Origin of the sequence: Pseudomonas sp. Z4-20 (assembly GCF_051131955.1) — a bacterium.
GTDB classification, from domain to species: domain Bacteria; phylum Pseudomonadota; class Gammaproteobacteria; order Pseudomonadales; family Pseudomonadaceae; genus Aquipseudomonas; species Aquipseudomonas marvdashtae.
On sequence record NZ_CP071641.1, the window covers coordinates 904,943 to 962,613 of the forward strand.

Annotated in this window: 50 protein-coding genes and 3 tRNA genes (2 of these 53 running past the window's edge); 38 read left to right on the forward strand and 15 right to left on the reverse strand. The window is 59.9% G+C overall.

The annotated features are described in order from the left end of the window. The 5 genes from J3P82_RS04285 to J3P82_RS04305 form a co-directional block, all read right to left on the reverse strand. Positions 1–1,266: the 5' end (the start) of an FAD-binding and (Fe-S)-binding domain-containing protein gene (locus tag J3P82_RS04285; protein WP_434560969.1), read on the reverse strand. Its footprint begins 1,602 nt before the window's first position; only the first 1,266 of its 2,868 coding nucleotides appear in the window; its start codon is at positions 1,264–1,266; its stop codon lies beyond the left edge, outside the window. Further along, positions 1,263–1,934 carry a LutC/YkgG family protein gene (locus J3P82_RS04290; protein WP_434560971.1) on the reverse strand — a complete coding sequence of 224 codons (672 nt, stop codon included), beginning with the start codon at positions 1,932–1,934 and terminating at the stop codon, positions 1,263–1,265. Before J3P82_RS04290 ends, J3P82_RS04285 begins: the two co-directional genes overlap by 4 nt. After that, entirely contained in the window at positions 1,934–3,388 is a 1,455-nt protein-coding gene (locus J3P82_RS04295) for a LutB/LldF family L-lactate oxidation iron-sulfur protein (protein WP_434560973.1), read from the reverse strand. The genes J3P82_RS04290 and J3P82_RS04295 overlap by 1 nt, the downstream gene beginning before the upstream one ends. Next, positions 3,385–4,209 (reverse strand): (Fe-S)-binding protein, encoded by an 825-nt coding sequence (locus J3P82_RS04300; protein ID WP_434560975.1) that lies wholly within the window; start codon positions 4,207–4,209, stop codon positions 3,385–3,387. Before J3P82_RS04300 ends, J3P82_RS04295 begins: the two co-directional genes overlap by 4 nt. Positions 4,210–4,359: 150 nt before the next feature. Continuing rightward, entirely contained in the window at positions 4,360–6,054 is a 1,695-nt protein-coding gene (locus J3P82_RS04305; protein WP_434560977.1) for a lactate permease LctP family transporter, read from the reverse strand. 262 nt (positions 6,055–6,316) lie between these two features. Between J3P82_RS04305 and J3P82_RS04310 the strand changes: the two genes are divergently transcribed. Continuing rightward, positions 6,317–7,084 carry an FCD domain-containing protein gene (locus J3P82_RS04310; RefSeq protein WP_434560979.1) on the forward strand — a complete coding sequence of 256 codons (768 nt, stop codon included), beginning with the start codon at positions 6,317–6,319 and terminating at the stop codon, positions 7,082–7,084. A gap of 51 nt (positions 7,085–7,135) precedes the next feature. Here the strand turns inward: J3P82_RS04310 and smpB are convergent, their stop codons facing one another. After that, a complete protein-coding gene (smpB, locus tag J3P82_RS04315) occupies positions 7,136–7,618 on the reverse strand; it encodes an SsrA-binding protein SmpB (RefSeq protein ID WP_186639510.1) in 483 nt (160 codons plus the stop codon). A 118-nt stretch (positions 7,619–7,736) separates the two neighbouring features. On the opposite strand from smpB, the gene J3P82_RS04320 reads away from it, so the two are divergent. From J3P82_RS04320 to J3P82_RS04330, 3 genes are read left to right on the forward strand one after another with little or no spacing between them, the layout of a single operon-like run. Further along, a complete protein-coding gene (locus tag J3P82_RS04320; RefSeq protein ID WP_434560981.1) occupies positions 7,737–9,140 on the forward strand; it encodes a sodium-dependent transporter in 1,404 nt (467 codons plus the stop codon). A gap of 7 nt (positions 9,141–9,147) precedes the next feature. Then, complete coding sequence (locus tag J3P82_RS04325) at positions 9,148–9,591, forward strand: type II toxin-antitoxin system RatA family toxin (RefSeq protein ID WP_434560983.1); 444 nt, start codon at positions 9,148–9,150, stop codon at positions 9,589–9,591. Next, positions 9,588–9,890 (forward strand): RnfH family protein, encoded by a 303-nt coding sequence (locus tag J3P82_RS04330; RefSeq protein WP_434560985.1) that lies wholly within the window; start codon positions 9,588–9,590, stop codon positions 9,888–9,890. Before J3P82_RS04325 ends, J3P82_RS04330 begins: the two co-directional genes overlap by 4 nt. A 61-nt stretch (positions 9,891–9,951) precedes the next feature. Here J3P82_RS04330 and bamE read toward each other — a convergent pair whose 3' ends face one another. Then, positions 9,952–10,479 (reverse strand): outer membrane protein assembly factor BamE domain-containing protein, encoded by a 528-nt coding sequence (bamE, locus tag J3P82_RS04335; RefSeq protein WP_434560987.1) that lies wholly within the window; start codon positions 10,477–10,479, stop codon positions 9,952–9,954. Positions 10,480–10,576: 97 nt separating this feature from the next. Here bamE and fur point away from each other — a divergent pair, with 97 nt between their 5' ends. Beyond that, on the forward strand, positions 10,577–10,981 hold the full coding sequence (gene fur, locus J3P82_RS04340) for a ferric iron uptake transcriptional regulator (protein ID WP_186612180.1): 405 nt from the start codon (positions 10,577–10,579) through the stop codon (positions 10,979–10,981). A 75-nt stretch (positions 10,982–11,056) separates the two neighbouring features. Here fur and recN read toward each other — a convergent pair whose 3' ends face one another. Further along, the gene (gene recN / locus J3P82_RS04345; protein WP_434560989.1) at positions 11,057–12,730 is read right to left on the reverse strand and encodes a DNA repair protein RecN; all 1,674 of its coding nucleotides are present in this window, start codon (positions 12,728–12,730) and stop codon (positions 11,057–11,059) included. A gap of 242 nt (positions 12,731–12,972) precedes the next feature. Here recN and grpE point away from each other — a divergent pair, with 242 nt between their 5' ends. The 8 genes from grpE (at position 12,973) to J3P82_RS04385 (ending at position 23,448) form a co-directional block, all read left to right on the forward strand. Then, positions 12,973–13,539 (forward strand): nucleotide exchange factor GrpE, encoded by a 567-nt coding sequence (gene grpE / locus J3P82_RS04350; protein WP_434560991.1) that lies wholly within the window; start codon positions 12,973–12,975, stop codon positions 13,537–13,539. Positions 13,540–13,640: 101 nt separating this feature from the next. After that, positions 13,641–15,557 (forward strand): molecular chaperone DnaK, encoded by a 1,917-nt coding sequence (gene dnaK, locus J3P82_RS04355; RefSeq protein ID WP_434560993.1) that lies wholly within the window; start codon positions 13,641–13,643, stop codon positions 15,555–15,557. Positions 15,558–15,876: 319 nt separating this feature from the next. Beyond that, positions 15,877–17,001, forward strand: coding sequence for a molecular chaperone DnaJ (dnaJ, locus tag J3P82_RS04360; protein ID WP_214963795.1), 1,125 nt, complete (start codon positions 15,877–15,879; stop codon positions 16,999–17,001). Positions 17,002–17,010: 9 nt separating this feature from the next. Next, positions 17,011–17,817, forward strand: coding sequence for a 4-hydroxy-tetrahydrodipicolinate reductase (gene dapB / locus J3P82_RS04365; RefSeq protein ID WP_434560995.1), 807 nt, complete (start codon positions 17,011–17,013; stop codon positions 17,815–17,817). A 255-nt stretch (positions 17,818–18,072) separates the two neighbouring features. Further along, positions 18,073–19,209: a glutamine-hydrolyzing carbamoyl-phosphate synthase small subunit gene (carA, locus tag J3P82_RS04370; protein ID WP_434560997.1), complete on the forward strand. Its 1,137-nt coding sequence runs from the start codon at positions 18,073–18,075 to the stop codon at positions 19,207–19,209. A 105-nt stretch (positions 19,210–19,314) separates the two neighbouring features. Next, on the forward strand, positions 19,315–22,536 hold the full coding sequence (carB, locus tag J3P82_RS04375; protein ID WP_434560999.1) for a carbamoyl-phosphate synthase large subunit: 3,222 nt from the start codon (positions 19,315–19,317) through the stop codon (positions 22,534–22,536). Between the two features lie 2 nt (positions 22,537–22,538). Next, the gene (greA, locus tag J3P82_RS04380) at positions 22,539–23,015 is read left to right on the forward strand and encodes a transcription elongation factor GreA (RefSeq protein ID WP_434563688.1); all 477 of its coding nucleotides are present in this window, start codon (positions 22,539–22,541) and stop codon (positions 23,013–23,015) included. A gap of 28 nt (positions 23,016–23,043) precedes the next feature. Then, positions 23,044–23,448 carry an MFS transporter gene (locus J3P82_RS04385; RefSeq protein ID WP_434561001.1) on the forward strand — a complete coding sequence of 135 codons (405 nt, stop codon included), beginning with the start codon at positions 23,044–23,046 and terminating at the stop codon, positions 23,446–23,448. 10 nt (positions 23,449–23,458) lie between these two features. Here J3P82_RS04385 and J3P82_RS04390 read toward each other — a convergent pair whose 3' ends face one another. Beyond that, positions 23,459–23,767, reverse strand: a complete 309-nt coding sequence (locus J3P82_RS04390) for a YhbY family RNA-binding protein (RefSeq protein ID WP_181287543.1) — start codon at positions 23,765–23,767, stop codon at positions 23,459–23,461. Between the two features lie 108 nt (positions 23,768–23,875). On the opposite strand from J3P82_RS04390, the gene rlmE reads away from it, so the two are divergent. The 16 genes from rlmE (at position 23,876) to J3P82_RS04470 (ending at position 39,415) form a co-directional block, all read left to right on the forward strand. Beyond that, the gene (gene rlmE / locus J3P82_RS04395) at positions 23,876–24,508 is read left to right on the forward strand and encodes a 23S rRNA (uridine(2552)-2'-O)-methyltransferase RlmE (RefSeq protein WP_434561003.1); all 633 of its coding nucleotides are present in this window, start codon (positions 23,876–23,878) and stop codon (positions 24,506–24,508) included. Positions 24,509–24,707: 199 nt separating this feature from the next. Further along, entirely contained in the window at positions 24,708–26,618 is a 1,911-nt protein-coding gene (gene ftsH, locus J3P82_RS04400; protein ID WP_434561005.1) for an ATP-dependent zinc metalloprotease FtsH, read from the forward strand. 8 nt (positions 26,619–26,626) lie between these two features. Beyond that, positions 26,627–27,478, forward strand: a complete 852-nt coding sequence (gene folP, locus J3P82_RS04405) for a dihydropteroate synthase (protein ID WP_434561007.1) — start codon at positions 26,627–26,629, stop codon at positions 27,476–27,478. 16 nt (positions 27,479–27,494) lie between these two features. After that, positions 27,495–28,832 (forward strand): phosphoglucosamine mutase, encoded by a 1,338-nt coding sequence (gene glmM, locus J3P82_RS04410; RefSeq protein ID WP_434561009.1) that lies wholly within the window; start codon positions 27,495–27,497, stop codon positions 28,830–28,832. Positions 28,833–28,898: 66 nt separating this feature from the next. Beyond that, positions 28,899–29,654 carry a triose-phosphate isomerase gene (gene tpiA, locus J3P82_RS04415; protein WP_434561011.1) on the forward strand — a complete coding sequence of 252 codons (756 nt, stop codon included), beginning with the start codon at positions 28,899–28,901 and terminating at the stop codon, positions 29,652–29,654. A 4-nt stretch (positions 29,655–29,658) separates the two neighbouring features. Then, positions 29,659–30,042 (forward strand): preprotein translocase subunit SecG, encoded by a 384-nt coding sequence (secG, locus tag J3P82_RS04420; RefSeq protein WP_025211789.1) that lies wholly within the window; start codon positions 29,659–29,661, stop codon positions 30,040–30,042. Positions 30,043–30,063: 21 nt separating this feature from the next. Further along, positions 30,064–30,149: transfer RNA gene (locus J3P82_RS04425), tRNA-Leu, on the forward strand. Positions 30,150–30,246: 97 nt separating this feature from the next. Further along, positions 30,247–30,323, forward strand: a tRNA-Met gene (locus J3P82_RS04430). Between the two features lie 139 nt (positions 30,324–30,462). Beyond that, complete coding sequence (gene rimP / locus J3P82_RS04435) at positions 30,463–30,921, forward strand: ribosome maturation factor RimP (RefSeq protein WP_025211790.1); 459 nt, start codon at positions 30,463–30,465, stop codon at positions 30,919–30,921. A 59-nt stretch (positions 30,922–30,980) separates the two neighbouring features. Continuing rightward, the gene (nusA, locus tag J3P82_RS04440; protein ID WP_047229054.1) at positions 30,981–32,462 is read left to right on the forward strand and encodes a transcription termination factor NusA; all 1,482 of its coding nucleotides are present in this window, start codon (positions 30,981–30,983) and stop codon (positions 32,460–32,462) included. A gap of 27 nt (positions 32,463–32,489) precedes the next feature. Continuing rightward, positions 32,490–35,018 carry a translation initiation factor IF-2 gene (gene infB / locus J3P82_RS04445; protein WP_186639532.1) on the forward strand — a complete coding sequence of 843 codons (2,529 nt, stop codon included), beginning with the start codon at positions 32,490–32,492 and terminating at the stop codon, positions 35,016–35,018. Positions 35,019–35,177: 159 nt separating this feature from the next. Continuing rightward, entirely contained in the window at positions 35,178–35,579 is a 402-nt protein-coding gene (gene rbfA, locus J3P82_RS04450) for a 30S ribosome-binding factor RbfA (protein ID WP_186612165.1), read from the forward strand. Positions 35,580–35,582: 3 nt separating this feature from the next. After that, entirely contained in the window at positions 35,583–36,500 is a 918-nt protein-coding gene (gene truB / locus J3P82_RS04455; protein ID WP_434561013.1) for a tRNA pseudouridine(55) synthase TruB, read from the forward strand. 144 nt (positions 36,501–36,644) lie between these two features. Then, positions 36,645–36,914 (forward strand): 30S ribosomal protein S15, encoded by a 270-nt coding sequence (gene rpsO, locus J3P82_RS04460; protein ID WP_003177875.1) that lies wholly within the window; start codon positions 36,645–36,647, stop codon positions 36,912–36,914. 194 nt (positions 36,915–37,108) lie between these two features. After that, positions 37,109–39,214: a polyribonucleotide nucleotidyltransferase gene (gene pnp / locus J3P82_RS04465; RefSeq protein ID WP_434561015.1), complete on the forward strand. Its 2,106-nt coding sequence runs from the start codon at positions 37,109–37,111 to the stop codon at positions 39,212–39,214. 128 nt (positions 39,215–39,342) lie between these two features. Continuing rightward, positions 39,343–39,415, forward strand: a tRNA-Thr gene (locus tag J3P82_RS04470). A 22-nt stretch (positions 39,416–39,437) separates the two neighbouring features. On the opposite strand, the gene J3P82_RS04475 is transcribed toward J3P82_RS04470, so the two are convergent. Together J3P82_RS04475 and J3P82_RS04480 are read right to left on the reverse strand one after the other, a co-directional pair. Next, entirely contained in the window at positions 39,438–39,779 is a 342-nt protein-coding gene (locus tag J3P82_RS04475) for a type II toxin-antitoxin system HicB family antitoxin (RefSeq protein WP_434561017.1), read from the reverse strand. Beyond that, a complete protein-coding gene (locus J3P82_RS04480; RefSeq protein ID WP_434561019.1) occupies positions 39,776–40,027 on the reverse strand; it encodes a type II toxin-antitoxin system HicA family toxin in 252 nt (83 codons plus the stop codon). The genes J3P82_RS04475 and J3P82_RS04480 overlap by 4 nt, the downstream gene beginning before the upstream one ends. Before the next feature lie 349 nt (positions 40,028–40,376). Here J3P82_RS04480 and J3P82_RS04485 point away from each other — a divergent pair, with 349 nt between their 5' ends. Continuing rightward, a complete protein-coding gene (locus J3P82_RS04485; protein WP_434561021.1) occupies positions 40,377–40,682 on the forward strand; it encodes a DUF6388 family protein in 306 nt (101 codons plus the stop codon). 125 nt (positions 40,683–40,807) lie between these two features. Here the strand turns inward: J3P82_RS04485 and nadC are convergent, their stop codons facing one another. Then, positions 40,808–41,656, reverse strand: a complete 849-nt coding sequence (gene nadC / locus J3P82_RS04490) for a carboxylating nicotinate-nucleotide diphosphorylase (RefSeq protein ID WP_434561023.1) — start codon at positions 41,654–41,656, stop codon at positions 40,808–40,810. A gap of 234 nt (positions 41,657–41,890) precedes the next feature. Here nadC and J3P82_RS04495 point away from each other — a divergent pair, with 234 nt between their 5' ends. The 4 genes from J3P82_RS04495 to J3P82_RS04510 all read left to right on the forward strand — a co-directional run bounded on the left by J3P82_RS04495 (position 41,891) and on the right by J3P82_RS04510 (position 47,888). Beyond that, positions 41,891–44,101 carry a DUF1631 domain-containing protein gene (locus J3P82_RS04495; RefSeq protein WP_434561025.1) on the forward strand — a complete coding sequence of 737 codons (2,211 nt, stop codon included), beginning with the start codon at positions 41,891–41,893 and terminating at the stop codon, positions 44,099–44,101. 64 nt (positions 44,102–44,165) lie between these two features. Continuing rightward, positions 44,166–44,726, forward strand: coding sequence for a 1,6-anhydro-N-acetylmuramyl-L-alanine amidase AmpD (gene ampD, locus J3P82_RS04500; protein ID WP_434561027.1), 561 nt, complete (start codon positions 44,166–44,168; stop codon positions 44,724–44,726). Next, on the forward strand, positions 44,723–45,559 hold the full coding sequence (gene ampE, locus J3P82_RS04505) for a regulatory signaling modulator protein AmpE (protein ID WP_434561029.1): 837 nt from the start codon (positions 44,723–44,725) through the stop codon (positions 45,557–45,559). Before ampD ends, ampE begins: the two co-directional genes overlap by 4 nt. Before the next feature lie 1,624 nt (positions 45,560–47,183). After that, positions 47,184–47,888, forward strand: coding sequence for a methyl-accepting chemotaxis protein (locus J3P82_RS04510; RefSeq protein ID WP_434563690.1), 705 nt, complete (start codon positions 47,184–47,186; stop codon positions 47,886–47,888). Positions 47,889–47,913: 25 nt separating this feature from the next. Here the strand turns inward: J3P82_RS04510 and J3P82_RS04515 are convergent, their stop codons facing one another. Further along, positions 47,914–48,690, reverse strand: a complete 777-nt coding sequence (locus J3P82_RS04515) for a TatD family hydrolase (protein ID WP_434561031.1) — start codon at positions 48,688–48,690, stop codon at positions 47,914–47,916. 20 nt (positions 48,691–48,710) lie between these two features. Continuing rightward, positions 48,711–49,706 carry a catabolite repressor/activator gene (gene cra, locus J3P82_RS04520; protein WP_434561033.1) on the reverse strand — a complete coding sequence of 332 codons (996 nt, stop codon included), beginning with the start codon at positions 49,704–49,706 and terminating at the stop codon, positions 48,711–48,713. Positions 49,707–49,995: 289 nt separating this feature from the next. Between cra and ptsP the strand changes: the two genes are divergently transcribed. From ptsP to J3P82_RS04540, 4 genes are all read left to right on the forward strand, one after another. Next, the gene (ptsP, locus tag J3P82_RS04525) at positions 49,996–52,860 is read left to right on the forward strand and encodes a phosphoenolpyruvate--protein phosphotransferase (RefSeq protein WP_434561035.1); all 2,865 of its coding nucleotides are present in this window, start codon (positions 49,996–49,998) and stop codon (positions 52,858–52,860) included. Continuing rightward, positions 52,860–53,801 carry a 1-phosphofructokinase gene (gene pfkB, locus J3P82_RS04530; RefSeq protein WP_434561037.1) on the forward strand — a complete coding sequence of 314 codons (942 nt, stop codon included), beginning with the start codon at positions 52,860–52,862 and terminating at the stop codon, positions 53,799–53,801. Before ptsP ends, pfkB begins: the two co-directional genes overlap by 1 nt. 13 nt (positions 53,802–53,814) lie before the next feature. Then, positions 53,815–55,560 (forward strand): PTS fructose-like transporter subunit IIB, encoded by a 1,746-nt coding sequence (locus J3P82_RS04535; protein ID WP_434561039.1) that lies wholly within the window; start codon positions 53,815–53,817, stop codon positions 55,558–55,560. A gap of 105 nt (positions 55,561–55,665) precedes the next feature. Beyond that, positions 55,666–57,207 (forward strand): alkaline phosphatase D family protein, encoded by a 1,542-nt coding sequence (locus J3P82_RS04540; RefSeq protein WP_434561041.1) that lies wholly within the window; start codon positions 55,666–55,668, stop codon positions 57,205–57,207. 59 nt (positions 57,208–57,266) lie between these two features. Here the strand turns inward: J3P82_RS04540 and J3P82_RS04545 are convergent, their stop codons facing one another. Next, positions 57,267–57,671, reverse strand: the 3' end of a protein-coding gene (locus J3P82_RS04545) for a PepSY domain-containing protein (RefSeq protein ID WP_434561043.1). It continues 2,121 nt past the right edge of the window; the window shows 405 of its 2,526 coding nt (coding positions 2,122–2,526); its start codon lies off the right edge, out of view — the gene reads right to left on this strand; its stop codon occupies positions 57,267–57,269.

The window sequence follows — 57,671 nt, forward strand, 5'->3', positions numbered from 1 at the left end:
GTCGTAGTGATGTTTGTCGAACAGCTCGATCAAGCGATTCACGCCAGCGGCCAGTTGTTCCACCGGGAAGGTCACGTCTTCGATGATCACGCTGGTTCCGGTCTTGCGCACCGCGCCGACGGCGGGGAAGGTGTCTTTGCGAATCGCCCAGAGCCGGGCGTTTTCTCGTGGATCCTCGGTAAAGTCGACTTGTTTTTCCACCGGGAAATCGGCCAGCGAGGCCATGATCCTGGCCAGTTGCTCTTGTAGTAACGATGACGAAGCGGCGCGGGATTCAATCAGCAGTGCGCAAGCATTGATCGGCAGGTGCTGTACGAAATCCGGCATGCCCGGTTTGTCCTGTACTGAGCGCAGGCTGCGGCGGTCCAGCAGTTCCACGGCGGATACCGGTTGGCTCTTCAGCACGGTGACGGCGTTGCAACAGGTTTCCACGTCCGGGAATACGATCAGGGCTGAAGCCTTGTTCGGATGGTCGATGACGGTGTTGTAGGTTACCGCGCTGATGAAACCGAGGGTGCCTTCGGAGCCGACCAGCAGGTGGCTCAAGATATCCACAGGCTCGTCGAAGTCCACCAAGGCGTTGAGCGACAGGCCGGTGGTATTTTTCAGACGGTATTTGTGGCGAATTCGGGCGGCCAATTCGGTGTTGGCGCGGGTCTCGCGGCCAAGGGTCGCCAGTTGATCGAGCAACGCCCCATGGCTCGTCCGAAATGCCGCCACGCTGGCAGGGTCTTCGGTGTCCAGGCGCGTGCCGTCGGCCAGCACCAGCCGAATGCCGGCCAGGGTGTGATAAGTGTTTTGCGCCGTGCCGCAACACATGCCGCTGGCGTTGTTGGCAACGATCCCGCCGATTTTGCAGGCGTTGATCGACGCCGGATCCGGGCCGATCTTGCGCCCGAACGGGGCCAGCCAGGCATTGGCCTGGGCGCCGATCACGCCGGGCTGCAAGCGAATCTGCATGCCTTGCCCGCGGATCTCGCGTCCGTTCCAGTTATCCCCAAGCACGATCAGCACCGAGTCGCTGATGGCTTGCCCGGACAGGCTGGTGCCGGCCGCACGGAATGTCACCGGAACCCGGTCGCGCTGGGCCAGTTGCAGCAGTGCGACTACTTCAACTTCGGTTTCGACGCGCACCACCAGTTGCGGAATCAGCCGATAGAAACTGGCGTCCGTGCCGAAGGCCAGCGTCGACAGCGGATCGTCAAAGCGTCTGTTTTGCGGGATCAGTTGTTGTACGTCGCGCAGGAAAGGGGCCGGAAGCGTCATTGGTCCTCCAGAATCAAGACCACCAGATCCTTCGGGCCATGGGCGCCATAGGCCAGGACCTGTTCGATGTCGGCGGTCTTCGACGGACCCGAAACCAGCAGGGCGTTGGTGGGCATGCCTTGGGCCCATTTGAATTCCTGTTGCACTTCATAGAAGTTGTCACGGATCTCGCTGGCCTTGAGCAAGGCGAAATGCACCGGCGGAACCAGGCTCATCAGGCGTGGTTCTTCCCGAGTCGGCCAAAGAATCAGGCTGCCGGTCGCGGCGATGGCACCGAGGGTCCCGGTCAGGCTCGCGGGCGTGTCGTTGAACAGCTCGGCTTTCCACTCGTCAACCGGCCGGTCGTAGGCCTTGAGGGGTGGCAAGCCCGGATTGTGCGTCCAGAACTGTACGATCTTTTGCCCATGAGGCGTTGTCGGCGCGATGAGCAGGCTCGGCAGTTGGCGGTCGCGCAGCAACTGTGTGAGCAACGCGGGCCAGCCTTCGCCGGACGTCAGATGGATTTCGGTGTGGACCGCTTCCATCAGCTTGCGCAGCTGCGGGATGCGTTCTTCGGGCGCGTAGCGGTAGGTCTGTGTCACCAGTTCGACGTCGAAGTTGTCGGCAACGGGCGTGGTGCCGGTCAGGCTTTTACGCAGCTTGGCGAGGATATTTTCCTTGGCGCTCATCAGCGGTCTCCCTGCGAGTTCAGGTGGTCGCGGGCCAGGTCATGCAGCGATCGGGCGGCGGGTTTCGGGGCGCTGTGGTTTTGTGTCCAGGGGCCGACGTTTTGGGGCGTCAGGGCGCGAAGGCGCGTGGCGAAGAAGGCGAATAACCGGTACAGCCGCGGCGAGCTGTTGAGCCGCGCCCAGGCATTCCAGATGAAGCGTTCCTTGGCCGAATATTTGCTGCCCTGGCCGCGCATCACCGGGTTGGGACTGTCTGCTGCCTTGACGTTTTCTTCCCGCAGGCGTCGCAGCAGGGCCGGGATCGGGATCTTCACCGGGCACACCTCGCCGCAAGCACCGCACAGCGAAGACGCACTGGGGTGATCGGGCACCTTGGCCAGGCCGACCATGTGCGGCGTAATGATTTTTCCTATAGGCCCCGGGTAAACCTCGCCGTAGGCATGGCCGCCGATTCGGGTATAGACCGGGCAATGATTCATGCAGGCGCCGCAGCGAATGCAGTTCAGGGTCTGGCGCAGTTCACTGTCGGCAAACGCCTGGCTGCGGCCATTGTCCAGCAGGACCAGGTGGACTTCTTGCGGGCCGTCCAGTTCATCGACCTTACGCGGTCCGGAAATCATGTTGACGTAGGTGGTGATCGGCTGGCCCAGGGCCGAGCGGGTCAGCAGCGACAGCAGCGGCACGACGTCCCGCAGGTTTTCCACGACTTTTTCGATGCCCGTCACGGCAATGTGCACCGGGGGCACGGTGGTGGACATCCGTCCGTTGCCTTCGTTTTCCACCAGCAGCAGCGTGCCGGTTTCTGCGACCGCGAAGTTGACGCCGGAAACGCCGATGTCGGCTTCGAAGAATTTCTGCCGCAAGACTTTGCGACCGATTTGAATGAGTTGGTCAACGTCCTTGGTGTACTCCACGCCAAGTTTGTCGTGGAACAAGGACGCGACCTGACCGGCATTCTTGTGGATCGCCGGCATAATAATGTGTGAAGGCTTCTCGTGGTCGAGCTGGACGATGTACTCCCCCATGTCGGATTCGAGACATTCAATGTCCCGAGCCTCGAGGAAATGGTTCATCTCCATCTCTTCGCTGACCATCGATTTGCCCTTGATCACTTGCCGCGCCTCGTGAGCGCGGATGATCGAGAGGACGATGCCATTGGCTTCGTCCACCGTCTCCGCCCAGTGCACTGTCACACCGTTGCGGGTCAGGTTGGTTTCAAGTTGCTCGAGCAGGTCGGGCAGCTTGGAAAGCGCGCGGGCGCGGACAGCATTGCCCAGCACCCGCAGGTGTTCTCTTTCGTGGGCATCGCTGAAAGACGCTGCCCGCTTGGTCATCAGTGAATCCATCGCAGTGCGAAAGTTGTTTCGCAGTTGCGTGTCGTCCAAAGCCTTATGGGCTCGGGCGCGAAAATCGTCCTGCACCTCAACGGTCGGAATCAGCGTCGGCGTGCTCATGCGGCACCTCCGGTTCGCTGCCAGAGGAAGCTTGCCAGATGCTGGCCGCGTAACACCTCCTGCTGCTTTTCCAAGGCGCCGTTGATGTTCATCAGGCAACCGCAGTCGGCGCTAACCACCTGATGCGCGCCTGATTCCTTCAACGCTCGAGTCTTGTCGGCCACCATGGCGCCGGAAATATCCGGCATGCGCACGCTGAACGTCCCACCAAAACCACAGCATTCACTTTCATGGCTGTGTTCGACTCGCTCCACGTTGCGCAACTGTGCCAGCAGCGCACGGCCGTGCAGGTGGGTGTTCATTTCACGTCGTGCCGAGCAGGACGTGTGCAGCGCAACCTTCACCGGCGTGCCACTGTCGTTCAGCTGCACCTTGCAGACGAACAGCAGAAACTCGGCCAGCTCATAGGTCCTGGCCGCCAGGGCCTGGACTTGCTTGAGCGTTTCGGGCTCGTCCTTGAACAGGTCCGCGTAGTGTTCGCGCAGCATGCCGGCGCAGGAGCCCGACGGCACGACCACCGGATAATCCCCGGCAAACAAAGCCAGTTGCGCCCGCGCCACAGTTCGAGCCTGTTCGGTGTAGCCCGAGGTGTACGCCGGTTGCCCGCAGCACGTTTGCCCTTGTGGATAATCGACCCGGATCCCCTCGCGCTCGAGCAGATGGATCGCGTCCATCCCGGCTTCTGGATAGAACAGGTCAACCACGCACGTGCCGAACAGGTAAACCTGTCGGGGTTTCTCGCTGGGGTACTGCCGAGGCTCGGGCAATGGCGGGGCGACACGGGTCGCGTTCGGCACTGCGTTGTAAAAAAGCTCGCTCATCAGGCGTGTCTCCGGGTGGTCCCGGTTATCCGTCCGCTGAGGCTGCTGAATATAAAGAGGAAATCTTTCAGCAGCCTTGCAGACCCGGTTGTGAATAGCAGACGCCAAATCTGAAATTGGCGTCGGTTTTTTCAGTATTGCGTGTAGGGCTTAGTGAACCAGCATGCCGGTAAACCAGTAGGCCTGGGCCAACGTGATCAAGCCGACGATCGTTGCAAAGAATAGGCTGTGTTTCAGGGTGAAACGGAACAGATCCGATTCCTTGCCCACCAGCCCGGTAGCCGCGCAGGCCACGGCGATCGATTGCGGTGAAATCATCTTGCCGGTCACGCCGCCGCTGGTATTGGCCGCCACGAGCAGCGTGTCGCTGACGCCGATCTGGTGCGCGGTGGTCGCTTGCAGCGAGCCGAACAGCGCGTTGGACGAGGTATCGGAACCGGTGAGGAACACGCCGAGCCAACCGAGGAATGGCGAGAAGAACGGGAACGCCGCGCCAGTTCCGGCCAATACCAAGGCCATGGTCGATGACATGCCCGAGAAGTTGGTGACGAAGGCGAACGCCAGCACCATGCCGATGGACAGGATAGGCCAGCGCAGTTCGTAGAAGGTTTCTTTTAAAGTGGTAAGACCAATTTTGAAGTTGATCTTCAATACCAGCATCGAGATCAGTGCCGAAAAGAAAATTGCCGTGCCGGTGGCGGAAATCGGATCAAGCTTGAACACCGCCGGGATGGCGGTCGGGTTGACGACAATCGGCGCGACCTTGATCACCATCTGGTCCAGGTGCGGGATGGCGAAGTTGAATACCCAGCCGTACATCGAGCCACCCGCGGCGAACATCGCCTTGAACGGCTTCAAGGTCCAGATCGTCACCAGCACGGTGAGGATCAGGAAGGGCGACCAGGCTTTGATGATTTCTCCCAAACTGTAGGGCGAAACCACGGTGCTGCGGGGTTGGCCGAAACCGCCGACGCTCGCGGTGATGGCTGCGCTGGAGGTGGCGCCGGCAATCTGCGCGCCTGCGGTGCGCTTGGGTTGCCAGACTTTCAAGAACAGCGTCAGGGCAATCAGGCTGGCCAGGGCCGAGGTGATGTCGGGCAATTCCGGGCCGATGAAATTCGATGTGAAGTACTGGGTGATGGCGAAACTCAGGCCCGCCACCAGGGCGGCCGGCCAGGTTTCCCGCACGCCGCGCAGGCCATCCATCATGAATACCAGCCAGAACGGTACAAACAACGACAGCAAGGGCAATTGGCGTCCGGTCATGGCGCCGATCTTGAACGCGTCGATCCCGGTTACCTGGCCTGCCACGATAATCGGGATGCCCAGCGCGCCGAAGGCCACCGGAGCGGTGTTGGCGATCAGGCACAGGCCGGCGGCGTAGAGAGGGTTGAAACCCAGGCCGACCAGCAGCGCGGCGGTAATCGCGACCGGGGCACCAAAGCCGGCGGCTCCTTCCAGGAATGCGCCGAAGCAGAAGCCGATCAGCAGCACTTGCAGGCGCTGGTCATCGGTAATCGACAGCACCGAGCTGCGGATGATTTCGAACTGGCCGCTCTTGACCGTCAGTTTGTAGAGAAACACCGCGGCGACGATGATCCAGGCGATAGGCCAGAGGCCGTAGGCAAAGCCATAGCCGGCGGCGGCGAACGCCATGTCGGCTGGCATCTGGAAGGCAAAAATGGCGACGGCAATCGCCAGCGCCAGGGTGATGCTGCCGGCCACATGCCCCTTGAGGCGAAACACCGCCAGGGCGAGGAAGAAAAATACGATGGGAATGACGGCCGCGAGCGCGGACAAGCCTAGGCTGCCGAGCGGGCTGTAAAGCTGTTGCCAGGTTTGCATATTGGGTGAGCCCCTAATTGTTGTTGGTCAGGCACTGGTGAGCATTCTGGATAATTGGTAATACCAATTTACAAGCGCTGTCGGCTAGGGTAAAAGCCTTAGTTGTCGTGTGTCAATTTGCCGCCCTGAAACTTTCGTCGAATAAACACCGCAGATCGCATCTGATCTGCAGGCATCGATGGTTTTTGATGGGTGTAGACAAGGCTCGGATGGGCCAGAATAGAGAGCCCGGCGAGCCGTCGGGTACGTGGAGAGTCGAGTTATGGGGTTTGATCAAATTCGTCAGCGCCGTTTGTCTGACGATATTGTCGAGCGGCTTGAAGGCATGATCCTTGAGGGCACGTTGAAGTCCGGCGAGCGGCTGCCGGCCGAGCGGACCTTGGCCGAACAGTTCGGTGTATCACGCCCTTCTTTGCGCGAGGCGATCCAGAAACTGGCGGCGAAGGGGCTGCTGGTCAGTCGGCAGGGCGGGGGGAACTATGTCGTGGATTCTCTGGGCTCGACATTCAGCGACCCGCTGCTGCTATTGCTGGAGAGCAACCCCGAGGCACAACGTGACTTGTTGGAGTTCCGCCACACGCTGGAAGCGTCCTGTGCCTACTACGCGGCGCTGCGGGCCACGGATGTCGATCGCGAGCGGCTGACGGCGGCATTCGACGAGTTGCAGGATTGTTATTCCCGCCACGACGAAGTGAGTCGGGCGGAAGAGGGCGCGGCGGATGCCCGGTTCCATCTGGCAATCGCCGAGGCCAGTCATAACGCGGTCTTGCTGCACACCATTCGCGGCTTGTTCGACCTGCTCAAGCGCAACGTCGTCACCAACATCGGCGGCATGTACAAGCAGCGCAGCGAGACCCGCGACATGCTGATCAGCCAGCATCGGGAGCTGTATCAAGCCATCATGGATGGGCACGCCGAACTGGCGCGAGAGGTGTCCAGTCGGCATATCCTTTATGTGCAGGAAGTGCTGGAAGAGGTTCGTCAGGAAGTACAGCGCGTGGCGCGAGCAGAACGGCGCAAGGGAATGTAAACGTGCCACGGATATCGTGGGAGCGAGCCTGCTCCCACAGATGATTCCTGGCTAATCTTCCTTGCCCTTGTTGCGCACCGCACGCTGCAGCTCGCGACCGGCATCGCGTTCGCGTTCGGTATCGCGCTTGTCGTATTCCTTCTTGCCCTTGCCCAGCGCGATCTCGCACTTGATCAGGTGCTTGCTCCAGTACAGCGACGTGCAGACGCAGGCGTAACCTTTCTGCTGCACGGACGAGAAGAGCTTTTCCAGCTCTCGCTTGTTGAGCAGCAGCTTTCGCGAGCGCGTCGGGTCGGCAATGACGTGGGTGCTGGCAGTGGTCAGCGGCGTGATATGACTGCCCAGCAGCCAGGCTTCTCCGTCCTTGAGCAGGACGTAACTGTCAACCAGTTGCGCCTTGCCGGCACGCAAGCTTTTTACTTCCCAGCCGGCCAGGACCATGCCAGCCTCGAAACGTTGTTCGATGAAGTAATCGTGTCGCGCCTTTTTATTTTGCGCGATGGTCCCTGTGGGATGTTTCTTCTGTTTAGCCATAGGGGCGGCATTATAGGCAGTTGCGTGCGTGTCGGCTACGGTGAAGCTGCGTGCTTGAGCAGGTTGAATGAATCCCGGACAATGCGGCCTCTTTTTTCAACGCTTGGGCGTGATCACGATGTCGACAGACAAGGTTTCTGTCCACGGCAGTTGGGCTAGCCGCTGGGTCTTCATATTCGCCGCGACCGGTTCGGCCGTGGGCCTGGGTAGTATCTGGAAGTTTCCGTACATGGTCGGCGTCTATGGGGGCGGCGCCTTTGTACTGATGTTCCTGGCTTGCATCGCGCTCATTGGCGCGCCGGTCATGCTGGCGGAAACGTTGATCGGTCGCCGCGCGCGGCAAAGCCCGGCTAACGCCTTGAAGGTGCTCGCATTGGAGGCGGGGCACTCGCCGAAGTGGTCTTGGGGCGCGTTCGCCGGGATGGTCACGGCGCTGCTGATCTTGTCTTTCTATAGCGTGGTCGGTGGCTGGTCGCTGGACTACATCATCGATATGGGCCGTGGGGATTTCCAAGGTGCGACGCCCGATCAGGTCGGCGCGTACTTCGGCGATGTGATTGCCGATCCCTGGCGGCTGACACTCTGGCACACACTTTTCATGGTGCTTTCCGCCGTGGTGATTGCCCGAGGCGTGGTCGCGGGGCTTGAGCGCAGCCTGCGGATCATGATGCCGCTCCTTTTCGTGATGATCCTGGTGCTGTTGGGCTACAGCATGACCACCGGGCATTTCATGGAAGGCGTGCATTTCATGTTCGATTTCAAACCGGAAAAAGTCATGGAGGGTCTGCTGCCGGCCATGGGCCACGCATTCTTCTCCCTGAGCGTGGGGGTTGGCTCGATCATGATCTACGGTGCCTACATGCCCAAGGGCGCGTCGCTGACCAAGACGGTTGTCGGCGTTGCGTTGCTGGACACCTTTGTGTCGCTGCTGGCTGGGGTGGCATTGTTTCCGATTGTGTTCGCCGCTGGCCTGAACCCCAGCGAGGGCCCCGGGCTGATGTTCGTCAGCTTGCCGTTTGCCTTTGGCAGCATGGCGTTCGGTCAAGTAATGGGCGTGGTGTTTTTTGTCCTGGTGGCGATTGCCGCCTGGAGTTCGGCGATTTCCCTGCTGGAGCCGATGGTGGCCTATCTGGTTGAACGAACCCGCCTCAGTCGCGCCTGGGTCACGTTCTGGCTGGCCTTCACCTGCTGGTTCGTGGGGTTGGGGACCGTGTTTTCCTTCAACATTTGGAAGCAGGCCAAGTTTTTCGTGAACGAAGACGGGCTGTTCCACCTCTATCAGTGGGGAGCAACCGGAGGGCTGGATTTCTTCGGCGTGATCGATTTCTTTACATCACGGATCATGCTGCCGCTGGGTGGTTTGTGCTTCGTGGTGTTCGCGGGTTGGATCATGGGTCGTGAAGCCGTGCGTGATGAATTGTCACTGCGCAGTCCTGTATTGTTCGCCTTGAGCCTGTTCTTGATGCGCTATGTGGCGCCCATCGGCATCCTCGTAGTGTTTGCCGCCCAGCTGTGGAAGTGACGCTTACATGACGACACATATTCAACGCTCAGCGTTGCTGCCTTACCCGGCGCAGGCGCTGTACGACTTGGTCAATGACGTGGAGAGTTATCCGGAGTTTCTGCCCTGGTGTTCGTCCGCCGAGGTGCTCGAAAGCTCGGACACCCATATGCGCGCCAGCCTCAATGTCGCCAAGGGTGGATTGAGCCAGCACTTCGTCACGCGCAACACCTTGGTGCCGGGGCAGTCCATCGAGATGAACCTTGAAGAAGGGCCGTTCAACCAGCTCCATGGCGTCTGGGTGTTCAAGTCACTGGGTGAAAAGGCCTGCAAGATCAGCCTGGATCTTTCGTTCGATTACGCCGGGCCGCTGGTGCGCGCGACATTGGGGCCGCTGTTCAACCAGGCGGCCAATACCCTGGTCGATGCGTTTTGCCAGCGTGCCAAGCAAAATGCTGAGCTCAAGCGGTGATCGAGATAGAAGTGGTGTATGCCAGCGCCGAGCGCCAGATCCTCTGCGCGTTCGCTGTGCAGGAGGGTACGAGTGTTCGCGCCGCGCTGGCGGCATCGGGCATTGCAGAAGCGTTTCCGGAGTTGGATCTGGCCACTGTCCCCGTCGGGATCTTCGGCAAAGTGGTTGCGGATCCGGAGCGGCGGGTCGTGCAAGCGGCTGATCGACTCGAAATTTATCGGCCTTTGTTGGCTGATCCGAAAGAAATCCGTCGCCTGCGAGCGGCCAAGGCTGCCCAGGCTCGTCAGGCAGATCAATGACCTGGTCTGGATCGCAGGCAATAAAAAACCCGGCAATGCCGGGTTTTTTTATTACCGCAATTTATTGCGGCGAGGTATCCAAAGGTTCTGGTGTCGGGACAGGTACGGTCTCGACGTTGTCCACGTCCTTCTGGATCTGGTCCAGCAACGAGCCTGGCTTGGCCGGCTTTTCCGGTTTCGGCTGATCGGCATTCTGGGCCGGATCGGTGACTGTGGTGCCACTGTCCTTGCCCATGATGGCCTCATCACGGCTCACGCCAGGCATGAAATCGCCCGACAGGCTGACGAGTTGGTCGTCAGGGCTGAAGATAACGCTGATGCGTTCTTGTTGCCGCTCGCCGCCACCTGGCTGCAAGCTGTACAGGTAATCCCAGCGATCGGCATGGAACGTGTCGGTCAGCAGGGGATTGCCCATGATAAACCGTACTTGCCGGCGGGTCATTCCCGGGCGTAACTGGTCTATCATGTCCTGCGTGACGACATTGCCCTGCTGGATGTCGATTTTGTAAACCCCGGGGAATGAACAACCGGCGAGTGCGAGCAGTCCCACAAAGGTGAAACTGGTTAGCAAGAGCTTGGTGTTTTGCATCGGTGGGCGACTTCCACTATCTTGGCTGGGACAACGTAAACGCCGATCATACCCGCATTAAGAGAAGCTGCGAAGCAGCATCGCGAGAAAGCTGACCATGGTTGAAAATAGCGAACTACGCAAAGCCGGCCTCAAAGTGACCCTGCCAAGGGTCAAGATTCTGCAAATGCTCGATTCCGCCGAGCAACGCCACATGAGTGCCGAAGACGTCTACAAGGCGCTCATGGAAGCTGGCGAGGACGTCGGTCTGGCCACGGTTTACCGTGTCCTGACTCAATTCGAGGCTGCAGGGTTGGTGGCACGTCATAATTTTGATGGCGGTCATGCTGTCTTTGAATTGGCTGACGGGGAGCATCATGACCACATGGTGGATGTGGAAACCCGGGAAGTTATCGAGTTCATCAGTCCTGAAATCGAAAAACTGCAACAAGCGATTGCTGATGAGTATGGTTTCGAGCTGATCGATCACCATCTCGTCCTGCATGTACGCAAGCGCAAATAAGTTCGTCGCGTGGGTGAAAGCCCCCAAAACGAAAGAAGGCGACCCTCGGGTCGCCTTCTTGCTTTATGGCGTCTCCTAGATTTTCGCCGCCACCACCATTTTCTTGGCGTGCGCCAAGGACTCTTTGGTCAGGTCGATGCCTCCGAGCATCCGGGCCACTTCTTCCACGCGCTCGTTCTTGTTCAGCTTGGACACGGCGGTACGAGTCGCGTCCTCGCCACGCACCTTGTGGACAAACAGATGCTGGTGCCCCTGGGCGGCGACTTGAGGCAGGTGGGTCACTGTCAGGACCTGCCCGCGCTCGCCCAGCCTGCGTAGCAACTGGCCGACGATTTCCGCCGTAGGGCCGCCGATGCCCACGTCCACTTCGTCGAATACCAACGTTGGCACCCGCGAGGTTTGCGCTGTAATGACCTGGATCGCCAGGCTGATGCGCGACAGCTCACCTCCGGATGCTACTTTTGCCAGTGCCTTGAGCGGTTGGCCGGGGTTGGCGCTGACCAGCAATTCCACCTGCTCCAACCCATTGGGCTGAAGTTCATCGCCGGCGTTGGGGCGCAGTTCGATGGTAAATCGGCCGCCGGGCATGCCCAGGCGCTGGATTTCCTGTTCTACAGCGCTGGCCAATCCGGTTGCAGCTTGCCGGCGCAGTTCGCTGAGTTCGTTGGCCTTTTCCTGGTAATGGCGCGCGTAGGAGGCCAATTCGTCCCCAAGGCGTTCGATGGATTCATCGTTGGCGTTAAGGGTTTCCAATTCTTCCAGCAGGCGTTGCTGCAGTTCGACGACATCGGTTGGCTGAATACGATGCTTGCGCGCCAATGTATAGATAGTGTCCAGGCGTTCTTCCAGGTATTGAAGCCGCGCCGGGTCGGCGTCGAAATGATCAAGGAACCGGTTCAGCTCCCCGACTGCTTCTTCGACCTGAATCTGCGCACTGGTCAGCAGGTTGCTTGCCTCGCCCAATGCCCCCACCGAATTGCTGACGCTGGAGAGTCGGTTAAGGCTTGCGGTCAGCGCACTCAGCACATTGCCCGAATCGCTTTCGCTGCATTGCTCGACCACTTGCCGGCAAATGCCTAGCAACGCTTCCGCGTTGGTCAGGTTCTTGTGCTCTTGCTCCAGTTCCTCCAGCTCGTTTTCACCCAGGGCCAGGTTCTCCAGCTCTTCGAGTTGGTAGCTCAGTAGCTGGTGGCGGGCGCGTTGCTCGTCGCCGGAGTTGGAGAGGCGATCCAGTTCCTGCCGGGTCTGGCGCCAACGCTGGGCTGCCAGATGAACCTGGCGGGCCAGATCGGTGGCCCCTGCGTACTCGTCGAGCAAGCGCCGATGGGTGTCGGTCTTGAGCAGGGATTGGTGTTCATGCTGGCTGTGGATGTCGATCAGCAATTCACCGAGGGCCTTGAGGTCTCCCAGCGGACAGGGCGTGCCGTTGATATAGCCACGGGAGCGACCCTCGGCAGTGATGACCCGCCGCAGGATGCACAGGCCATCGTTGTCCAGGTCGCGTTCGGCCAGCCAGGCGCTGGCTTCGGGAATGTCGACCAGGTCAAACGTTGCCAGGATGTCGGCCTTGTCCGCGCCAGGGCGCACCACGCCGCTGTCGGCGCGATCGCCGAGGGTCAGGCCCAAGGCATCGAGCATGATCGATTTGCCGGCGCCGGTTTCACCGGTTATCACGCTCATGCCTCGGTCGAGTTCGAGGTCGAGGTGTTCGACGATGGCATAGTTGTGTACGGACAGGTGCACCAGCATAAGGCCGCTCCCAGGCATTAGGTCTGGTTATTTATACAGTGTTTTGTTTCTGGCTGACAATGCCCTCGCTTAGCTCGATTTGCTTGGATAATCGAAATTCTTAGCGCCGAAGCGAAGGATATGCAGCTGTTTTTTGTAAGGTTAATTCGTCGCGCGGCCCTTGAAGCTGGAAAAGCTGGCCCCATATATCCGGGCAGAAGCGCGAGTCGAGCTCGCGGACGAAGTTGAAAGGAGAAATCTCTATGGCTGACGAACAGACGCAGGACACGCAAAATCTAGACGCCAATCAGGCTCCCCAGGATTCGGGTGAAGACCTGGCGGCACGTGTACAAGTGCTCGAGGAGCAACTGGCCGGCGCGCAGGATCAGGCGTTGCGTGTCGCAGCCGACTTGCAGAATGTCCGCCGTCGCGCCGAGCAAGACGTGGAAAAAGCCCACAAATTCGCCTTGGAGCGTTTCGCCGGCGACCTGCTGCCGATCATCGACAGCTTGGAGCGCGGTCTGGAGCTGTCCAACCCGGACGACGAGAACATCCGTCCGATGCGCGAAGGCATCGAGCTGACCCTGAAAATGTTCCAGGACACCCTCAAGCGTCATCAGCTTGAAGCGATCGATCCACACGGCGAACCTTTCAATGCCGAGCACCACCAGGCCATGGCGATGCAGGAAAGCGCAGATGTCGAGCCGAACAGCGTGCTGAAAGTATTCCAGAAGGGCTACCTGCTCAACGGTCGCCTGTTGCGCCCGGCCATGGTCGTGGTGAGCAAGGCGCCCGCACCGGTTTCGCCTTCTATTGATGAGCAGGCTTGAAATCGGGCGCAGCGGCCCCATTAAGAAGTCAAGCGTTTAAGTGCTACCGCAGTTAGCCACCACTGCTGCGGCAACAAAATCCAAGTTCCGGGAGAGTTAACATGGGCAAGATTATCGGTATCGACCTGGGGACCACCAACTCGTGCGTCTCCGTGCTGGAAAACGGCAAGGCCAAAGTTATTGAGAACGCTGAGGGCGCGCGCACCACGCCGTCCATCATTGCGTACGCCAACGATGGCGAGATCCTGGTTGGCCAGTCCGCCAAGCGTCAGGCTGTGACCAATCCGCATAACACCCTTTACGCGGTGAAGCGTCTGATCGGTCGCAAGTTCGACGAAGAAGTCGTTCAGAAAGACATCAAGATGGTCCCTTACAAGATCGCCAAGGCTGACAATGGCGATGCCTGGGTTGAAGTGAACGGCCAGAAAATGGCGCCGCCACAGATCTCGGCTGAAATCCTCAAGAAAATGAAGAAAACCGCCGAAGACTACCTCGGCGAAGCGGTGACTGAAGCGGTCATTACCGTTCCTGCCTACTTCAACGACAGTCAGCGTCAGGCGACCAAAGACGCCGGCCGCATCGCGGGCCTGGACGTCAAGCGCATCATCAACGAACCGACCGCGGCCGCGCTGGCCTACGGCATGGACAAGGCCAAGGGCGATCACACCGTGATCGTTTATGACCTGGGTGGCGGTACCTTCGACGTTTCGGTGATCGAAATCGCTGAAGTCGACGGCGAGCACCAGTTCGAAGTGTTGGCCACCAACGGTGACACGTTCCTGGGTGGTGAAGACTTCGACATCCGCTTGATCGACTACCTCGTCGACGAGTTCAAGAAAGAAAGCGGTATGAACCTCAAGGGTGACCCGCTGGCCATGCAGCGCCTGAAAGAAGCCGCTGAAAAAGCCAAGATCGAACTGTCCTCGAGCCAGTCGACCGACGTGAACCTGCCTTACATCACCGCAGACGCCACCGGTCCTAAGCACCTGAACGTGAAGATTTCCCGCGCCAAGCTTGAAGCGCTGGTGGAAGACCTGGTTCAGCGCACCATCGAACCTTGCCGCATTGCGATGAAAGACGCCGGTATCGACGTCGGCTCGATCAACGACGTGATCCTGGTTGGCGGCCAGACCCGTATGCCGCTGGTCCAGAAGCTGGTTACCGACTTCTTCGGCAAAGAAGCGCGCAAGGACGTGAACCCGGACGAAGCCGTTGCCATGGGTGCCGCCATCCAAGGCGCCGTTCTGGCCGGTGACGTAAAGGACGTTCTGCTGCTCGACGTCAGCCCGCTGACCCTGGGTATCGAAACCATGGGCGGCGTGATGACCGCGCTGATCGAGAAAAACACCACGATTCCTACCAAGAAATCCCAAGTGTTCTCGACGGCCGACGACAACCAGAACGCCGTGACGATCCACGTGCTGCAGGGTGAGCGCAAGCAGGCTACCCAGAACAAGTCCCTGGGCAAGTTCGACCTGGCCGAGATTCCACCGGCTCCGCGCGGTGTGCCACAAATCGAAGTGACCTTCGACATCGACGCCAACGGCATCCTGCACGTCGGCGCGAAAGACAAGGCTACTGGCAAGACCCAGTCGATCGTGATCAAGGCCAACTCCGGTCTGTCCGAGGAAGAAATTCAGCAGATGGTTCGTGACGCTGAAGTCAACGCCGAGGAAGACCGCAAGTTCGAAGAGCTGGCCAGCGCCCGCAACCAGGGCGACGCCTTGGTTCACTCGACTCGCAAGATGGTTGCCGATGCCGGTGACAAAGTGACCGCTGAAGAGAAGACCGCGATCGAAGCTGCCGTGGTTGCCCTTGAAGCTGCCGTCAAAGGCGACGATAAGGCCGCTATCGAAGCGAAGATCGAAGATCTGTCCAAAGTCTCCGCGCCAGTGGCTCAGAAGATGTATGCCGAGCAGGCCCAGCCAGCTGAAGGTGCAGCGCAGCAAGGCGAATCGGCCCAGAAAGCCGATGACGTTGTCGATGCCGAGTTCGAAGAAGTGAAAGACAACAAGTAATCGCTTGTTGTCGGCCGGTTGACTGCGTTTGTGCGGTGGCTGGTAGGATGTCGCCGCGCGGGAGCTTGCTCCCGCGTTGGCGTGTCTGGAACCAGTGAATTTTTACAGCATGCGACAGCGCTCGGATGCTGGCGGTGTGATCGGGACTGCTCCTGCTTTCCGAGCGATAGGCGCCGCGTTTTGGCCGGTGCCCTGGCTGAAAATTATGACCAGGATCGTTGAATCGACGTGAGTTGGGTCCGGGCCTGTATTGGGGCTCAACGAGTTTGGCGAGGCTCAGGAGGGGTTTGCCGAACGTCCTACAAGAGTGCAAAGACTAATGGCAAAGCGTGACTATTACGAAGTATTGGGTGTCGAGCGTGGTTCAAGCGAAGCGGACCTGAAAAAGGCCTACCGTCGCCTGGCGATGAAGCACCACCCGGACCGTAATCCCGACGATAAAGCGTCGGAAGAGTTGTTCAAGGAGGCCAACGAGGCTTACGAAGTGCTGTCGGACTCCAGCAAGCGCGCCGCTTACGACCAGTACGGTCACGCTGGCGTCGATCCGAGCATGGGCGGCGGCGGTGCCGGTTTCGGTGGCCAGAACTTCTCCGACATCTTCGGCGATGTGTTCAGCGATTTCTTCGGCGGCGGTCGCGGCGGTGCCCGTGGTGGCGCCCAGCGTGGCAGTGATTTGCGCTACACGTTGGAACTGAATCTGGAAGAGGCGGTGCGCGGAACCACGGTCAATATCCGTGTTCCGACGCTGGTCAATTGTAAGCCGTGCGACGGTTCGGGAGCCAAGAAGGGCTCCTCGCCTGTCACTTGCCCCACCTGTGGCGGTATCGGCCAGGTCCGCATGCAACAGGGCTTCTTCTCGGTCCAGCAGACCTGCCCACGTTGCCATGGCCAAGGCAAGATCATTTCCGATCCGTGCGACTCCTGCCACGGCGAAGGGCGTGTCGAAGAGTACAAGACGCTGTCGGTGAAAGTGCCGGCCGGTGTCGACACCGGTGACCGCATTCGTCTTTCCGGCGAAGGCGAGGCGGGGGCTCAAGGCGGTCCGACTGGCGACTTGTACGTCGTGATCAACGTGCGTGAGCACGCGATCTTCCAGCGCGACGGCAAACATCTGTTCTGCGAGGTGCCGATCAGTTTCGTCGATGCGGCATTGGGTGGCGAGCTTGAGATTCCGACCCTCGATGGTCGCGTCAAGCTGAAGATTCCCGAGGGGACGCAAACCGGCAAGCAGTTCCGGATCCGCGGCAAAGGCGTAGCGCCAGTGCGGGGCGGTGGTGCGGGCGACCTGATGTGTCGCGTTGCGGTGGAAACGCCGGTGAACCTGAGTCGGCGCCAGCGGGAATTGCTGGAAGAGTTCCGCAGCTCCCTGGCAGATGACAACAGTCACTCGCCGAAAACCACCGGTTGGTTCGAAGGCGTGAAGCGCTTCTTCGGCGACCTGTAAGGAGTGGGCATGCGACGTATAGCTGTGATGGGCGCCGCGGGGCGCATGGGCAAGGCGCTGGTCGAGGCGGTGCAGCAGCGTTCGCCGCTGTCGGGCCTGACGGCTGCCATTGTCCGGCCCGACAGTACGCTGGTGGGAGCTGATGCTGGCGAGCTGGCTTCGATTGGACGTATCGGCGTGCCGATGTCCGGTGGGTTGGAAAAGGTCCTCGACGAGTTCGATGTATTGATCGACTTCACCCTGCCTGAAATCATGCTGAAAAACCTCGCCATCTGCCGCAAGGCCGGCAAGGCCATGGTGATCGGCACGACCGGCCTGGATGCGGCACAAAAGGAATTGTTGGCTGAGACCGGCAAAGATATTCCGATCGTGTTCGCGGCGAATTTCAGCGTGGGCGTGAACCTGTCACTGAAGTTGCTGGACCTGACCGCTCGGGTCTTGGGCGATGATGCGGATATCGAAATTATCGAGGCGCATCATCGACACAAGATCGACGCGCCTTCAGGAACCGCGTTGCGCATGGGTGAAGTGATTGCCGATGCGCTGGGGCGTGACCTGCAGCAAGTGGCCGTATACGGGCGCCAGGGGCATACCGGTGCGCGGGAACGCGACACCATCGGTTTCGCGACCGTGCGTGGCGGCGATGTGGTAGGCGACCACACCGTGCTGTTCGCCACTGAAGGCGAGCGCCTGGAGATCACCCATAAAGCGTCGAGCCGTATGACCTTCGCCAAGGGCGCTGTACGGGCTGCGCTGTGGCTGGAGGGTTGCGAACCTGGCCTGTACGACATGCAGGACGTTCTCGACCTGCGTTGATGCCATCAATAGCGGGGTTCAGGTTATACTGAGCCCCGTTTTAAACCGCTTCGCGACGACCTGTCGCATTCCCCTGCCTTCAAGGCTCATTAGCGGTGGACCAAAAAAGCCTTTTTCTGTAAGCTACAGCTTTAGTGTGTCCACTAAAAGCGCGCAGAATAATTCAGTGAACAAGCGGGGTGACGTGTCCATACGTCACTCCGCTTTTTTACAACCTGCGATCGCCCTTTCAGGCTTTATTTACGGGAGGTCTTCTTGACTAAGCCAGCCATACTCGCCCTTGCTGATGGCAGCATCTTTCGCGGCGAAGCCATTGGAGCCGACGGTCAGACCGTTGGTGAGGTGGTGTTTAACACCGCAATGACCGGCTATCAGGAAATTCTTACCGATCCTTCCTACGCCCAACAAATCGTTACCCTGACTTACCCGCATATCGGCAATACCGGCACCACGCCGCAAGACGCTGAGTCCGATCGCGTGTGGTCCGCTGGCCTGGTCATCCGCGACCTGCCGCTGGTAGCGAGCAACTGGCGTAACACGATGTCGCTGTCCGATTACCTGAAAACCAACAATGTCGTGGCGATCGCGGGTATCGATACCCGCCGCCTGACCCGCATTCTTCGGGAAAAAGGCGCTCAGAACGGCTGCATCATGGCCGGCGACAATATTTCCGACGAGGCCGCCATCGCCGCTGCCCAGGGTTTCCCAGGGCTCAAGGGCATGGACTTGGCGAAAGTCGTCAGTACCCAGAAACAGTATGAATGGCGTTCTTCGGTCTGGGACCTGAAAACCGATAGCCACGCGACGATCGAGGCTTCCGAGCTGCCGTATCACGTCGTTGCCTACGATTACGGCGTCAAGCTGAACATCCTGCGCATGCTGGTAGCGCGCGGTTGCCGCGTCACCGTAGTGCCGGCCCAAACCCCGGCCGCCGATGTCCTTGCCCTCAAGCCCGACGGCGTGTTCCTGTCCAATGGCCCGGGTGACCCGGAGCCTTGTGACTACGCGATCCAGGCGATCAAGGACGTGCTGGAAACCGAGATCCCGGTATTTGGTATCTGCCTGGGTCACCAGTTGTTGGCCCTGGCTTCGGGCGCCAAGACCTTGAAGATGGGTCACGGCCACCACGGTGCCAACCACCCGGTCCAGGACCTGGACACCGGCGTGGTGATGATCACCAGCCAGAACCACGGTTTCGCCGTGGACGAAGCCACGCTGCCGGCTAACGTACGGGCGATTCACAAATCACTGTTCGACGGCACGCTGCAAGGTATCGAGCGTACCGATAAAAGCGCGTTCAGCTTCCAGGGTCACCCTGAGGCGAGCCCGGGCCCGAACGATGTGGCGCCGCTTTTCGATCGCTTCATCAATGAGATGGCCAAGCGACGCTGACCGCGTGAAGCCTGAGGGTGGCCCCGAAACCGGCGGCCCCCTCGGGCGCTTCAAAGATTGTTCGACGGCCTAGCCGACTGACCTGCGGATTTGAGTGACAAACCCATGCCAAAACGTACAGACATAAAAAGCATCCTGATTCTCGGCGCTGGCCCGATCGTGATCGGCCAGGCCTGCGAATTCGACTACTCCGGCGCCCAGGCCTGTAAAGCCCTGCGCGAAGAGGGTTACCGCGTCATCCTGGTGAACTCCAACCCGGCCACCATCATGACCGACCCGTCGATGGCCGACGCCACCTACATCGAGCCGATCAAATGGCAGACCGTTGCCAAGATCATCGAGAAGGAACGTCCGGACGCGCTGCTGCCGACCATGGGTGGCCAGACCGCGCTGAACTGCGCCCTGGACCTGGAGCGCGAAGGCGTCCTGGAGAAGTTCGGTGTGGAAATGATCGGCGCCAATGCCGACACCATCGACAAGGCCGAAGACCGTTCGCGTTTCGACAAGGCGATGAAATCCATCGGCCTGGACTGCCCGCGCTCGGGCATCGCCCACAACATGGACGAGGCCAACGCAGTCCTGGAACGCCTTGGCTTCCCATGCATCATCCGTCCATCCTTCACCATGGGCGGCACCGGTGGTGGCATCGCCTACAACCGTGAAGAGTTCGAAGAAATCTGCGCCCGCGGCCTCGACTTGTCGCCGACCAAGGAACTGCTGATCGACGAATCCCTGATCGGCTGGAAAGAATACGAAATGGAAGTTGTCCGCGACAAAAAGGACAACTGCATCATCGTCTGCTCCATCGAGAACTTCGACCCGATGGGCGTGCACACGGGTGACTCGATCACCGTTGCGCCGGCCCAGACCCTGACCGACAAGGAATACCAGATCCTGCGTAACGCCTCCCTGGCGGTACTGCGGGAAATCGGCGTGGAAACTGGCGGCTCCAACGTTCAGTTCGGCATCTGCCCGAACACTGGCCGCATGGTGGTCATCGAGATGAACCCGCGCGTGTCCCGTTCTTCGGCGCTGGCTTCGAAAGCCACCGGTTTCCCGATTGCCAAGGTCGCCGCCAAGCTGGCCGTGGGCTACACCTTGGACGAGCTGTCGAACGATATCACCGGCGGCAAGACCCCGGCGTCCTTCGAACCCTCCATCGACTACGTCGTGACCAAGCTGCCACGCTTCGCCTTCGAGAAATTCGCCAAGGCCGATGCCCGCCTGACCACTCAAATGAAGTCGGTCGGTGAAGTCATGGCCATTGGTCGCACCTTTCAGGAATCCCTGCAAAAAGCCCTTCGCGGCCTGGAAGTGGGGGTTTGTGGCCTCGATCCGAAGCTGGACCTGAGCCATCCGGACGCCATGAGCGAGCTCAAGCGTGAGCTGACCGTGCCGGGGGCCGAGCGTATCTGGTACGTGGGCGACGCCTTCCGTGCCGGCATGACCGTCGAGCAGATCTTCGACATGAACATGATCGATCCTTGGTTCCTGGTGCAGATCGAAGACCTGATCAAGGAAGAAGAGAAGGTCAAGACCCTGGGCATGTCCAGCATCGACCACGACACCATGTTCCGTCTCAAGCGCAAGGGCTTCTCCGACATGCGCCTGGCTAAATTGCTGGGTGTAACCGAGAAGAGCCTGCGTGCTCATCGTCACAAGCTGGACGTGTTCCCGGTCTACAAGCGCGTCGACACCTGCGCGGCCGAGTTCGCCACCGACACCGCGTACCTGTACTCCACGTACGAAGAAGAATGCGAAGCCGCACCTTCGAACCGCGACAAGATCATGATCCTCGGCGGCGGTCCTAACCGGATCGGCCAGGGCATCGAGTTCGACTACTGCTGCGTGCACGCTGCCCTGGCATTGCGTGAGGATGGTTACGAAACCATCATGGTCAACTGCAACCCGGAAACCGTCTCCACCGACTACGACACTTCCGATCGCCTGTACTTCGAGCCAGTCACCTTGGAAGACGTGCTGGAAATCGTCCGCGTCGAGAAGCCAAAAGGCGTGATCGTCCAGTACGGCGGCCAGACGCCGCTGAAACTGGCCCGTGCCCTTGAAGCTGCTGGCGTGCCGATCATCGGCACCAGCCCAGACGCCATCGACCGCGCCGAAGATCGCGAGCGCTTTCAGCAGATGGTCGAGCGTCTGAACCTGCGTCAGCCGCCGAACGCCACCGTGCGCAGCGAAGACGAAGCGATTCGTGCCGCCGGCAAGATCGGTTACCCGCTGGTGGTGCGTCCGTCCTATGTGTTGGGCGGTCGTGCCATGGAAATCGTCTACCAGGAAGACGAGCTCAAGCGTTACCTGCGCGAAGCGGTGCAGGTGTCCAACGACAGTCCGGTACTGCTTGATCACTTCCTCAACTGCGCCATTGAAATGGACGTGGATGCGGTCAGCGACGGTAAGGATGTGGTGATCGGCGCGATCATGCAGCACATCGAGCAAGCTGGCGTTCACTCCGGTGACTCCGCCTGTTCGCTGCCGCCGTACTCGCTGCCAGCCCACATCCAGGACGAAATGCGCGAGCAGGTCAAGAAGATGGCCTTGGAACTCGGCGTCGTCGGTTTGATGAACGTACAGCTGGCGCTTCAAGGCGAAGACATCTACGTCATTGAGGTCAACCCGCGCGCTTCCCGTACCGTGCCGTTTGTCTCCAAGTGCATCGGAGTCTCCCTGGCAATGATCGCTGCCCGGGTCATGGCGGGTAAGACCCTGAAAGAGCTGAACTTCACCAAGGAAATCATTCCGAACTTCTACAGTGTGAAAGAGGCGGTGTTCCCGTTCGCCAAGTTCCCGGGTGTTGACCCAATCCTCGGCCCAGAGATGAAGTCCACCGGTGAAGTCATGGGCGTGGGCGATACCTTCGGAGAAGCCTTTGCCAAGGCACAAATGGGCGCCAGCGAAGTTCTGCCAACCGGCGGCACGGCGTTTATCAGTGTGCGTGATGACGACAAGCCACTGGTTGCAGGCGTGGCCCGAGATCTGATCAACTTGGGTTTCGAAGTGGTCGCCACTGCCGGTACCGCCAAGTTGATCGAGGCGGCGGGCTTGAAGGTGCGCCGCGTAAACAAGGTGACCGAGGGCCGTCCGCACGTAGTCGACATGATCAAGAATGACGAAGTCACCTTGATCATCAACACTACCGAGGGTCGCCAGTCGATCGCCGACTCTTACTCCATTCGTCGCAACGCGTTGCAGCACAAGATTTACTGCACAACGACCATTGCGGCGGGCGAAGCGATCTGCGAGGCGCTCAAGTTCGGTCCCGAGAAGACCGTACGTCGCCTGCAGGATCTACATGCAGGATTGAAGGCATGAGCATAACCAAGTATCCGATGACCGTTCAGGGTGCGAAGGCCCTGGAAGAAGAGCACGCTTTCCTGACCAAGGTCGAGCGCCCGCGTTTGAGCCAGGCTATTGGTGAAGCGCGTGAGTTGGGCGATCTCAAGGAAAACGCCGAATACCATGCTGCCCGAGAGGAGCAGGGCATGGTCGAGGCGCGTGTACGTGACATCGAAGGTCGCATGCAGAATGCGGTGATCATTGACGTCACGACGATCCCGCACACCGGCAAAGTGATTTTCGGCACCACCGTGGAAATCGCCAACGTCGAGACCGATGAGCGCGTCACTTACCAGATCGTTGGCGAGGATGAGGCTGACTTCAAGCTCGGCAAAATCTCCGTTGGTTCGCCACTTGCCCGCGCCTTGATTGCCAAGGAAGAGGGTGATGTTGTGGCCGTGAAGACGCCGAGCGGTGTCATCGAGTACGAGATTGTCGAAGTCCGTCATATCTGAACGAAGGCGCCCGCTACGTGCCGGCGCCATGATCTGGCAGCTCACCCAGATGTTGTGGGTGGGCGGCGTCTGGTTGTTGCACATTGGTCTGCTGCCGGTGCTGGGCCAAATCGGCCTGGCTCCGCTGCTCATCGATGAAATCGGGGGTATGCTGACGGCGCTGCTGGTAGGGTTTGCCGCAGCGTGCATATTGTTTCAGGCTTTGGTGCTGGTTCAGGTCGAGGGCCTTGGCAGTCTTTGGCGCGACATTCGTGGGCAATTGCTGCTCATGTCGTTGTATGGGTGCGGGATGTTCCTGGCGGTGCGCCTCGGCTGGCCCGATGCAACGCAATGGCAGGTATTCAGCTATCTGGTATTGGGTTTTTCCGGATTGGTGCTGGTCTTGCAGCCGGCTCCGGGTTGGAGCGGCAGGGTGCGCGAAGCACACCCTTGACCCTTTGGCATCACTTGAAGCGGTGAACGTTCGACAGTTGCTTGTTGACGCTGAAGTTCTTGCGATAAATCAGCGCCATTTTACCGATGACCTGCACAAGGTCTGCCTTTCCGACTTTGCACAGCTCGGCAACGGCAGCCAGGCGGGCTTCGCGATCCAGGATGTTGAGCTTGATCTTGATCAGCTCATGGTCACCCAGGGCGCGCTCCAGTTCGGCTAGTACACCCTCAGTCAAACCGTTATCAGCCACAGTCAAAACCGGTTTCAGATGGTGGCCAATGGATTTGTATTGTTTCTTCTGCTCTTGAGTGAGCGGCATAATCTGACCCCTGCGTCTGATCTTGTAAAAAGCGGCGGCCAGTTTACCCGAGCGAGTCCGGGACCGCCCAGTTAATCACGACCCGATTTAATATTTCAGAGGTGGCCCGTGGCCCGTTCCAAGACAAGTCTTAAATGGCTGCAAGAGCATTTCAACGACCCATTCGTGAAAATGGCGCAAAAAGACGGCTATCGCTCCCGTGCCAGCTACAAGCTATTGGAGATTCAGGAAAGAGACCGTTTGATCCGTCCAGGCATGAGCGTGATCGACTTGGGCGCCGCCCCGGGTGGCTGGTCCCAAGTGACCAGTCGTCTGATTGGTGGGCAAGGCACACTGATCGCTTCCGATATCCTGGAAATGGACAGTATCCCGGATGTGACCTTCATTCAGGGCGACTTTACCGAGGACGCCGTACTGGCGCAGATCCTTGAAGCGGTCGGAAAAAACGAAGTGGACCTTGTGATTTCCGATATGGCCCCCAATATGAGTGGATTGGCGTCTGTTGATATGCCGCGATCGATGTTTCTGTGCGAGTTGGCACTGGATCTTGCGACTCGGGTGCTGAAGCCAGGTGGTGATTTTTTGATCAAGGTCTTCCAGGGTGAAGGCTTCGACGAATACCACAAGAGCGTGCGCAAGCAGTTCGAGAAGGTCACGACGCGCAAGCCGAAGTCATCGCGTGATCGCTCCCGTGAGCAGTACCTGCTGGGCCGTGGTTTCCGTGGTCGCACTGAGGAATAAGAGGTTTTTCGACCGGGGCGATAGGTTTTTCGTATTTCGTCCGGTGAGCATTAGCGAATATTGTGTAGAAAGTGTTTCACAAAGGGTTACAGACGGCGCCTGCCAAGTCGTAGGTAATGTAGTAAGTTAGGCCGGTGAATATCATGCGAAGCGCGCGCCAGTAGCGGAGCTTGCTTCAGAGGGTAGTTAATTGAACGATATGGCAAAGAATCTGATCCTGTGGTTGATCATCGCTGCAGTCCTTGTGACCGTGATGAACAACTTCTCCAGTCCTAACGAGCCGCAGACCCTCAACTATTCCGACTTCCTCCAGCAGGTCAAGGAAGGCAAGGTCGAGCGCGTAGCCGTTGATGGCTATGTGATTACCGGCAAGCGCGCCGATGGTGACAACTTCAAGACCATTCGTCCGGCAATCCAGGACAACGGCCTGATCGGCGACCTGGTGGACAATCATGTCGTGATTGAAGGCAAGCAGCCTGAGCAGCAAAGTATCTGGACCCAGCTTCTGGTCGCGAGCTTCCCTATCCTCGTCATCATCGCGGTGTTCATGTTCTTCATGCGCCAGATGCAGGGCGGAGCCGGAGGCAAGGGCGGGCCGATGAGTTTCGGCAAGAGCAAGGCTCGGCTACTGTCCGAGGACCAGGTCAAAACCACCCTGGCCGACGTCGCGGGTTGCGACGAAGCCAAGGAAGAAGTCGGCGAGCTGGTTGAGTTCCTGCGCGATCCGGGCAAGTTCCAGCGCCTGGGCGGTCGTATTCCACGCGGCGTGCTGATGGTCGGGCCGCCCGGTACTGGTAAAACCTTGCTGGCCAAGGCGATTGCCGGTGAAGCGAAAGTGCCTTTCTTCACGATCTCCGGCTCCGACTTCGTCGAGATGTTCGTCGGTGTGGGCGCCAGCCGTGTTCGTGACATGTTCGAGCAGGCCAAGAAGCACGCCCCCTGCATTATTTTCATCGACGAAATCGATGCCGTCGGTCGTCATCGTGGTGCGGGCATGGGCGGTGGTCATGACGAGCGCGAGCAGACTCTCAACCAGTTGCTGGTAGAGATGGACGGTTTCGAAATGAACGACGGCATCATCGTGATCGCCGCCACCAACCGTCCGGACGTGCTCGACCCTGCGCTGTTGCGTCCGGGCCGTTTTGACCGTCAGGTCGTTGTGGGGCTGCCGGACATCCGCGGTCGCGAGCAGATCCTCAAGGTCCATATGCGCAAGGTCCCGATGGGCGATGATGTCGCTCCAGCGGTCATCGCTCGTGGTACGCCGGGGTTCTCCGGTGCCGATCTGGCGAACCTGGTAAACGAAGCGTCGCTGTTCGCTGCCCGTTCCGGCAAGCGCGTCGTGGAAATGAAGGAATTCGAGCTGGCCAAGGACAAGATCATGATGGGCGCCGAGCGCAAATCGATGGTCATGTCGGAGAAGGAAAAGCAGAACACGGCTTACCACGAGGCGGGTCACGCTATCGTGGGTCGCGTAGTGCCTGAGCATGATCCGGTGTATAAGGTCTCGATCATCCCGCGCGGTCGTGCGCTGGGCGTGACGATGTTCCTTCCGGAAGAAGATCGCTACAGCCTGTCCAAGCGGGCGTTGATCAGCCAGATCTGCTCGCTGTACGGCGGCCGTATCGCTGAAGAAATGACGCTGGGCTTCGATGGCGTAACGACGGGCGCGTCGAACGACATCATGCGAGCCAGCCAGATCGCCCGGAACATGGTCACCAAGTGGGGCTTGTCCGAGAAACTGGGGCCGTTGATGTATGCCGAAGAAGAGGGGGAAGTGTTCCTCGGTCGCGGTGGTGGTGGCCAGCATGCAAGCTTCTCGGGTGAGACGGCCAAGCTGATCGACTCCGAAGTTCGCAGCATCATTGACCAGTGCTACGGGACGGCCAAGCAGATCCTCACGGATAACCGCGACAAGCTGGACGCCATGGCTGATGCCTTGATGAAGTACGAAACCATCGATGCCGAGCAGATCGACGACATCATGGCGGGCCGCACGCCGCGTGAGCCTCGTGACTGGTCCGGTGGCACGGGTACCTCCGGTACGCCGCCGGCGGTGCAGGGCGAGCGTCCGGAAACACCCATCGGCGGTCCGGCTGCCGACGTCTAAGGCTTGAAATGACTTCTGTCCAGTCCTCAACCCGGTTGCCTTGCGGCAACCGGGTTCTTGATTTAGCCCATACGCATGTCATGGGCATTCTTAATGTCACTCCCGATTCCTTTTCCGATGGCGGACGATTCAGTCAGCTCGACGCTGCATTGCGGCATGCCGAGGCCATGGTATCGGCCGGGGCAACGCTGATCGATGTAGGCGGTGAGTCGACCCGTCCCGGTGCGCGCGCGGTTTCGCCTACCGAGGAGCTGGAGCGAGTGGCGCCAATTGTCGAGCGCATACATCGCGAGCTGGATGTCATCATCTCAGTCGATACGTCCACGCCTGCGGTCATGCGCGAGGCGGCGCGCTTGGGCGCGGGATTGATCAATGATGTTCGCTCGTTACAGCGTGATGGTGCGTTGGATGCTGCCGCTGCGACGGGATTGCCGGTGTGCCTGATGCACATGCTTGGCGAGCCCGGAACGATGCAGAATGACCCACACTACGGCAATGTAACCCGGGAAGTCGGTGAGTTCCTGGCGGAGCGCATGAGCCAGTGTGCCGGCGCCGGCATCCCTGCCGAGCGGATCATTCTCGATCCGGGGTTCGGCTTTGCGAAGACGTTGGCGCACAATCTGAGCCTGTTCAAGCATATGGAAGCCTTGCATGCCCTGGGCCGGCCGCTGTTGGTCGGTGTCTCGCGAAAGAGCATGATAGGCAACGCGTTGGGCCGTCCGGTGGGAGAGCGCCTGCATGGCGGTCTGGCACTTGCCGCCTTGGCTATTACAAAAGGTGCGCGCGTATTGCGGGTGCATGATGTAGTCGAAACAATGGATGTCGTGCGGATGATCGCAGCAGTGGATTCAGCCGAATAAGAATGATGGAGCACTTATGAGCAAAAAATACTTTGGCACCGACGGGATTCGTGGTCGGGTCGGTGAATACCCCATTACCCCTGATTTTATGCTCAAGCTCGGCTGGGCCGCTGGGATGGCGTTCCGAAAAATGGGCGCGTGCAAAGTGCTGGTTGGCAAGGACACACGTATATCCGGATATATGTTCGAATCGGCTCTGGAAGCCGGCCTGACGTCGGCGGGTGCCGATGTCATGCTGCTCGGGCCGATGCCTACGCCGGCCATCGCCTACCTGACGCGAACGTTCCAGGCCCAGGCGGGCATCGTAATCAGTGCCTCGCATAATCCTCATGACGACAACGGCATCAAGTTTTTCTCTGGCAAGGGCACCAAGCTGCCGGACGAAATCGAGCTGATGATCGAGGAATTGCTGGACGCGCCAATGACCGTGGTCGAGTCGAGCAAGATCGGCAAGGTGTCCCGAATCAACGATGCGTCGGGTCGCTACATCGAGTTCTGCAAGGGCAGTGTTCCGACGGGTACCAGTTTTTCCGGTCTGAAGATCGTTGTCGACTGTGCTCATGGCGCAACCTACAAGGTCGCGCCAAGCGTTTTTCGTGAGCTGGGTGCCGAAGTGGTGGTGCTCTCGGCCCAGCCTAATGGGCTGAACATCAACCACAACTGCGGTTCTACTCATACCGAGGCTTTGCAGGCGGCGGTATTGGCCGAGCATGCCGATCTTGGTATCGCCTTCGATGGCGACGGCGACCGCGTGCTGATGGTCGATCACACTGGCACGGTCGTTGACGGTGATGAGCTGCTGTTCATCATCGCACGCGACCTGCACGGTCGCGGCAAGCTGCAGGGCGGGGTGGTTGGAACATTGATGAGCAACCTTGGGCTCGAGTTGGCCCTGGCGGACCTGGACATACCCTTTGTGCGCGCCAATGTGGGTGATCGCTATGTCATCTCGGAGCTGCTGGAGCGCAATTGGGTGATTGGTGGCGAGAACTCGGGGCACATTGTCTGCTTCGACCATACCACCACGGGTGATGCGATTATTGCCGCGCTGCAAGTGCTGATGGCCCTCAAGGCGCGCAACGAAGGTCTTGCGCAGTCGCGACAGGCATTGCGCAAGTGTCCGCAGGTGCTGATCAACGTACGTTTCGGCGGCGGTGCAAACCCTATCGAGCACCCGACGGTCAAGCAGGCCAGCGAGCGTGTAACCCAGGCAATGGCTGGGCGAGGGCGCGTGTTGTTGCGCAAGTCGGGTACAGAGCCTTTGGTGCGTGTCATGGTCGAAGGCGAGGATGAAGCACAGGTCCGCGGTTATGCTGAAGAGCTGGCAAAACTTGTTACTGAAGTTTCTGCCTGAATTCGGCTTGCCAGTCATGAATCGGTTGGGTAACATCTGCGCCCACTTTGACCGACGAGGTACAGCATGCGTCGCCCTATGGTAGCTGGTAACTGGAAGATGCACGGTACCCGCGCCAGCGTCGCTGAGCTGATCAAAGGCCTTCGCAATCTGGCCTTGCCAAGCGGTGTTGATGTAGCGGTGTTCCCGCCTTGCCTGTATATCAACCAAGTGGTTGATGGCTTGAAAGGCAAGTCGATTTCGGTTGGTGCACAAAACTCTGCAGTGGAATCCATGCAGGGTGCATTGACCGGTGAGATCGCGCCGAGTCAACTGGTGGATGCTGGATGTTCACTGGTCCTGGTCGGTCATTCCGAGCGTCGCCTGATCATGGGCGAGCAGGACAGGGCCCTGATTCGCAAATTTGCTGCGGCACAGGCTTGTGGCCTGATCCCGGTGTTGTGCGTGGGGGAGACCCTCGAACAGCGTGAGGCAGGCAAGACTCTCGAAGTTGTCGCTCGCCAGTTGGGCAGCATCATCGAGGACCTGGGTGTCGGTGCGTTTGCAAAGGCAGTCATCGCTTACGAGCCAGTCTGGGCCATCGGTACCGGACTGACTGCTTCGCCGCAACAGGCGCAGGATGTGCACGCAGCCATCCGCGCGCAGTTGGCGGCAGAAAATTCTGAAGTGGCACAAGGTGTGCGGCTTCTATACGGCGGCAGCGTGAAGGCGGCCAATGCGGTCGAACTGTTCGGCATGCCGGATATCGATGGGGGGCTCATTGGTGGGGCTTCCCTGAATGCAGATGAGTTCGGTGCGATCTGTCGCGCCGCGGGAAACTGAAAAAATGCTGGAAACAGTCGTAGTCGTTTTTCATCTGCTGGGCGCGCTGGGTGTAGTCGCTCTCGTATTGCTGCAGCAGGGTAAAGGTGCGGATGCTGGTGCGTCTTTCGGTGCAGGTGCTTCAAATACTGTATTCGGAAGCCAAGGTTCCTCTACCTTTCTTAGTAAGTTTACTGCTATACTCGCCGCCGGTTTCTTCATAACCAGCTTAGGGTTAGGTTACTTTGCTAAAGAGAAAGCTCATGAGCTGACTCAAGTAGGTTTGCCAAACCCGGCGGTGTTGGAAGCGCCAAAGCAACAACCGGCTTCTGATGATGTCCCGGTGCTTCAAGAGCAAAAGTCGGCCAATCCGGCGACTGACGTGCCTCCAGCTCAAGAGCAGAAGTAAGAAGGTTTCAAACGCTGTATTGCCGAGGTGGTGGAATTGGTAGACACGCAACCTTGAGGTGGTTGTGCCCATAGGGTGTAGGGGTTCGAGTCCCCTTCTCGGTACCAATTATCAGGAGAGCCCGCGATTGCGGGCTTTCTTGTAGGTGGAAGGGTTACATTGACCCTGTAAGGGATCAGTCGTATACTTCCGCCCCAGCTTTGTCGCGGGATGGAGCAGCCTGGTAGCTCGTCGGGCTCATAACCCGAAGGTCGTCGGTTCAAATCCGGCTCCCGCAACCAGTTTCAGGGCCCCTTCCAAGGGGCTTTTTGTTAGCTGGACACTTTACAACGCCGCTGTTCGACGGCGTTTCAGGGATGGGCGATTCGCCCATTTTTTTTTATTTGCACAGCATGCACAAACATGCACGAGGGGGTTCAGGTGTCGAGCAAGCTAGAACAGTTGCAGGCCTTGTTGGCCCCGGTGGTCGTGGCCCTTGGCTATGAATGCTGGGGTATTGAGTTTTCGGCTCAAGGTCGCCACTCACTGTTGCGCGTTTATATCGATAAGGAAGGCGGTGTGTTGGTGGATGATTGCGCCATCGTCAGCCGTCAGATCAGCGGTGTACTGGATGTTGAAGATCCAATCACCTCCGAATACACCCTGGAAGTTTCCTCGCCTGGCATGGAGCGCCCCCTGTTCACACTCGAACAGTTCGCTTCGTTTGCCGGTGAACAAGTGAAGATCAAGCTGCGCTCGCCTTTCGAGGGCCGACGCAACTTTCAAGGCCTTCTACGCGGTGTAGAAGAGCAGGACGTCGTGGTGCAAGTAGAAGACCATGAGTTCCTGTTGCCGATCGATATGATCGACAAGGCCAACATCATTCCCAGTTTTGACTGATACGTGCCAGATACTGCGGATCCCGCGGATCCAATGGCTTGCGAAAGGCGAGGCGTACGATGAGCAAAGAAGTACTGCTGGTTGTTGAGTCGGTATCCAATGAAAAGGGCGTACCGGCTAACGTTATTTTTGAAGCGCTTGAGCTGGCTTTGGCCACTGCTACCAAGAAGCGGTTCGAGGACGAAGTTGATTTACGTGTGGAGATCAATCGCCACACCGGTGCCTATGAGACTTTCCGTCGCTGGACGGTAGTCGAAGAAGCCGATCTGGACGATCCGGCCATCGAAACCTGGCCGAGCAAGGTTGCTGAAACGCATCCTGGCGCCAAGGTAGGTGATGTCGTCGAAGAAAAGATCGAATCCATCGAGTTTGGTCGCATCGCTGCGCAGACTGCCAAGCAAGTCATTGTGCAGAAAGTTCGCGAAGCAGAGCGCGCGCAAGTCGTTGATGCCTATCGCGAGCGCCTGGGCGAGATCATCTCCGGCACCGTGAAAAAAGTGACCCGCGACAACGTGATCGTCGATCTGGGCAACAATGCCGAGGCATTGCTGGCTCGTGAAGACATCATCTCTCGCGAAACTTTCCGGGTTGGCGTGCGTTTGCGTGCGCTGCTCAAGGAAATCCGCACCGAGAACCGGGGCCCGCAGTTGATCCTGTCGCGTACCGCGCCGGAAATGCTGATCGAGTTGTTCCGTATCGAAGTGCCGGAAATTGCTGAAGGCCTGATCGAAGTCATGGCCGCCTCCCGTGATCCGGGTTCGCGCGCCAAGATCGCGGTCCGCTCCAAGGACAAGCGCATCGACCCGCAAGGTGCCTGTATCGGCATGCGTGGTTCGCGTGTCCAGGCCGTATCCGGCGAGTTGGGCGGCGAGCGCGTGGATATCGTCCTGTGGGACGATAACCCGGCTCAGTTCGTGATCAATGCCATGTCGCCTGCTGAAGTGGCGGCTATTATCGTCGACGAAGATGCCCACGCCATGGACATCGCCGTTGGCGCAGACAATCTCGCTCAGGCCATCGGTCGCGGTGGTCAGAACGTGCGTCTGGCTAGCCAATTGACTGGCTGGACTCTGAACGTGATGACCGAATCGGACATCCAGGCTAAGCAGCAAGCTGAGACCGGCGACATCCTGCGCAACTTTATCGAAGAGCTTGAAGTCGATGAAGAACTGGCACAGGTGCTGGTCGATGAAGGCTTTACCAGCCTGGAAGAGATTGCCTACGTACCGGTGGAGGAAATGCTCAACATCGACGGCTTTGACGAGGACATCGTCAACGAGCTTCGCGCTCGGGCCAAGGATCGTTTGTTGACCAAAGCCATCGCTACTGAGGAAAAGCTGGCAGACGCCCATCCGGCCGAAGACCTGCTCTCGCTTGAGGGCATGGACAAGGATTTGGCGATGGAACTGGCGGTGCGCGGCGTAATTACCCGCGAAGACCTGGCCGAGCAGTCTATTGACGATCTGCTCGACATCGACGGCATTGACGATGATCGTGCCGGCAAGTTGATCATGGCCGCCCGAGCCCACTGGTTCGAGTAATTAGGCGCGGCCTGAGGAGAGAAGTGCATGACGCAAGTCACGGTGAAACAACTGGCCGATGAGGTCAAAACACCGGTAGAGCGCCTGTTGCAGCAGATGCGTGAGGCAGGTCTGCCGCACACCGCCGCTGAGGAACATGTGACCGACAGTGAGAAGCAGTCCCTGCTGACTCACTTGAAGAGCAGTCACAAGGCGAAAGTGGAAGAACCGCGCAAGATCACTCTGCAGCGTAAAACCACCAGCACCCTGCGTGTTGCCGGTAGCAAAAGCATCAGCGTTGAAGTACGCAAGAAGAAAGTCTTCGTACAGCGCAGCCCGGAAGAAATCGAAGCCGAGCGTAAACGCGAGCTGGAAGAGCGTCGCGCAGTAGAAAACGCTGCACGTCAGAAGGCTGAAGAAGAAGCCAAGCGTCGCGCCGAAGAAGAAGCGCGTCGCCAGCCTGCTGCTGGGCAAACCGTTACTAACGACGCCGTTGCAGCGCCTGCCGTAGTTGCCGAGCCAGTACGCGAAAGCGCACCGGTTGTAGCCGCTGCTCCAGCACCGTCTGCTGACGTTCGCAACAAGCAGAACGAACAACGCCGTCCGGACAAACCACGTGCCGACGATAACAGTCGTCGTGGCAGTGGTGATGGTGAGCGCAAAAACGCTCCGCATCGTGCCTCGGTCAAAGAGAAAGCGCCTGCTCCACGCGTTGCCCCACGTACTACCGACGAAGAAAGCGATGGCTTCCGTCGTGGTGGTCGCGGCAAGGCCAAGCTGAAGAAGCGTAACGCCCACGGTTTCCAGAGCCCTACCGGCCCTGTCGTGCGTGATGTGCAGATCGGCGAGACCATCACTGTTGGCGATCTCGCCAATCAGATGTCGGTCAAGGCTGCTGAAATCATCAAGTTCATGTTCAAACTGGGTACTCCAGCGACCATCAACCAGGTGCTTGATCAGGAAACTGCTCAACTGGTAGCCGAAGAGCTGGGCCACAAAGTGACCCTGGTCAGCGACACCGCCCTGGAAGACTCCCTGGCGGAGTCCCTGAAGTTTGAAGGTGAGACGTTCTCCCGTGCGCCTGTCGTGACCGTAATGGGCCACGTTGACCATGGTAAGACTTCGCTGCTCGACTACATCCGTCGTGCCAAGGTAGCTGCTGGCGAAGCCGGCGGTATCACCCAGCACATCGGTGCGTACCACGTTGAAACTGACCGCGGCATGGTCACTTTCCTCGATACCCCGGGTCACGCCGCGTTTACCGCCATGCGTGCTCGTGGTGCCAAGGCGACTGACATTGTGATTCTGGTCGTTGCAGCGGACGACGGCGTAATGCCGCAGACCATTGAAGCGGTCCAGCACGCCAAGGCTGCCGGCGTTCCACTGGTTGTTGCAGTGAACAAAATCGACAAGCCGGGCGCTGATCTCGATCGCATCCGTAGCGAACTGTCGGTTCACGGCGTGACGTCGGAAGAATGGGGCGGCGACACCCCGTTCGTATCGGTTTCGGCGAAAGTCGGTACTGGTGTGGACGAGTTGCTCGAAGCCGTTCTGCTGCAAGCTGAAGTTCTGGAACTGAAAGCGACTCCTTCGGCTCCTGGCCGAGGCGTCGTGGTTGAATCGCGACTCGACAAAGGTCGTGGTCCGGTTGCTACCGTTCTGGTTCAAGACGGTACCTTGCGCCAAGGCGACATGGTGCTGGTCGGTTCGAACTATGGCCGTGTACGTGCCATGCTCGACGAGAACGGCAAGCCAATCAAGGAAGCCGGTCCTTCCATCCCTGTCGAGATCCTCGGCCTGGACGGTACCCCGGATGCTGGCGACGAGATGAGCGTGGTGGCTGACGAGAAGAAAGCCCGTGAAGTGGCTCTGTTCCGTCAAGGCAAGTTCCGCGAAGTCAAACTGGCTCGCGCTCACGCCGGCAAGCTGGAGAATATTTTCGAGAACATGGGCCAGGCGGAGAAGAAGACGCTTAACATCGTCCTCAAATCCGATGTCCGTGGTTCGCTGGAAGCGTTGAACGGTGCCTTGAACGGCCTGGGTAACGACGAAGTGCAAGTGCGTGTGGTCGGTGGCGGTGTCGGTGGTATCACCGAGTCCGACGCCAACCTGGCACTGGCCTCCAGCGCTGTACTGTTTGGCTTCAACGTGCGTGCCGATGCTGGCGCACGCAAGATCGTCGAGCAGGAAGGTCTGGATATGCGTTACTACAACGTGATCTACGACATCATCGAAGACGTCAAGAAAGCCCTTACCGGTATGCTGGGCAGCGATGTTCGCGAGAACATCCTGGGTACCGCCGAAGTTCGCGACGTGTTCCGTTCGCCGAAGTTCGGTGCCATCGCCGGTTGCATGGTGATCGAAGGTGTCGTTCACCGTAACCGTCCAATCCGTGTACTGCGTGAAGACATCGTGATCTTCGAAGGCGAGCTGGAGTCCCTGCGCCGCTTCAAGGATGACGCTTCCGAAGTACGTGCCGGCATGGAATGCGGTATTGGCGTCAAGAGCTACAACGACGTCAAGGTCGGCGACAAGATCGAAGTCTTCGAGAAGGTCCAGGTTGCTCGCAGCCTCTGACTCGCGCACTTCAAGAGCCGCACCGGGCAGTCGCATGAACATGCGCTGCCTGGTTGGCGGACTCTAAACGCAACGCCCGGTCTGGCTTTTGCCAGGCCGGGCGTTTGCCGCTTTCAGACCACACGGGTTTGACCGTGGGGCAGTAACAGGTAACAAGACATGGCAAAAGAATACAGCCGTACCCAACGAATCGGCGATCAGATGCAGCGTGAGCTGGCCCAACTGATCCGCCGCGAAGTCAAGGATCCGCGTGTCGGCCTGGTCACCATTACCGCTGTGGAAGTCAGCCGTGACGTCGGTCACGCGAAGATTTTCATCACCGTGATGGGCCAGGACAGTGCGGAAGAAATCGCCCAGAGCATCAAGGTGCTCAACTCGGCCGCTGGTTTCCTGCGGATGCAACTGGCTCGGGAGATGAAACTGCGCAGCGTTCCACAGCTGCACTTCCACTACGACGAGAGCGTCGTGCGGGGTGCGCATCTGTCGGCCCTGATCGAGCGCGCCGTGGCTGAAGACAGCCAGCACCCGGCGGCGTCTGAACCCGAAGACACCAAGGAGTAAACGGTGGCTCAGGTCAAACGTATCCGTCGTAACGTCAGCGGTATCATCCTGCTCGACAAGCCGTTGGGGTTTACCTCCAACGCGGCGTTGCAGAAGGTTCGCTGGCTGCTCAATGCCGAGAAGGCCGGGCACACCGGTAGTCTCGATCCTCTGGCCACCGGCGTGCTGCCGCTGTGCTTCGGCGAGGCGACCAAGTTTTCCCAATACCTGCTCGACTCCGACAAGGGTTATGAAACCGTCGCCCAGCTAGGCAAGACCACCACCACGGCGGACGCCGAAGGTGAGGTCTTGCTGGAGCGCCCGGTGACCGTTGGTCAGGCGGATGTAGAAGCGGTATTACCCGGATTTCGTGGGAAAATCAGTCAGATACCGCCGATGTACTCTGCCCTCAAGCGTGATGGCCAGCCACTGTACAAGCTAGCTCGCGCCGGCGAAGTAGTGGAGCGTGAACCGCGTTCTGTTACTATTGCGCGCTTGGAATTGCTCGCCTTTGACGGTAATACTGCGCGGCTTGCCGTGGATTGCAGCAAAGGCACTTATATCCGCACCCTGGTGGAGGATATCGGTGAGCAGCTCGGCTGTGGCGCGTACGTGGCAGAATTGCGACGGACCCAGGCCGGGCCATTCACCTTGGCCCAGACGGTCACGTTGGAAGAGCTGGAAGCGGTGCATGCCGAAGGCGGTAACGAAGCGGTCGACCGTTTCCTGATGCCCTCGGACAGCGGCTTGCTGGATTGGCCGTTACTGCAATTCTCCGAACACAGCGCGTTCTACTGGCTCAATGGCCAGCCAGTACGTGCCCCGGATGCACCGAAGTTCGGTATGGTCCGGGTGCAGGATCACAACGGTCGCTTCATCGGTATCGGTGAAGTGAGCGAAGACGGGCGCATTGCGCCGCGTCGACTGATTCGGTCGGAATGACCGGAACCAGCCTGCGTAACAACAGGTTGGCGAGTGTGGCTGTTAACAGGCACGGTCACTACTCATTTATAGATACAGGGATTTGTCCCTGGCCTGTTGAAGCTGTTTCTTTGAAACAGTTTCCTGACTAAAAAGGATTGCCTCATGGCTCTCGACGTTCAAGAAAAAGCTCAAATCGTAGCTGACTACCAGCAAGCTGTTGGTGACACTGGTTCGCCAGAAGTGCAAGTTGCACTGCTGACCCACAACATCAACAAGCTGCAAGGTCACTTCAAGGCCAACGGTAAAGATCACCACTCCCGTCGTGGTCTGATCCGCATGGTAAACCAGCGTCGCAAGCTGCTGGACTACCTGAAAGGCAAGGATCTGGGTCGTTATCAGACTCTGATCGGTCGCCTGGGTCTGCGTCGCTAATCAGCGATTGCGCTAGAGGTTGGTGGTCTGTCGTACGTCAGTGGGTTTCCCGCTGGCGCATGGCAGGCTCCCAGCCTCAAATTTTATCTGGATACACGTTTTACCCTGGACAGGCGTCGGGCCGACTCCCGCCATTGCCCAAGAATTTCGCAAGAAGACAAGTTCCCCAAGAGCCACAAAGAAGGTAGGACACCGTGAACCCGGTAATCAAAAAATTCCAATTCGGTCAGTCGACCGTTACCCTCGAGACTGGCCGTATCGCCCGTCAGGCCTCCGGCGCAGTGCTGGTCACCGTTGACGACGACGTCAGCGTATTGGTGACCGTTGTCGGTGCCAAGCAAGCCGATCCAGGCAAAGGCTTCTTCCCTCTGTCTGTTCACTACCAGGAAAAGACTTACGCTGCCGGTAAGATCCCTGGCGGTTTCTTCAAGCGCGAAGGCCGTCCTTCCGAGAAAGAAACCCTGACTTCCCGACTGATCGACCGTCCGATCCGTCCGCTTTTCCCTGAAGGCTTCATGAACGAAGTGCAGGTTGTCTGCACCGTCGTCTCCACCAGCAAGAAAACCGATCCGGACATCGCTGCGATGATCGGTACCTCGGCTGCCCTGGCGATCTCCGGCATTCCTTTCGATGGTCCGATCGGCGCTGCCCGCGTCGCGTTCCACGAGAGCACCGGCTACCTGCTGAACCCGACCTACGAACAGTTGAAGGCGTCGAGCCTGGACATGGTCGTGGCCGGTACTTCCGAAGCCGTGCTGATGGTTGAATCCGAAGCCAAGGAGCTGACCGAAGACCAGATGCTGGGCGCCGTGCTGTTCGCCCACGACGAGTTCCAGGTGGTGATCAACGCCGTCAAGGAGCTCGCTGCCGAAGCCGCCAAGCCAACCTGGACCTGGGCTCCACAGCCAGAAGCCACCGAGCTGCTGGGCGCGATCCGTGCCGAGTTCGGCGAAGCGATCTCCCAGGCCTACACCATCACCATCAAGGCCGACCGTTATGCGCGCCTGGGTGAGCTGAAAGACCAGGTCGTTGCCAAGCTGTCCGGCGAAGAAGGCCAGCCATCGGCCAGCGACGTCAAGGCTGCATTCGGTGAAATCGAATACCGCACCGTTCGCGAAAACATCGTCAACGGCAAGCCACGTATCGACGGTCGCGACACCCGCACTGTACGTCCGCTGAACATCGAAGTCGGCGTCCTGCCGAAGACCCACGGTTCGGCCCTGTTCACCCGTGGCGAAACCCAGGCGCTGGTCGTTGCAACACTGGGCACAGCCCGTGACGCGCAACTGCTCGACACCCTGGAAGGCGAAAAGAAAGACCCGTTCATGCTGCACTACAACTTCCCTCCGTTCTCGGTGGGCGAGTGTGGTCGCATGGGTGGCGCCGGTCGTCGCGAAATCGGTCACGGCCGTCTGGCCCGTCGTTCGGTCCAGGCCATGTTGCCAGCCGCTGACGTGTTCCCGTACACCATTCGCGTGGTTTCGGAAATCACCGAGTCCAACGGTTCGAGCTCGATGGCTTCGGTCTGCGGCGCTTCCCTGGCCCTGATGGACGCCGGTGTGCCGATGAAGGCGCCGGTTGCCGGTATCGCCATGGGTCTGGTTAAGGAAGGCGAGAAATTCGCGGTCCTGACCGACATCCTGGGTGACGAAGACCACCTGGGCGACATGGACTTCAAAGTGGCCGGTACCGCCAAGGGCGTCACCGCACTGCAGATGGACATCAAGATCAAGGGCATCACCGAAGAGATCATGGAAATCGCCCTGGGCCAAGCCCTGGAAGCGCGCCTGAACATCCTCGGCCAGATGAACCAGATCATTGGTCAGTCCCGTACCGAGCTGTCGGAAAATGCTCCGACCATGATCGCGATGAAAATCGACACCGACAAAATCCGTGATGTCATCGGTAAAGGCGGCGCGACCATTCGTGCGATCTGTGAAGAAACCAAGGCCTCGATCGATATCGAAGACGACGGTTCGATCAAGATCTTCGGCGAAACCAAGGAAGCGGCAGAAGCAGCACGCCAGCGCGTCCTGGGCATCACCGCGGAAGCCGAGATCGGCAAGATCTACGTCGGCAAGGTTGAACGCATCGTCGACTTCGGCGCGTTCGTCAACATCCTGCCGGGCAAGGACGGTCTGGTTCACATCTCCATGCTGAGCGATGCTCGCGTCGAGAAAGTGACCGACATCCTCAAGGAAGGCCAGGAAGTGGAAGTGCTGGTTCTGGACGTGGACAACCGCGGCCGTATCAAGCTGTCCATCAAGGACGTCGCAGCAGCCAAGGCGTCGGGCGTTTAATCACCCTTTCGCTTAGCCGCTGAAACAAGCAAACGCCCCGACTGGTTCGGGGCGTTTTGCTGTGTGCGCAAAAATCATTTTTGTCACAGGTTGCCTGCCCTCTGGCTCAATGCTAGGTTTAGCCCCACGCCCGTGTAGCTCAGTCGGTAGAGCAGCGCACTCGTAACGCGAAGGTCGCAGGTTCGATTCCTGTCTCGGGCAAAAAGCTTTTTTTCCCGCGATTTTATACGTGGTGCTGTAGGTACTCGTTCAGCGCTTGGCGTGTCAGATCATTCAACGATACATTTTGGCGGGTTGCCGCCAAAGCGGCTGCTAGATGAAGATCGTGACCGATACGAACATTGAACGATCCTTTGCACGGGATTTCCGGCTTCTGCCCTAGCTGCTGACAGGTTTGTAGATAGTCATCTACCGCCTCGCGGAAAGCTGTTTCCAATTCAGCTACCGTTTGTCCCTCATAACTCACCAGCGCTCTAATGAATAGAAGCTTTCCAAACAGGCATTTGTCCTCGGTGCTTGCTTCAATTGAGCCGACATAGCCTTTGTATTGCAGTTGGGAGTTCATGTAATCAGGCCTCCTGTTTTCAATTGCTCAATAACCTGGCGTCTCACATACGCTTTGAGCTCGTTTCCGGGATGCGGCTTGTGCAGGTTGATTATTGCGCTCGGGTCTCGATTGTCGAATTTGACCCTACTGCCCGATCCTTCTAATGGGGAGTAGCCAAGCCGACATAACAGGGTGACAAGTTCCGACCAAGTGAATGTGCTTTGCCCGTTGAGTAGCTGTGCAAGAAGTTTTTCATTTTTTGACATGAATGCCTTTTGGTGCAACTGAATATAGTTGCATGTCATTGGGCGGTCAATGTGAACGCCTCTGCTCGTTGAAGCCTCAATGATGAAGGTGGAAATTTAAAGGGCGAATTGCACGCATGGAACCCAGAAACTGTAACCACGCACGTACGCGCCCTCCTTTTATTCCGGTTGTTGCACTGGCTTGCGTCTCTGTTAGGATTCCCCTGTCCCAAAAATAAATGCCGTTGTTTTCAGATGATCCCCGAATGGTTCTGAAGGCCAGATAAACCGGGCGTTACACGGTTTTTTGCGTCAGAGAGATCCTTGATGATCCAGATCCATCTTCCATTCCCAGATCAGCGAGAACGCCATGACCGTTAATGAATTGAGCCAGGAATCCAGACACGAAGAAGCCCTGGAAAAGTATCTCAAAGACACGCCGCAATTGCGGGATGAGATCAAGGACTTGTCCGCCGATGACCAGAAAGACCAGATCCAGTGGGCATTCGAGGATGAGGCCGAGGCCCAGGGGCTGCAGCCTTGGGAGCTGACCCTCAAGTACACCAGCACACCGGAAGAGTTCGAGGAGCAACGCCTTGTCTTGCACAAGGAAGCGGCGGAGGTACTGGGTGTGGATTGGGATGAGTACTGCGAGATGAATAATCTCGTCGTTTAAGCCTTAAGCCTTAAGCCTTAAGCCTTAAGCCTCAAGCTGCAAGCTGCAAGCCAAGCGCTGAACCGCTTGAAGCTTGAAGCTTGAAGCTTGCCGCTTGCCGCTTGCCGCTTGCCGCTCGAAGCGGCTCAGAGACTGAGCCGCATCGAAAGATCCACGGCTTTCACGTCCTTGGTCAACGCGCCAATCGAGATGTAGTCCACGCCGGTCTCGGCAATCGGGCGCAACGTGTTTTCGTTGATCCCGCCGCTGGCTTCCAGTTTCGCCTTGCCGCCGTTCAGGCGCACGGCTTCGCGCATATCGTCCAGGCTCAGTTCATCGAGCATGATGATGTCGGCCTCGGCCGCCAGCGCCTCTTTCAGTTCCGCCAGGCTTTCGACTTCGATTTCCACCGGCTTGCCCGGCGCGATCTTGTGGGCGGCGTTGATGGCCTGCGCGATTCCGCCGCAGGCGGCGATATGATTTTCCTTTATCAGGAAGGCGTCGTAGAGGCCGATGCGGTGGTTATGGCAGCCACCGCAGGTGATCGCATATTTCTGGGCCAGCCGCAGCCCTGGAAGCGTTTTGCGGGTATCGAGCAGCTTGACCTGTGTGTCGGCGACGAAATCCGCCAGGTAACGAGCCCGAGTGGCGACGCCCGATAGCAGTTGCAGAAAATTCAGCGCGCTACGTTCACCGGTCAGCAACGAACGGGCCGGGCCTTCGAGGTGGAACAGTGCCTGGTCAGGGTTCACCCGGTCGCCGTCGCGGACTTGCCAATGCACCGCGACGCGGGCGTCCAATTGCCGAAACACCGCATCGACCCAGGCCGTGCCACTGATGATCGCGGCATCTCGAGTGATGATGGTGGCCTTGGCCAGGCGTTCGGTGGGGATCAGTTGCGCGGTGATGTCGCCACTGCCGATGTCTTCGAGCAACGCGCGGCGCACATTGGCTTCGATTTCGGCGGTCAGGTCGGCGAGACGTAGATTCGGCATAGCGGGCTCCACAGACAAAGTGGCCCGATTATATCTACTTGGGACTGATTGGCTTGTATTTGGTCGCGTCCTTGCAACATTTACCCATTTTGCCGGTCACTTATTGCGATCTATTTGAGCTTGGTCACAGAGCAGTGCTGGTGTGACTGACGTCCTTTACCCGATAATCCGCCTTTCGATTGACGTCATGACTTTGACGTCGCGAACCGAACATGCCGTTTTCAGGAGGCCAGGATGCACAATGACGGGAATGTGGTGCCTCTGCACAAGGTGCCTAACGACCAGGCGACTCGCTCGCCGCTCGCCCGCCTGCCTGTGATTCTGCTTCAGGTTCGCGACAAGGCTGCACAGCAGTTGCGCCTTGGCTTGCAGGGGTTGTTCGATAACGCCGATGACACACTGTTCGAAATGTCCGATCGGGCGCGCAACGATGTTGAGCAGAATCTCTATTTCGAGGCCATGCGCGACTTGCGGCTTAAACGCAAAAGTATCGAGCGCGAATTTATCGAGCAGTTTTTCGAGGCGTTCGTCAGCCTTGCCCAATACGACCTCACCCAGGCAACGCTGGCGCCGGTGCTGGGAGCGATCCCGAGCCAGCCAAACCATGACGAGCTGGAGCGTCGCCTGGCGGTGGAAACCATGGTCGCGCGGGTGCTCAGTCGCGATGGCGTTTCGCTGGATCAACTCACGGCCCGGCTCAGTGCGTTGCTGGCCCGGCCGTTGGCCAACCAGCAGAACCCCTTGAGCCCGGCATTGCTGTGCGAGCATTTTCTCCAGGCCGGGCGCAACCTGGGTGTGGGGATCAAGGTCAAGTTGATCCTGCTCAAACTTTTCGAACGCTATGTGCTCAGCGAATGCGACCAGCTCTACACCGAAGCCAATCAGCTGCTGGCTGCCACGGGCATCTTGCCGGATCTCAAGGCCTCTCCGTCGCGTCGGGCCTCGGATCGCGTTGAAGAGGTCTCTCTACCCAAGGCCGCTGGCGCGGCAAGGCCAAGGATCGACGACATCGATGACAGCGTGCACGAAGTGTTCGCCGCGTTGCAGAAACTGTTGGTCCAGGTTCGTGGCAGTGTCGCGCCAACCCTGGAGGCCAGCGCGCCGGCCCAGCCAATCTCGACACGAGACCTGCTGCGACTGCTGTCTCATTTGCAGCAATATGTGCCGTCGCCTACGGTGCAGGATGATTTCGATCTGCGTAGCCAGTTGGAACAGTTGCTGACCCGGGTCAGCGTCAAGAGCGGCAAGTCCCGGGTCGTTGATGGCGCCGACGAAGACGTGATCAATCTGATCGCGATGATGTTCGAGTTCATTCTCGAAGACCATAACTTGCCGGATATCCTCAAGGCCTTGATCGGCCGACTGCAGATTCCGATGCTCAAGGTCGCGGTGCAGGACAAGAGCTTTTTCAGTCGTGGTAATCATCCGGCCCGCCGTCTGCTCAATGAAATCGCCGCTGCGGCGATGGGCTGGGGCGAATGCGACGATCATCAGCGTGATGCCCTGTACTTGCGCATCGAGCAAGTGGTGCAGCGTTTGTTGAACGATTTTGTCGACGACCCGGCGATCTTTTCCGAGGTACTGGCCGAGTTCCTGGCGTTCACCAGCGACGAGCGTCGCCGCAGTGAGTTGTTGGAACAACGTATTCGAGACGCTGAAGAGGGGCGGGCAAAGGCCGAACTGGCGCGCCAGCGAGTCGAAGGCGCGCTGAACCAGGTCATGCTGGGCAAGCTCTTGCCCCAGGCCGTGGTGGACTTTGTGCAGCAAGCCTGGAGCCAGGTGTTGCTGCTGACCGGCTTCAAGCATGGCGAGCATTCCGTTGAATGGAAGGCAGACGTGCTGACGCTCGAACAATTGGTCTGGAGTGTCCAGCACCACGAAGAGTCCGACGCGGGCCTGCGTTTGCTGGCGATGGTGCCGGAATTGCTCAAGGCCTTGCGCGAGGGCTTGAGCCGCTCGGCGTTCGACCCCTTCGCCACCAGCGAATTTTTCAGCGAACTGGAAGTGCTTCACGTCCAGGCCCTTCAGCGGATGGGCCAGGCTCCCGAGCAGGCTGAACCGGCCGATTCGCCGGTCATGGTCGAGGTAGCGGAGCCTATCGTCCTGCGGACTGCGCCGAAAGCGTCCATGGAGGAGACGACTGTCCGTCTGCCGGCCGACGATGTGGGCCTGCTCCAGGTCGACCAATTGCGCCTGGGAAGCTGGGTCGAATTCCAAGAGGATGAAGACAACAACCTTCGTTGCAAGCTCGCGGCGATCATCCAGGCCACCGGCAAGTTTGTCTTCGTCAACCGCACCGGCCTCAAGGTTCTGGAGCACAGCCGCACCAGCCTGGCCTTGGAATTCCGCCGGGGAGCGGCGCGGCTGTTGGACGATACCCTGCTGTTCGACCGGGCGCTGGAATCGGTTCTGGGCAATCTGCGCCAGCTCAATCGCGGCAAGTGATCGCGCAGCCGAGGCCGATCGCGGCATACTGACGGCATTCACCGTCGTCATCGAAGGAACCTGTATGCAGCTGGACCCCGCAAGCGGTTGGTGCGATGGCGCGCGTCATTGCCCATCGCCTAATTTCAATGCGCGCCCTGAGGGCGAAATCTCCCTGCTGGTGATCCACAACATCAGCTTGCCGCCGGCACAGTTCGCGACGGGCAAGGTGCAGGAATTTTTCCAGAATCGCCTGGATGTCACGGAACATCCCTATTTTGCCGGTATCGCAGACCTGCGCGTCTCCGCGCATTTCCTGATTGAACGTGACGGCGTCATCAGCCAATTTGTCTCCTGCCTGGATCGTGCCTGGCACGCGGGCGTTTCATGCTTCGAAGGGCGGGAGACGTGTAACGATTTTTCCATTGGCATCGAACTTGAAGGCACCGATGATCTGCCATTTACCGACGCACAATATGCCGCGCTGGTGGATCTGACCCGGCAGTTACAGGCAGCATTCAAGGCGATCACCGTGCAACGAATCTGCGGGCACAGCGACATCGCTCCGGGGCGCAAGACCGATCCGGGGCCGGCATTCGACTGGGCGCGCTATCGAGCGGCCCTGATAGAAGGGGAAGGACAATGAGTTTTCTGGTGTTGCTGCTGGCCGTCTGGATCGAGAAGTTCTCGGCCTTGCGCCAGCGGGTCCAGCGTGATGGCGGCTGGCTGGGCGAGCTGAACAAGCTGGAGGCGAGCCCACGCTGGGTCAAGCGGCCCTGGTTGGTGCTGGTGGTCATGGTCCTGCTGCCAGTGGCGCTGCTGGCACTGTTGCTATGGGTGTTGGAACCGGTGGCCTATGGGTTGCTGGCATTGCCGGTGCATCTGTTGGTGGTGATCTACAGTCTGGGACGCGGCGATCTGTTGGCTGACCTGGGTCCGTTTCGCGATGCCTGGCGCCGGGAAGACCTGCAAGCGGCCACTCATGTGGCCAAGCGCGACCTGGGCATCGATGCCGACGACGGCGAGCAGTTGCTGGAGCGGGTCCAAGGCCATTTGCTGTGGGAGGCTTACCAGAGTTTTTTCGCGGTCATTTTCTGGTACTTCCTGCTCGGCCCCGTGGCTGCGCTGAGCTATCGATTGCTGGCGCTGGCCGCCGACCACAGCCACAACCCCGAGGTGGCCGAGCGGGCGACGCAACTGCGCCATGCCTTCGACTGGGTGCCGGTACGGTTGCTGGCGGCAAGCTTCGCCCTGGTGGGCAACTTCGTAGCGGTCAGCCGCGTCATGCTGCACGAGTTGCTCAATTGGAACATCAGCGCCGCCGACCTTATCGACAAGGTGGGACTGGTGGCGGGCGAGATTCCGAAACCAGTCGCCGGCCCGGACGGCATCAACAGTCTGGATCGGCTCTGGGAACTGCTGCTGCGCGCTGCGGTGCTCTGGTACGCCGGGTTTGCGTTGTGGACGGTGTTGGCCTGATCAATGCGTACAGGGTTGTGGCCGTGCTTTTGTGGCGAGGGAGCTTGCTCCCGCTCGGCTGCGCAGCAGCCGCAATCCTGGAAAAGGCAATCTTGCTGAAGAAACCTTGGGGCCTGCTTCGCAGGCCAGCGGGAGCAAGCTCCCTCGCCACGATGGTCTGCGGCCAACCTCTCGTTAACCTTAAGTTACAAATCTCCCTGGTGATTTAGGCTATACAGACGCAGTGCCCGCGTAGTGGCTTTCTGCTGCTTCTGCGTGCCCGCCCCATAAAAATAAAAAGCTACCGGGAGACTTCCTTGTGAAGAGTTTGCTCTGGCCCGCCGTTGCCCTGATGAACCGCCTGAGCTTCGGCATGAAGTTCAGCTTGATCAGCGTGCTGTTCCTGCTGCCGATGCTGGTGACCAACTTCTTTCTGGTGCGCGACTCCTATCGGGAGTTTCAGGGCACGCGAGTGGAGCTGCAAAGCCTCGACCTGCTGGGCAGCAGCCTCACCTTGCGTCGAGACCTGGAGACGCTGAACAACCTGGTGCAAATCAACGCCAGCTTGGGCCAGTCGGGCAAGGCCGGCGACGTGGAAGCGAAAATTACCGCCCTTGAGCAACAAGTGCTCTTGCGCCTGCAAAGCATGAGCGCCATGGCCGTGGAGCCAGAGCACGTCAGCGCCTTCGATGCCAAGCGCGACGAATTGATCGCCGCCTTCAAGGTCCAGCAGGCCGAAAGCTCTCTGCAAAGCAAAAGTGCCTTGATCGGTAAATTGCTCAATAACGCGCAGATGTTTGGCCAGATCATCGCCAGTCAGGCGGGCTTGAGCCGGGACAACCAGGGCGACATTCGCCAGCTCAGCGAGCTGATTATTGGCGTAACGCCCAAGGTCACTCAGATTCTGGGTGAAGGTCGCGCGTTGGGTGCTTCGTCCTTGGGGCAGGGTTTTCTCAATTCGGCGTCGAGCACCCGGTTCGACGAGTTGCTGGTACAGATCGAAAAACTCCAGGGCGAATATGACCTGAAACTGCAGGATGTCCTAGGCTCCAGCCAGGCGGCAGGGCAGACGCTGGTCGATCAGGCCGGCGGCAGCAAAAGTACGCTCAAACAGGCCGCCGAACTGATCGAAGAACAAGTGGTGATGGCGGACACGTTGGATGCGCCTTGGCCGGCGTTTTTTGAGCAGGTCAGCGGCTTGATGGAACAGACCTATCGGTTGAATGAAGCAACCCTGGGCTTTCTCGATGTGCAGTTGCAGCATCGCCTGGAGCAGAACCGCAGCCATATGGTGTTGCAAGCCGCGGCATTGGCGGCCGTTTTCCTATCGATTTTTTATCTTTACGCTGGCTTCTACGCCTCGACGCGCACCACCCTCAAACATCTGGGCGCGATGATGGATAAGGTCGCAGCAGGCGACATGACGGTCAACTTCGTGGCCCGCAGCAAAGACGAACTGGGCGAGCTGGGTGAAGTGTTCAACGGCACGGTGGCAAAGATCCATGACTTGATCGAACAAGTCGGCCGCACTGTTGCCGAGGTCGAGCGCCAGGCCGGGCAGGTGGAAGCGGTGTCGGCCCAGAGCAATCAGGCCGTTGCTGGGCAGCGCAGCCAGATCGAGCTGGTCGCCACGGCGATGAACCAGATGTCTGCCACCGCCCAGGAAGTTGCCCGCAGCGCCGCCGCGGCGGTCAGCAGCGCTCACAGCGTCAATGACGAAACCCTCAGCGGACGCGGCCTGGTGGAATCCCAGCAAGGCAGCATCGCCCAGTTGGCCAACGAGATCGATCAGTCGGTGCAGGTCATCAATCAGCTGGCGACCGACAGCCAGGCCATCAGCCGTGTGCTGGACGTGATCAAAAGCATTGCCGAGCAGACCAACCTGTTGGCGCTCAACGCCGCGATCGAAGCGGCCCGGGCCGGAGAGCAAGGACGCGGCTTCGCAGTGGTGGCCGATGAAGTGCGAACCCTGGCCAAGCGGACCCAGCAATCGACCGAAGAAATCGAAGCAATGATCAGCCGTCTTCACGGTGGCGTGGGCGCAGCGGTCAAAGCGATGGGCACCAGTCACGAGATGGCCAGCGGCACCGTCAGTCAGTCGGAAAAGGTCCAGCAGGCGCTGGACAATATCCTCGGCGCTGTCGGCATGATCGTCGACCAGAACCAACAGATCGCCGCTGCGGTGGAGCAGCAGACGGCGGTGGCCCATGACATCGACCAGAACATCGTCGAAATCAACCGCGCCGGCGAACGCACCGCCGAGGGCGCGCACCAGACTGAAGACGCCAGTCGCGAACTGTCCGCCCAAGTGGTGCAGCTCAAGCAGTTGATCAATGCGTTTCGGGTGTGAAACCTAGGTCCGCCACACAGCGGGTTCACCAGTTGAACAGTTGGCAGGCGTTTGCCGTGCTGGCCTTGGCCAGTCGCTCGGGGCTGACATTCATGATCCCCGCCAGCGCCTCGCAAATCGCTGGCAAATGCGCCGGGCTGTTGCGCTGGCCGGGAAACATCGCCGGCGCCATGTCTGGTGAGTCGGTTTCCAGCACCACCGCGTCGAGCGGCAGTTTTGGCAGCACCCGGTGCATCCGCAGGGCCTGTGGCCAGGTGGCGGCGCCGCCAAGACCGAGCTTGAAACCGAGCTTGATGTACTCGCGAGCCTCTTCGAAGCTTCCGGCGAACGCGTGGATGATGCCGGCCCGCTCGGGACAGATACGTTTAAGCGTGGCGATCACGGCGGCGTGACTGCGGCGCACATGGATCAGCGCCGGCAATTGGAACTCCACGGCCAGTTCCAGCTGCGCTTCGAACAGTGCTTGCTGACGGTCACGGTCCAGGGTGTCGACGTAATAGTCCAAGCCGATTTCACCCACCGCACACAACTGCCGATGCCCAACCAGGCGGCTCAGCCATTGGCGTAACAGGGTTAAATCTTCTTGGCGATGCTGGTCAAGGAAAACCGGATGCAGGCCCAGCGCGGCGTACAAGTCCGAGTCGCTTTGCACCAGGTCCCAGACCCGCTGCCAGTTGTCCCGATGCACCCCCAGCACCACCATTTGCCGGACGCCCGAGGCGCGGCTTTCGGCCAGCAGCGCCGGACGATCCGCATCGAAATCGGGGAAATCCAGGTGAGTGTGAGTATCGATCAGTTCCATGCTTCGATCCGCGGGAGCTTTCAGCCTGGGTGGATACGCTGCTTGAACGTACGGGCAATCGCCTGTACACCGGGTTGATAGTCATTGTTTTCGATAGCTGCCAGCGCCAGCGCCAGGGCTTTTTCGGCGATCAATTGGTGCTGTTGGGACATCGCGTTGACCGGCAGCGGCAGGAAGTCCAACAGCTGCGTATCACCAAACGTGCCCAGGCGCAGCGGACGCGACTTGAGCGGGAAATCGTGCAGGGCGTCGAATACCCCTTGCAGCAGCACATAGGAGGTGGTGATCAACGCGTCGGGCAAATGCCCCAGGCGCGCGAGCATTTCGTCCATGAGCTGTCGACCGCATTCCCGACTGAAGGACTCGCCATGCTCGATCAACACCTGGCCGTCGAACCCGGCAAGCGCCTCGCGAAAACCGGCAGTCCGTTCCTGGCTGATGCTCAGTTCGGGACGGGCGCTGATCAATGCGATCTGCTGTGGATGGGTTTCCAGCAGGCTGCGGGTCAGTTGCAGGCTGGCCTGGCGGTCATCGCTGATCACCGAGCAGAAATGCGTGGGTTCCATCACCCGGTCGATGGCGATGATCGGGATGCCCTTGGCCTGCAACTGGCGATAACTGTCGTCTTCGGCGGGCAGGCAACTGGCGACGATCAGCGCATCGCAGCGTCGCGCGCGGAACAGTTGCAACAGTTGGCGTTCGCTGTCGGGCGCGTCGTCGGAGCTGGCGATCAATAGCTGATAGCCTCGGGCGCGGGCGCCTTGTTCCAACAGCTTGGCGATGCGCGCGTAACTGGGGTTTTCCAGGTCCGGCAGGATGAAACCCAAGGTGCGGGTATGCCGGCTGCGCAGCCCGGCGGCCTGGGGGTTGGGCGTGAAGCCGTGTTCCTCGACCACCGCCCGCACCCGTTCGACGGTCGCGTTGCTGATGCGTTGCTGTTCGGCCTTGCCGTTGATGACGTAGCTGGCGGTGGTCACGGACACACCGGCAAGCTGGGCGATATCACTGAGTTTCAACCCGGTTTTCCTTGTTTTTTCGAGTATGCCGCGACACTGAAGGCTCATCCTACCCGATTCGCAGCGATGATCATCCTGCGAGCCGTTTCGACAAGTTGCACTTCAAGGATGAGAGATTATCGAGTAACGTGCCAATCTTTCTAGATTAAACGTTTCAGCAAGCGTATTTTCAAGGCTCTCAGGATTTTTGGCCGCACTGCCGCGATACCGCCAAAAGCCGTCCTGTCACGCTAAGCTGATTCATTCAAAACAATACCTGGCGCCCACCGGACGCCAAAAAGGAGAAAGCATGCTCGAGCTCACTCTAGAGCAGATATCCATGGCCCAGGTGGCTGTGGATAAAGACGCCGCGCTGCAATTGCTCGCCGATAAACTGGTGGCCGATGGCCTGGTCGCCGAGGGTTATCTCGCCGGCTTGCAGGCTCGCGAGGCCCAGGGCTCGACCTTTCTTGGCCAAGGTATTGCCATTCCCCACGGTACCCCGCAGACCCGCGACCTGGTGTATGCCACGGGCGTGCGCTTGCTGCAATTCCCCGACGGTGTGGATTGGGGCGATGGCCAGATCGTTTACCTGGCGATTGGCATCGCGGCCAAGTCCGACGAGCACCTGCGCCTGTTGCAACTGCTGACCCGCGCCCTCGGCGAGACCGACCTGGGCCAGGCTTTGCGCCGCGCCGGTTCCGCCGAAGCCTTGTTGAAATTATTGCAAGGTGCGCCGCAGGAACTGGCGCTGGACGCGCAAATGATCGGTCTTGGCGTGTCGGCCGACGATTTCGAGGAGCTGGTGTGGCGTGGCGCTCGCCTGTTGCGCCAGGCTGATTGCGTGAGCAACGGTTTTGCCGGTGTGTTGCAGCAGGTCGAGGCCCTGCCATTGGGCGACGGCCTGTGGTGGTTGCACAGCGAACAAACGGTCAAGCGCCCGGGCCTGGCCTTCGTCACGCCGGACAAACCCATCCGCTACCTCGGTCAGCCGCTGAGCGGATTATTTTGCCTGGCCAGCCTCGGCGAGGCCCACCAGGCCTTGCTGGAAAGACTCTGCGCGTTACTCATCGAAGGTCGCGGTCATGAGCTGGGCCGCGCCACCAGCAGCCGCAAGGTCCTGGAAGTGCTCGGTGGCGAGTTGCCCGCCGACTGGCCCAGCGCACGCATCGGCCTGGCCAATGCCCACGGGTTGCACGCGCGTCCGGCGAAAATCCTCGCGCAGCTGGCGAAAAACTTCGAAGGCGAGATTCGTGTGCGCATCGTTGACGGCCAGGACAGCGCCGTGTCGGCCAAGAGCCTGAGCAAATTGCTCAGCCTGGGCGCCCGTCGCGGTCAGGTCTTGGAATTTATTGCCGAGCCGAGCATTGCCGCCGATGCGTTGCCGGCGCTGCTGGCCGCCATCGAAGAAGGCCTGGGTGAAGAGGTCGAACCGCTGCCGCCGCCGAGCGCGCCGCGAGAGACGCCCATGGCTGAAATCGCCAGCGTGATGCTCGCGCCGGAACCCGGGAGCTTGATCCAGGCTGTCGCCGCCGCACCAGGTATTGCCATCGGCCCGGCTCATATTCAAGTGTTGCAGGACATCGACTACCCGCTGCGCGGCGAATCGCCGGCCATCGAGCGCGAACGGCTGCAAAAAGCCCTGAGCCAGGTTCGCCGCGACATTCAAGGTTTGATAGAGCGCGCCAAGGCCAAGGCCATCCGCGAGATCTTCATCACTCACCAAGAAATGCTCGACGACCCGGAACTGACCGACGAAGTCGACACCCGCTTGAAACTCGGTGAGAGCGCGCAAGCGGCGTGGATGGGCGTGATCGAAGCTGCAGCGAAAGAACAGGAAGCCTTGCAGGACGCGTTGCTTGCCGAGCGTGCGGCCGACCTGCGGGACGTTGGCCGCCGGGTGCTGGCGCAACTGTGCGGCATCGAAACCCCGGCTGAACCCGACCAACCCTACATCTTGGTGATGGACGAAGTAGGCCCGTCCGATGTAGCCCGCCTGGACCCGGCCCGCGTGGCGGGGATTCTCACCGCCCGCGGCGGCGCCACGGCCCACAGTGCCATTGTCGCCCGTGCGCTGGGCATCCCGGCGCTGGTCGGCGCTGGGGCGGCGGTGTTGTTGCTGGCGCCGGGCACCTCCTTGCTGCTGGACGGCCAGCGCGGTCGCCTGCATGTCGACCCGGATGCCGCCACGCTGCAACGGGCCGCCGAAGAGCGCGACACCCGCGAGCAGCGCCTCAAGGTCGCCGCCGAGCAGCGGCATCAGCTGGCGGTGACCCGTGACGGTCACGCGGTGGAGGTGTTTGCCAACATCGGCGAAAGCGCCGGCGTTACCAGCGCGGTGGAGCAGGGCGCCGAAGGCATCGGCCTGTTGCGTACCGAGCTGATTTTCATGGCCCACAACGAGGCCCCGGACGAAGCGACCCAGGAAGCCGAGTACCGCAAGGTGCTCGACGGCCTTGCTGGTCGACCGCTGGTGGTGCGCACCCTCGACGTCGGCGGAGACAAGCCGCTGCCGTACTGGCCCATCGCAAAAGAAGAAAACCCCTTCCTCGGCGTGCGTGGCATTCGCCTGACCCTGCAGCGTCCACAGATCATGGAAGCGCAGCTGCGCGCGTTGTTGCGTTCGGCTGACAACCGTCCACTGCGGATCATGTTTCCCATGGTTGGCAGCGTCGATGAATGGCGCCAGGCCCGGGACATGACCGAGCGTCTGCGCCTGGAAATTCCCGTGGCGGACTTGCAGCTGGGGATCATGATCGAAGTGCCGTCCGCCGCGCTGCTGGCGCCGGTGCTCGCCAAGGAAGTCGATTTCTTCAGTGTCGGCACCAATGACCTGACCCAGTACACCCTGGCGATCGACCGCGGTCACCCGACCTTGTCGGCCCAGGCCGATGGCTTGCACCCGGGGGTGCTGCAATTGATCGACATCACCGTGCGGGCCGCCCATGCCCATGGCAAATGGGTGGGCGTATGCGGTGAGCTGGCCGCGGACCCGCTGGCGGTGCCGGTGCTGGTGGGCCTGGGCGTGGACGAACTGAGCGTGTCGGCCCGCAGCATTGCCGAGGTGAAGGCGCGGGTTCGCGAGCTGAGCCTGGCGCAAGTACAAATCCTGGCCCAAGCGGCACTAGCCGTGGGCAGCGCCGATGACGTGCGCGCATTAGTGGAGGCGCTGTAATGGCGAAGATTCTTACCCTGACCCTCAACCCGGCGCTCGACCTCACGGTGGAGTTGGCGCGCCTGGAACCGGGCCAGGTCAACCGCAGCGACGCCATGCACGCCCACGCCGCCGGCAAGGGTGTGAACGTGGCCCAGGTGTTGGCCGATCTCGGTCACACCCTGACGGTCAGCGGCTTTCTCGGCGAGGACAACGCCCAGGTGTTCGAGACGTTGTTCGCCCAGCGGGGCTTTTTCGATGCCTTTATCCGCGTCCCCGGCGAAACCCGCAGCAACATCAAACTGGCCGAACGGGACGGACGCATCACCGATCTCAACGGCCCGGGGCCGGTGGTCGATGAAGCCGCGCAGCAAGCGTTGTTGGCGCTCCTTGAGCAAATTGCCCCCGGCCACGATGTGGTGGTCGTGGCGGGCAGCTTGCCCCGTGGCGTCAGCCCGCAATGGTTGCAGGCGTTGATTGCGCGCTTGAAACAACTTGGCCTGAATGTGGCCCTCGACACCAGTGGCGAGGCCTTGCGCGTGGCCTTGGCGGCTGGGCCTTGGCTGATCAAGCCGAACACCGAGGAACTGGCCGATGCGCTGGGCTGCGAGGTGGTCACGGAATTGGCTCAAGCCCAAGCGGCCGAGCGGCTGCATGCCCAGGGCATCGAGCACGTGGTGATTTCCCACGGCGCTGACGGGGTCAATTGGTTCAGTGTCGGCGCGGCGCTGCACGCCTCGCCGCCCAAGGTCAGCGTCGCCAGCACCGTGGGCGCCGGGGATTCGTTGCTCGCCGGAATGCTGCATGGGTTGCTCAGCGCCGACACCCCGGAGCAGACCCTGCGCACTGCCACGGCCATCGCCGCCATGGCGGTCACCCAGATCGGTTTTGGCATCCATGACACCGGGTTGCTGGCGTCGCTTGAACAGGGCGTGCGCGTGCGCCCCCTGACAGAACAATAAGAGGGTTCGCAAGATGAAATTAGCCATTGTGACGGCCTGTCCGAACGGCATGGTCACCAGTGTGTTGTGCGCCCGCCTGCTGGATGCGGCAGCCCAGCGCCACGGCTGGAGCACCAGCGTCGAAGTCCATGACGCGGCCCATCCGGAGCGTCAATTGTCAGCCGCCACCCTGGAAGCGGCCGAGTGGGTGTTGCTGGTCGCCAGCGGCCCGGTGGACTTGTCGCGGTTCGTCGGCAAGCGCGTGTTCCGCAGCACGCCAGCCGTGGCCCTGCAAGACGTTGATGCGGTGCTGCGTCGCGGCGCCGAAGAGGCCCAGGTGCTGGCCGAAGCCGACTTGCTCGCCGAGGAACCGCCGGCGTCGACGGAGCGTGCCCCGCGCCTGGTGGCGATCACCGCTTGCCCGACCGGCGTTGCTCATACTTTCATGGCCGCCGAAGCCTTGCAGCAGGCCGCCGCCCGTTTGGGCTACGATCTGCAAGTGGAAACCCAAGGCTCGGTGGGCGCGCGTAATCCCCTCAGCGCCGAGGCAATCGCCGAGGCCGATGTGGTGTTGCTGGCGACTGACATTGAGGTCGCCACAGAGCGTTTTGCCGGCAAGAAAATCTACCGTTGTGGCACCGGCATCGCTTTGAAACAGGCCGAAGCCACGTTGAAAAAAGCCTTGGTCGAAGGGCAACAGGAAAGCGCGGCGAGCGGCGCTTCCGGCGGTCCGGCGAAGGCGGAAAAAAGCGGGGTCTACAAGCATCTGCTGACGGGCGTTTCGTTCATGCTGCCGATGGTGGTGGCCGGTGGTTTGATGATCGCCTTGTCGTTCGTGTTCGGCATCGAGGCCTTCAAGGAACCAGGCACCCTCGCGGCGGCGCTGATGCAGATCGGCGGCGACACCGCCTTCAAACTGATGGTGCCGCTGCTGGCGGGCTACATCGCCTACTCCATTGCCGACCGGCCGGGCCTGGCGCCAGGGATGATCGGCGGGATGCTGGCAAGCACCCTCGGCGCTGGCTTCATTGGCGGGATCATCGCCGGTTTCCTGGCGGGTTATGCGGCCAAGGCGATCAACCGCTACGCGCGCCTGCCCCAGAGCCTGGAAGCGCTCAAGCCGATCCTGATCATTCCGTTGCTGGCGAGCCTGTTCACCGGCCTGGTAATGATCTACATCGTCGGCAAACCAGTGGCGGGCATGCTTGAAGGCCTGACGCACTTCCTCGACAGCATGGGCACCACCAACGCGATCCTCTTGGGCGTGCTGCTGGGGGCGATGATGTGCGTCGATCTTGGCGGGCCGATCAACAAGGCTGCCTATGCGTTTTCGGTGGGGTTGCTGGCGTCGCAAAGTTACGCCCCGATGGCCGCGACCATGGCCGCCGGCATGGTGCCGCCGATTGGCTTGGGCATCGCCACGTTCATCGCCCGCCGCAAGTTCGCCAAGACCGAGCGCGAGGCCGGCAAGGCTGCGTTGGTGCTGGGGCTGTGCTTCATTTCCGAAGGCGCCATTCCGTTCGCCGCCAAGGATCCGCTGCGGGTGATCCCGGCCAGCCTCGCCGGTGGCGCGCTGACCGGTGCGCTGTCGATGTATTTCGGCTGCAAGCTCATGGCGCCCCACGGCGGGTTGTTCGTGATGCTGATCCCCAACGCCATCAACCATGCGTTGCTGTACTTGCTGGCGATCGTCGCGGGCAGTCTGGTGACGGCGGTGGCGTACGCGCTGCTCAAGCGGCCGGAAGTGGTGGAAATGGCGCTGGAGCCGGCCAAGGCCTGAACCAACCACCCTCGTGGGGGCGGGCAAGCCGCTCCCCGTCACCGCACACCTGTCACATCCGATTCACACAGCCATGCTTAAGTTTTTCCATTTGGGAGAAACATCATGAGCGAATTCGACCTGGGCCGTCGCCGAGTGATGCAAGCCGTGGGCGCGGGGTTGTTGTTGCCCGGATTGGCGCCGGCGGTAATAGCGTCGGTCAAGGATCGACCATTACTCACCGACGGCGTGCAGTCCGGCGACTTGCAGGGCGACCGGGCGATGATCTGGAGTCGCAGCGATCGTGCGTCGCGGATGGTGGTGGAATGGGACACCCGTAGCCAGTTTTCCAATCCCCGACGCTTTGTCTCGCCGCTGGCTGACAGTCGCAGCGATTTCACCGCCCGGGTCGAACTCACCGGCCTGCCGCCCGACCAGGCGATTTTCTATCGCGTGCATTTCGAAGACGCCCAAAGCGGCGTGGCCAGCGAGCCCTGGCTCGGACATTTGCGCAGCGTGCCGCAGCTCAAGCGCAACATCCGTTTTGTCTGGAGCGGCGATACCGTCGGCCAGGGCTTCGGCATCAACCCGGACATCGGTGGCATGCGCATCTACGAAGCCATGCGCCTGCGCCTGCCGGATTTTTTTATCCACAGCGGCGACACCATTTACGCCGATGGCCCGGTGCCTGCGCAGCTTACCACCGAGGGCGGGCGTATCTGGCGCAACCTCACCACCGAGGCCAAGAGCAAGGTGGCCGAGACGCTGGACGAGTATCGCGGCAACTACCGCTACAACCTGATGGACGAAAATGTGCGCCGCTTCAACGCCGAAGTGCCGCAGATCTGGCAGTGGGACGATCACGAGGTGGTCAATAACTGGTCGCCCGGCAAGCAACTGGACGAGCGCTACCAGACAAAAGATATCCACAGCCTGGTAGATCGCGCGCGGCAGGCGTGGCTGGAATACGCGCCGATGCGCTTGCAAAAAGGCGATGGCGCAGCACGTATCTACCGCAAGCTCGGTTATGGGCCGATGCTGGATGTATTTGTACTGGACATGCGCAGCTACCGTGAAGCCAATGATGCCAATCTCGGCGCGGCCAAACCTTTTCTCGGACGTGAGCAACTGGATTGGCTCAAGCGCGAATTGAAGCAATCCCGGGCGCAGTGGAAAGTCATCGCCGCCGACATGCCCATCGGCCTCGGCGTACCCGACGGCGAGGTCAGCCCCGGCGTGCCGCGCTGGGAAGCGGTCGCCAACGGTGACCCAGGCGCTGCCCAGGGGCGCGAGGTGGAAGTCGCCGAGTTGCTCGGCTACTTGCGCAAGCATCAGGTGCGCAATTACGTCTGGCTCACCGCCGATGTCCATTATTGCGCCGCCCATCACTACCACCCCGAACACGCCGCGTTCCAGGATTTCGAACCGTTCTGGGAGTTTGTCGCGGGGCCGCTGAATGCCGGCAGTTTCGGGCCTAACGCCTTGGACAAGACCTTCGGCCCTGAAGTGGTTTTCCAGAAAGCTCCGCCGGCCCAGAACACTTCGCCGTTTGCGGGGTATCAGTTTTTCGGCGAGGTGAACATCGACGGGCAGAGCGGGGAGCTGAGCGTGGTGTTGCGGGATCTGGAAGGGACGGCGGTGTTCGAGAAGAAGTTGCAGCCGGTTTGAGTTGAGCGGCCTGATCGTTCCCGCGCGTAACGAGGGAACGATCAGAAGAGGGCGGGCTGTCAGTAGACATCCCTTCGATAACGTCCCTGCTCGATCAGCCGTTCCACTTCCTCGTGCCCCAGCACCAGGTTGAGCACGTGATCCACCCCCGAGGCCATCCCTTTCAGGCTGCCGCACACGTAGATCACCGCGCCGTCGGCCAGCCATTCCTTGAGCAGTGCCGCCGATTCCAGCAGGCGGTCCTGAACGTAGATTTTCCGTTCCTGATCCCGTGAGAACGCCAGGTCCAGGCGTTCCAGATCGCCGGAGGTTACCCATTCCTGCAGCTCATCGCGGCAGTGGAAATCGTGCTCGCGGTTGCGCTCGCCAAACAACAGCCAGTTGCGCTGCATGCCTTCGGCGACGCGGGCCTTGAGCAAGCTGCGCAGGCCGGCCAGGCCGGTGCCGTTGCCCAGCAGAATCAT

Coding starts and splice junctions, on each gene's coding strand:
- J3P82_RS04290 (WP_434560971.1), bottom strand. CDS start 1,934: ATGAGCGCCAAGGAAAATATCCTCGCCAAGCTGCGTAAAAGCCTGACC.
- J3P82_RS04295 (WP_434560973.1), bottom strand. CDS start 3,388: ATGAGCACGCCGACGCTGATTCCGACCGTTGAGGTGCAGGACGATTTT.
- J3P82_RS04300 (WP_434560975.1), bottom strand. CDS start 4,209: ATGAGCGAGCTTTTTTACAACGCAGTGCCGAACGCGACCCGTGTCGCC.
- J3P82_RS04305 (WP_434560977.1), bottom strand. CDS start 6,054: ATGCAAACCTGGCAACAGCTTTACAGCCCGCTCGGCAGCCTAGGCTTG.
- J3P82_RS04310 (WP_434560979.1), top strand. CDS start 6,317: ATGGGGTTTGATCAAATTCGTCAGCGCCGTTTGTCTGACGATATTGTC.
- smpB (WP_186639510.1), bottom strand. CDS start 7,618: ATGGCTAAACAGAAGAAACATCCCACAGGGACCATCGCGCAAAATAAA.
- J3P82_RS04320 (WP_434560981.1), top strand. CDS start 7,737: ATGTCGACAGACAAGGTTTCTGTCCACGGCAGTTGGGCTAGCCGCTGG.
- J3P82_RS04325 (WP_434560983.1), top strand. CDS start 9,148: ATGACGACACATATTCAACGCTCAGCGTTGCTGCCTTACCCGGCGCAG.
- bamE (WP_434560987.1), bottom strand. CDS start 10,479: ATGCAAAACACCAAGCTCTTGCTAACCAGTTTCACCTTTGTGGGACTG.
- fur (WP_186612180.1), top strand. CDS start 10,577: ATGGTTGAAAATAGCGAACTACGCAAAGCCGGCCTCAAAGTGACCCTG.
- recN (WP_434560989.1), bottom strand. CDS start 12,730: ATGCTGGTGCACCTGTCCGTACACAACTATGCCATCGTCGAACACCTC.
- grpE (WP_434560991.1), top strand. CDS start 12,973: ATGGCTGACGAACAGACGCAGGACACGCAAAATCTAGACGCCAATCAG.
- dnaK (WP_434560993.1), top strand. CDS start 13,641: ATGGGCAAGATTATCGGTATCGACCTGGGGACCACCAACTCGTGCGTC.
- dnaJ (WP_214963795.1), top strand. CDS start 15,877: ATGGCAAAGCGTGACTATTACGAAGTATTGGGTGTCGAGCGTGGTTCA.
- dapB (WP_434560995.1), top strand. CDS start 17,011: ATGCGACGTATAGCTGTGATGGGCGCCGCGGGGCGCATGGGCAAGGCG.
- carB (WP_434560999.1), top strand. CDS start 19,315: ATGCCAAAACGTACAGACATAAAAAGCATCCTGATTCTCGGCGCTGGC.
- J3P82_RS04385 (WP_434561001.1), top strand. CDS start 23,044: ATGATCTGGCAGCTCACCCAGATGTTGTGGGTGGGCGGCGTCTGGTTG.
- J3P82_RS04390 (WP_181287543.1), bottom strand. CDS start 23,767: ATGCCGCTCACTCAAGAGCAGAAGAAACAATACAAATCCATTGGCCAC.
- ftsH (WP_434561005.1), top strand. CDS start 24,708: ATGGCAAAGAATCTGATCCTGTGGTTGATCATCGCTGCAGTCCTTGTG.
- folP (WP_434561007.1), top strand. CDS start 26,627: ATGACTTCTGTCCAGTCCTCAACCCGGTTGCCTTGCGGCAACCGGGTT.
- glmM (WP_434561009.1), top strand. CDS start 27,495: ATGAGCAAAAAATACTTTGGCACCGACGGGATTCGTGGTCGGGTCGGT.
- tpiA (WP_434561011.1), top strand. CDS start 28,899: ATGCGTCGCCCTATGGTAGCTGGTAACTGGAAGATGCACGGTACCCGC.
- secG (WP_025211789.1), top strand. CDS start 29,659: ATGCTGGAAACAGTCGTAGTCGTTTTTCATCTGCTGGGCGCGCTGGGT.
- nusA (WP_047229054.1), top strand. CDS start 30,981: ATGAGCAAAGAAGTACTGCTGGTTGTTGAGTCGGTATCCAATGAAAAG.
- infB (WP_186639532.1), top strand. CDS start 32,490: ATGACGCAAGTCACGGTGAAACAACTGGCCGATGAGGTCAAAACACCG.
- rbfA (WP_186612165.1), top strand. CDS start 35,178: ATGGCAAAAGAATACAGCCGTACCCAACGAATCGGCGATCAGATGCAG.
- rpsO (WP_003177875.1), top strand. CDS start 36,645: ATGGCTCTCGACGTTCAAGAAAAAGCTCAAATCGTAGCTGACTACCAG.
- J3P82_RS04475 (WP_434561017.1), bottom strand. CDS start 39,779: ATGAACTCCCAACTGCAATACAAAGGCTATGTCGGCTCAATTGAAGCA.
- J3P82_RS04480 (WP_434561019.1), bottom strand. CDS start 40,027: ATGTCAAAAAATGAAAAACTTCTTGCACAGCTACTCAACGGGCAAAGC.
- J3P82_RS04485 (WP_434561021.1), top strand. CDS start 40,377: ATGACCGTTAATGAATTGAGCCAGGAATCCAGACACGAAGAAGCCCTG.
- nadC (WP_434561023.1), bottom strand. CDS start 41,656: ATGCCGAATCTACGTCTCGCCGACCTGACCGCCGAAATCGAAGCCAAT.
- J3P82_RS04495 (WP_434561025.1), top strand. CDS start 41,891: ATGCACAATGACGGGAATGTGGTGCCTCTGCACAAGGTGCCTAACGAC.
- ampD (WP_434561027.1), top strand. CDS start 44,166: ATGCAGCTGGACCCCGCAAGCGGTTGGTGCGATGGCGCGCGTCATTGC.
- ampE (WP_434561029.1), top strand. CDS start 44,723: ATGAGTTTTCTGGTGTTGCTGCTGGCCGTCTGGATCGAGAAGTTCTCG.
- J3P82_RS04510 (WP_434563690.1), top strand. CDS start 47,184: ATGTCTGCCACCGCCCAGGAAGTTGCCCGCAGCGCCGCCGCGGCGGTC.
- J3P82_RS04515 (WP_434561031.1), bottom strand. CDS start 48,690: ATGGAACTGATCGATACTCACACTCACCTGGATTTCCCCGATTTCGAT.
- ptsP (WP_434561035.1), top strand. CDS start 49,996: ATGCTCGAGCTCACTCTAGAGCAGATATCCATGGCCCAGGTGGCTGTG.
- pfkB (WP_434561037.1), top strand. CDS start 52,860: ATGGCGAAGATTCTTACCCTGACCCTCAACCCGGCGCTCGACCTCACG.
- J3P82_RS04535 (WP_434561039.1), top strand. CDS start 53,815: ATGAAATTAGCCATTGTGACGGCCTGTCCGAACGGCATGGTCACCAGT.
- J3P82_RS04540 (WP_434561041.1), top strand. CDS start 55,666: ATGAGCGAATTCGACCTGGGCCGTCGCCGAGTGATGCAAGCCGTGGGC.